General features: G+C 72.0%; 49 protein-coding genes and 1 riboswitch. Of the genes, 17 read left to right on the top strand and 32 right to left on the bottom strand.

The annotated features are described in order from the left end of the window. Positions 1-102 precede the first annotated feature (102 nt). Entirely contained in the window at positions 103-555 is a 453-nt protein-coding gene (locus tag ABZ128_RS30740; RefSeq protein WP_189973593.1) for a DUF4442 domain-containing protein, read from the bottom strand. A gap of 97 nt (positions 556-652) precedes the next feature. On the opposite strand from ABZ128_RS30740, the gene ABZ128_RS30735 reads away from it, so the two are divergent. Both ABZ128_RS30735 and ABZ128_RS30730 read left to right on the top strand, forming a co-directional pair. Further along, positions 653-1690, top strand: a complete 1038-nt coding sequence (locus tag ABZ128_RS30735; RefSeq protein WP_356852552.1) for a hypothetical protein — start codon at positions 653-655, stop codon at positions 1688-1690. Between the two features lie 79 nt (positions 1691-1769). Continuing rightward, positions 1770-3107 carry an MFS transporter gene (locus ABZ128_RS30730; RefSeq protein WP_356852551.1) on the top strand — a complete coding sequence of 446 codons (1338 nt, stop codon included), beginning with the start codon at positions 1770-1772 and terminating at the stop codon, positions 3105-3107. 53 nt (positions 3108-3160) lie between these two features. Here the strand turns inward: ABZ128_RS30730 and ABZ128_RS30725 are convergent, their stop codons facing one another. From ABZ128_RS30725 to ABZ128_RS30710, 4 genes are all read right to left on the bottom strand, one after another. Continuing rightward, positions 3161-3952 (bottom strand): fused MFS/spermidine synthase, encoded by a 792-nt coding sequence (locus ABZ128_RS30725; protein WP_356852560.1) that lies wholly within the window; start codon positions 3950-3952, stop codon positions 3161-3163. 98 nt (positions 3953-4050) lie between these two features. Then, positions 4051-4896 carry a patatin-like phospholipase family protein gene (locus ABZ128_RS30720; protein WP_356852558.1) on the bottom strand — a complete coding sequence of 282 codons (846 nt, stop codon included), beginning with the start codon at positions 4894-4896 and terminating at the stop codon, positions 4051-4053. 95 nt (positions 4897-4991) lie between these two features. Continuing rightward, a complete protein-coding gene (gene tuf / locus ABZ128_RS30715) occupies positions 4992-6173 on the bottom strand; it encodes an elongation factor Tu (protein WP_356852549.1) in 1182 nt (393 codons plus the stop codon). Positions 6174-6263: 90 nt separating this feature from the next. Beyond that, positions 6264-6386, bottom strand: coding sequence for a hypothetical protein (locus ABZ128_RS30710; protein ID WP_356852548.1), 123 nt, complete (start codon positions 6384-6386; stop codon positions 6264-6266). 157 nt (positions 6387-6543) lie between these two features. Between ABZ128_RS30710 and ABZ128_RS30705 the strand changes: the two genes are divergently transcribed. From ABZ128_RS30705 to lnt, 5 genes are all read left to right on the top strand, one after another. Then, positions 6544-7305 (top strand): VTT domain-containing protein, encoded by a 762-nt coding sequence (locus ABZ128_RS30705; protein ID WP_356852546.1) that lies wholly within the window; start codon positions 6544-6546, stop codon positions 7303-7305. Between the two features lie 47 nt (positions 7306-7352). Next, on the top strand, positions 7353-8225 hold the full coding sequence (locus ABZ128_RS30700; protein WP_356852544.1) for an undecaprenyl-diphosphate phosphatase: 873 nt from the start codon (positions 7353-7355) through the stop codon (positions 8223-8225). A gap of 134 nt (positions 8226-8359) precedes the next feature. Beyond that, positions 8360-8536: a hypothetical protein gene (locus ABZ128_RS30695; protein WP_099893904.1), complete on the top strand. Its 177-nt coding sequence runs from the start codon at positions 8360-8362 to the stop codon at positions 8534-8536. Positions 8537-8606: 70 nt separating this feature from the next. Then, entirely contained in the window at positions 8607-9077 is a 471-nt protein-coding gene (locus ABZ128_RS30690) for a nuclear transport factor 2 family protein (RefSeq protein WP_356852542.1), read from the top strand. A 48-nt stretch (positions 9078-9125) separates the two neighbouring features. Beyond that, positions 9126-10754 (top strand): apolipoprotein N-acyltransferase, encoded by a 1629-nt coding sequence (lnt, locus tag ABZ128_RS30685; RefSeq protein WP_356852541.1) that lies wholly within the window; start codon positions 9126-9128, stop codon positions 10752-10754. Here lnt and ABZ128_RS30680 read toward each other — a convergent pair. After that, positions 10699-11604: a Gfo/Idh/MocA family oxidoreductase gene (locus ABZ128_RS30680; RefSeq protein WP_356852539.1), complete on the bottom strand. Its 906-nt coding sequence runs from the start codon at positions 11602-11604 to the stop codon at positions 10699-10701. The two genes, lnt and ABZ128_RS30680, sit on opposite strands and share 56 nt — an antisense overlap. Before the next feature lie 84 nt (positions 11605-11688). On the opposite strand from ABZ128_RS30680, the gene ABZ128_RS30675 reads away from it, so the two are divergent. Together ABZ128_RS30675 and ABZ128_RS30670 are read left to right on the top strand one after the other, a co-directional pair. Next, on the top strand, positions 11689-12210 hold the full coding sequence (locus ABZ128_RS30675; RefSeq protein WP_356852537.1) for a DinB family protein: 522 nt from the start codon (positions 11689-11691) through the stop codon (positions 12208-12210). Positions 12211-12323: 113 nt separating this feature from the next. Next, on the top strand, positions 12324-12878 hold the full coding sequence (locus tag ABZ128_RS30670; protein ID WP_356852536.1) for a hypothetical protein: 555 nt from the start codon (positions 12324-12326) through the stop codon (positions 12876-12878). 37 nt (positions 12879-12915) lie between these two features. Here the strand turns inward: ABZ128_RS30670 and ABZ128_RS30665 are convergent, their stop codons facing one another. The 8 genes from ABZ128_RS30665 to ABZ128_RS30630 form a co-directional block, all read right to left on the bottom strand. Further along, a complete protein-coding gene (locus tag ABZ128_RS30665) occupies positions 12916-13440 on the bottom strand; it encodes a hypothetical protein (protein ID WP_356852557.1) in 525 nt (174 codons plus the stop codon). Between the two features lie 94 nt (positions 13441-13534). Next, positions 13535-14203 carry a uracil-DNA glycosylase gene (locus ABZ128_RS30660; RefSeq protein WP_356852555.1) on the bottom strand — a complete coding sequence of 223 codons (669 nt, stop codon included), beginning with the start codon at positions 14201-14203 and terminating at the stop codon, positions 13535-13537. A 112-nt stretch (positions 14204-14315) separates the two neighbouring features. Then, positions 14316-15899 carry an ABC transporter substrate-binding protein gene (locus tag ABZ128_RS30655; protein WP_356852534.1) on the bottom strand — a complete coding sequence of 528 codons (1584 nt, stop codon included), beginning with the start codon at positions 15897-15899 and terminating at the stop codon, positions 14316-14318. Between the two features lie 152 nt (positions 15900-16051). Further along, positions 16052-16813: an SDR family oxidoreductase gene (locus ABZ128_RS30650; RefSeq protein WP_356852533.1), complete on the bottom strand. Its 762-nt coding sequence runs from the start codon at positions 16811-16813 to the stop codon at positions 16052-16054. Between the two features lie 20 nt (positions 16814-16833). After that, positions 16834-17595, bottom strand: a complete 762-nt coding sequence (gene fabG, locus ABZ128_RS30645) for a 3-oxoacyl-ACP reductase FabG (protein WP_356852531.1) — start codon at positions 17593-17595, stop codon at positions 16834-16836. A 143-nt stretch (positions 17596-17738) separates the two neighbouring features. Next, positions 17739-18122 (bottom strand): DUF3037 domain-containing protein, encoded by a 384-nt coding sequence (locus tag ABZ128_RS30640; protein WP_356852530.1) that lies wholly within the window; start codon positions 18120-18122, stop codon positions 17739-17741. After that, the gene (locus ABZ128_RS30635; protein WP_356852528.1) at positions 18119-18958 is read right to left on the bottom strand and encodes a HipA family kinase; all 840 of its coding nucleotides are present in this window, start codon (positions 18956-18958) and stop codon (positions 18119-18121) included. Before ABZ128_RS30635 ends, ABZ128_RS30640 begins: the two co-directional genes overlap by 4 nt. An 18-nt stretch (positions 18959-18976) precedes the next feature. After that, entirely contained in the window at positions 18977-19591 is a 615-nt protein-coding gene (locus ABZ128_RS30630) for a cysteine hydrolase (protein WP_356852527.1), read from the bottom strand. Between the two features lie 76 nt (positions 19592-19667). On the opposite strand from ABZ128_RS30630, the gene ABZ128_RS30625 reads away from it, so the two are divergent. Further along, a complete protein-coding gene (locus tag ABZ128_RS30625) occupies positions 19668-20126 on the top strand; it encodes a pyridoxamine 5'-phosphate oxidase family protein (protein WP_356852524.1) in 459 nt (152 codons plus the stop codon). A 15-nt stretch (positions 20127-20141) separates the two neighbouring features. Here ABZ128_RS30625 and ABZ128_RS30620 read toward each other — a convergent pair whose 3' ends face one another. Then, the gene (locus ABZ128_RS30620; RefSeq protein WP_356852523.1) at positions 20142-21041 is read right to left on the bottom strand and encodes a LysR family transcriptional regulator; all 900 of its coding nucleotides are present in this window, start codon (positions 21039-21041) and stop codon (positions 20142-20144) included. A 74-nt stretch (positions 21042-21115) separates the two neighbouring features. Here ABZ128_RS30620 and ABZ128_RS30615 point away from each other — a divergent pair, with 74 nt between their 5' ends. Continuing rightward, positions 21116-22117, top strand: a complete 1002-nt coding sequence (locus ABZ128_RS30615; protein ID WP_356852521.1) for a DMT family transporter — start codon at positions 21116-21118, stop codon at positions 22115-22117. A 37-nt stretch (positions 22118-22154) separates the two neighbouring features. Here the strand turns inward: ABZ128_RS30615 and ABZ128_RS30610 are convergent, their stop codons facing one another. Continuing rightward, positions 22155-23486, bottom strand: coding sequence for an aminotransferase class I/II-fold pyridoxal phosphate-dependent enzyme (locus ABZ128_RS30610; protein ID WP_356852520.1), 1332 nt, complete (start codon positions 23484-23486; stop codon positions 22155-22157). Between the two features lie 37 nt (positions 23487-23523). Between ABZ128_RS30610 and ABZ128_RS30605 the strand changes: the two genes are divergently transcribed. Then, positions 23524-24234, top strand: a complete 711-nt coding sequence (locus tag ABZ128_RS30605) for a pyridoxamine 5'-phosphate oxidase family protein (protein ID WP_356852518.1) — start codon at positions 23524-23526, stop codon at positions 24232-24234. Here ABZ128_RS30605 and ABZ128_RS30600 read toward each other — a convergent pair. Both ABZ128_RS30600 and ABZ128_RS30595 read right to left on the bottom strand, forming a co-directional pair. Then, complete coding sequence (locus tag ABZ128_RS30600) at positions 24216-25265, bottom strand: DMT family transporter (RefSeq protein WP_356852517.1); 1050 nt, start codon at positions 25263-25265, stop codon at positions 24216-24218. The two genes, ABZ128_RS30605 and ABZ128_RS30600, sit on opposite strands and share 19 nt — an antisense overlap. A gap of 167 nt (positions 25266-25432) precedes the next feature. After that, positions 25433-26395 (bottom strand): EamA family transporter, encoded by a 963-nt coding sequence (locus tag ABZ128_RS30595; protein ID WP_356852516.1) that lies wholly within the window; start codon positions 26393-26395, stop codon positions 25433-25435. A gap of 171 nt (positions 26396-26566) precedes the next feature. Here ABZ128_RS30595 and ABZ128_RS30590 point away from each other — a divergent pair, with 171 nt between their 5' ends. Next, a complete protein-coding gene (locus ABZ128_RS30590; protein ID WP_356852515.1) occupies positions 26567-26995 on the top strand; it encodes an SRPBCC family protein in 429 nt (142 codons plus the stop codon). Positions 26996-27076: 81 nt separating this feature from the next. On the opposite strand, the gene ABZ128_RS30585 is transcribed toward ABZ128_RS30590, so the two are convergent. Next, positions 27077-27697 (bottom strand): PadR family transcriptional regulator, encoded by a 621-nt coding sequence (locus ABZ128_RS30585; protein ID WP_356852513.1) that lies wholly within the window; start codon positions 27695-27697, stop codon positions 27077-27079. A 207-nt stretch (positions 27698-27904) separates the two neighbouring features. Here ABZ128_RS30585 and ABZ128_RS30580 point away from each other — a divergent pair, with 207 nt between their 5' ends. Then, positions 27905-28723 (top strand): PhzF family phenazine biosynthesis isomerase, encoded by an 819-nt coding sequence (locus ABZ128_RS30580; RefSeq protein ID WP_356852512.1) that lies wholly within the window; start codon positions 27905-27907, stop codon positions 28721-28723. Between the two features lie 186 nt (positions 28724-28909). Here the strand turns inward: ABZ128_RS30580 and ABZ128_RS30575 are convergent, their stop codons facing one another. Then, positions 28910-29728, bottom strand: a complete 819-nt coding sequence (locus ABZ128_RS30575) for a type II CAAX endopeptidase family protein (protein ID WP_356852510.1) — start codon at positions 29726-29728, stop codon at positions 28910-28912. Between the two features lie 77 nt (positions 29729-29805). Further along, entirely contained in the window at positions 29806-31341 is a 1536-nt protein-coding gene (locus ABZ128_RS30570) for a glutamate-cysteine ligase family protein (protein ID WP_356852509.1), read from the bottom strand. Positions 31342-31835: 494 nt separating this feature from the next. Here ABZ128_RS30570 and ABZ128_RS30565 point away from each other — a divergent pair, with 494 nt between their 5' ends. Beyond that, entirely contained in the window at positions 31836-32456 is a 621-nt protein-coding gene (locus ABZ128_RS30565) for a hypothetical protein (protein ID WP_356852507.1), read from the top strand. 279 nt (positions 32457-32735) lie between these two features. Continuing rightward, positions 32736-32942, top strand: a complete 207-nt coding sequence (locus ABZ128_RS30560) for a DUF5999 family protein (protein ID WP_356852505.1) — start codon at positions 32736-32738, stop codon at positions 32940-32942. A 164-nt stretch (positions 32943-33106) separates the two neighbouring features. On the opposite strand, the gene gcvP is transcribed toward ABZ128_RS30560, so the two are convergent. Beyond that, on the bottom strand, positions 33107-35992 hold the full coding sequence (gene gcvP / locus ABZ128_RS30555; protein ID WP_356852504.1) for an aminomethyl-transferring glycine dehydrogenase: 2886 nt from the start codon (positions 35990-35992) through the stop codon (positions 33107-33109). A 197-nt stretch (positions 35993-36189) separates the two neighbouring features. Then, positions 36190-36288, bottom strand: a riboswitch (glycine riboswitch). Between the two features lie 113 nt (positions 36289-36401). Here gcvP and ABZ128_RS30550 point away from each other — a divergent pair. Further along, on the top strand, positions 36402-36806 hold the full coding sequence (locus ABZ128_RS30550) for a PRC-barrel domain-containing protein (RefSeq protein WP_356852502.1): 405 nt from the start codon (positions 36402-36404) through the stop codon (positions 36804-36806). On the opposite strand, the gene ABZ128_RS30545 is transcribed toward ABZ128_RS30550, so the two are convergent. The 10 genes from ABZ128_RS30545 to ABZ128_RS30500 form a co-directional block, all read right to left on the bottom strand. Continuing rightward, entirely contained in the window at positions 36803-38215 is a 1413-nt protein-coding gene (locus ABZ128_RS30545; RefSeq protein WP_356852500.1) for a DNA polymerase IV, read from the bottom strand. The two genes, ABZ128_RS30550 and ABZ128_RS30545, sit on opposite strands and share 4 nt — an antisense overlap. Before the next feature lie 87 nt (positions 38216-38302). Then, positions 38303-38941, bottom strand: a complete 639-nt coding sequence (locus tag ABZ128_RS30540) for a MerR family transcriptional regulator (protein ID WP_356852498.1) — start codon at positions 38939-38941, stop codon at positions 38303-38305. A 192-nt stretch (positions 38942-39133) separates the two neighbouring features. After that, a complete protein-coding gene (locus ABZ128_RS30535; RefSeq protein WP_030009777.1) occupies positions 39134-39607 on the bottom strand; it encodes a bifunctional nuclease family protein in 474 nt (157 codons plus the stop codon). Between the two features lie 52 nt (positions 39608-39659). Beyond that, a complete protein-coding gene (locus ABZ128_RS30530; protein ID WP_356852497.1) occupies positions 39660-40424 on the bottom strand; it encodes a MerR family transcriptional regulator in 765 nt (254 codons plus the stop codon). A 68-nt stretch (positions 40425-40492) separates the two neighbouring features. Further along, complete coding sequence (locus tag ABZ128_RS30525; protein ID WP_356852553.1) at positions 40493-41434, bottom strand: FHA domain-containing protein; 942 nt, start codon at positions 41432-41434, stop codon at positions 40493-40495. An 82-nt stretch (positions 41435-41516) separates the two neighbouring features. Next, entirely contained in the window at positions 41517-42323 is an 807-nt protein-coding gene (locus tag ABZ128_RS30520; protein WP_356852495.1) for a DUF881 domain-containing protein, read from the bottom strand. 5 nt (positions 42324-42328) lie between these two features. Then, complete coding sequence (locus ABZ128_RS30515) at positions 42329-42661, bottom strand: small basic family protein (protein WP_030158423.1); 333 nt, start codon at positions 42659-42661, stop codon at positions 42329-42331. Continuing rightward, the gene (locus ABZ128_RS30510) at positions 42658-43563 is read right to left on the bottom strand and encodes a DUF881 domain-containing protein (RefSeq protein ID WP_356852494.1); all 906 of its coding nucleotides are present in this window, start codon (positions 43561-43563) and stop codon (positions 42658-42660) included. The genes ABZ128_RS30515 and ABZ128_RS30510 overlap by 4 nt, the downstream gene beginning before the upstream one ends. Before the next feature lie 110 nt (positions 43564-43673). Further along, complete coding sequence (locus ABZ128_RS30505; protein WP_356852492.1) at positions 43674-46169, bottom strand: mannose-1-phosphate guanyltransferase; 2496 nt, start codon at positions 46167-46169, stop codon at positions 43674-43676. A gap of 100 nt (positions 46170-46269) precedes the next feature. After that, a complete protein-coding gene (locus ABZ128_RS30500; protein WP_356852490.1) occupies positions 46270-46860 on the bottom strand; it encodes a CDP-alcohol phosphatidyltransferase family protein in 591 nt (196 codons plus the stop codon). Between the last annotated feature and the right edge of the window lie 162 nt (positions 46861-47022).

Here is a 47022-nt window from a genome sequence, read left to right as displayed (position 1 = left end):
ACCGGCTGGCCGGTGAGGACGGCGAGGACCGCGTGCTCGGTCTGCTGGGAGGCGCCGCGCCCGGCGGGCGCGGCCCCCACGACGGCCGTCGGTACGGCCCGGCTACGCGTTGGGGCGCAGGGTCCAGACGACGGTCATCTCGCCGGTCACGGCCTCGTCCTCGCGCTGGATGGCGATGGTGACGGGGAACTCGGGGCGGCCGCCCGCGTCGAGTTCGGCGACGACCTCGGCGGCCGGGCGGCCGAGGGTGGCCGTGGCCGTGACGACGCCCTTGGCGAGCTTCTTGTAGCCGATCTCGGCCTTGACCGCCAGCGGCACGGCGCGCGAGAGCTGGTCGCCGAAGGCGGCGAGGACGATCGCGCCGCTCGCCGACTCGGCGAGGGTGAACATGGCGCCGGCGTGCGGGCCGCCCACGTGGTTGTGGTAGTCCGGCTGGTCCGGCAGCCGGACGACCGCGCGCTCGGGGGTGGTCTCAAGGAACTGGAGGTTCAGGGTCCGGGCCATCGGCACCGTCGCGGCGAGCAGTTCGCCCACGTTCATCTGATCTGCGCTCATGAGGCGCGATGTTACCCGCGAGTAGACAGGCTTGGCCAGACCCGGGACCGGGGGCGGTCGTGACCACCCGGGTCCGCTCCCACTATCGTTACCGGCCATGTGGCCAGGACAGCAGCAGCCGCCCGGGGGACAGCCGAACCCTCAGGACGCGCAACAGAACCCGTACCAGCAGCAGCCGGGACAGCCGGGGCAGCCGAACCCGTACCAGCAGCAGCCCGGCTACGGGTACCCGCAGGCGGGCTACCAGACCCCGCCACCGGTGCAGCCCTGGGGGCAGCAGCCCCCCACCGCGCCCCTGCAGGCCGCGTCGCCGCAGGGTGGTGGCGGGAGCCCGTACGCCACCAAGACCGTGGCCATCGTCGCGGCGGCGGCCGTCGTGGTCGTGGCGGCCGCGACCGGCGCGTTCGTCCTGACCCGGGACGACAAGAAGGACGACCGGGCCGACGACAAGCCCGCCGCCGCCTCCTCGTCGCCGGCCGCCTCGTCCGCCGCGCCCGCGTCCCCGGGTTCCAACCCGCGTGCGGGCGGCGACGCCAAGCCGGTGATCCCGGGCTGGAAGGTCGTCGTCAACCCGAACCACGGCACGGCCTTCGACGTCCCGCCGGAGTGGAACGTCGCCAGCGCCGGAGTCATGACGGGCTTCGAGGACGAGAAGAAGCACGACGGCTCGACCGTGGTCATGATGTCCGCACCGGCCTACCTCAAGGAGGACTGGTGCAAGGTCGACTCCAACAAGGACGGCCGCGAGGAGACGACCTCGCTGGCCGGGACCGGCACCAAGGGCGCCCAGGGCGCCAAGGACACCGCCGAGGCGGCGACCAACGCGGCCGACTCCTGGGCCTTCGCGGCGTACGCGCAGAAGGCGCCCAACCCCCGGGAGGCGGTCAAGTCCACGCCGCCGAAGGACTTCACCACCTCGTCCGGGCTCAAGGGCAGCATGGCGACGGCGACCGTGTCCGGCCTGCCGAAGCAGAGCAAGTGCGACTCGGACGGCAAGGCCGTCGCGTTCAGCTTCAAGAACGCCAAGGGTGACTTCGCGACCTGGGTCCTCTACGGCGCCGCCGGCGTCCAGGGCGAGGTCACGCAGGAGACGTACGAGAAGATCATGAGCACCGTACGCCTCAGCACCGGCTGATCCGCCCCGCGTCCCTCGTCCACGCCCCGGTCCGGATATCCGTTTGGATTCCCGGCCCGGGGCGTGAATAGTCCCGGGGGTGAGTCCCTCCCCCACCGCCCCTGCGCGTCCCACCGCACGCCCCGCCCGACCGGCCTGGGCCGGCCGCAACTACACCCTTCTGACGGGCGCCGCGGTCGTCACGAACCTCGGCAGTCACGGAGCGCTCATCGCGGCGGCCTTCGCCGTCCTGGAGTCCGGCGGTTCGGGCGGGGACGTCGGCCTGGTGGCGGCGGCCCGCACGCTGCCGCTCGTCCTCTTCCTGCTCGTCGGCGGCGCCCTCGCCGACCGGCTGCCCCGCCACCGGGTGATGGTCGCGGCGAACGCCCTCAACTGCCTCTCCCAGGCGGCTTTCGCGTTCCTCGTCCTGGCCGGGGAACCGCGCCTGTGGCAGATGATGCTGCTCACGGCGCTCTGCGGCACCGGCACGGCCTTCTTCAACCCGGCCGCCGAGGGCATGCTGCTCTCCAGCGTCTCCGGGGAGCACGCCAACCGCGCCTTCGCCCTGTTCCGGATGGCGATGAACGGCGCGGGCATCGGCGGGGCCGCCCTCGGCGGCGCCATGATCGCCGCGGTCGGCCCGGGCTGGGTCCTCGCGGTGGACGCGGCGGCCTTCGCCCTGGCGGGCGTGCTGCGCGCCTTCCTCGACGTGCGCCCCGCCGGCGACCGGGCTCCGGGCGGCAGCCTGCTGGCGGACCTGCGGGAGGGCTGGGTCGAGTTCCGGACCCGACCCTGGCTGTGGAGCATCGTGCTCCAGTTCTCGGTGGTCGTCGCCGTCGTCGGCGCCGCCGAGGCGGTCTACGGTCCCCTCGTGGCCCGCGACCGGCTGGGCGGGCCGGCCCCCTGGGGCCTGGCGCTGGCCTTCTTCGGCATCGGCACGATCGCCGGAGCCGTCCTGATGATGGTGTGGAAACCGCGCCGCCTGCTGCTGGTCGGCACCCTCTGCGTGTTCCCGCTGGCGCTGCCGTCGGCGGGTCTGGCGGTGCCGCTTCCGGTGTGGGGCCTGTGCGCGGTGATGCTCGTGAGCGGCACCGCCATCGAGGTGTTCGGCGTGAACTGGATGACAACCATGCACCAGGAGATCCCGGAGGAGAAGTTCTCCCGGGTCTCCGCGTACGACTGGTTCGGCTCCGTGTCTATGCTGCCGCTGGCCACCGCCGTGGCGGGTCCGGTGGAGTCGGCCTTCGGGCGCACCTGGGCCCTGTGGGGATGCGCGACGCTGGTCGTCCTGGTCACGGCGGCGGTCCTCGCCGTCCCGGACGTCCGCCGCCTCACCCGCAGGACGCCACCCCCGAAGGCCGGCTCCGTCCCGGCGGCCGCTCCCTGCGCCCCTGCCGCCGTGGGGCCGGCCGTGGCTTCCGGCCCGGCCGACGCATGAGGAGCGGGCCCCGGGGCTCGGGCCCTTGAGGCACGGACCGCGGGGCGCCGGACTCAGCCCAGGCTGAACGCGCCCTCCGGCGGCTCCGGCGAAGCCACCGCGTCCGCGTCGGCGACGGGCACCGCACCCCGCATGAACCGGGCCAGTGCGGCCCCGTCCTCCACCCTCGCGGGGAACGCGTCCGCCGCGCACCGCCGCGCCAGGGCCGCCGCCGGCAAGGGCTCGTCCGAGGCCAGCAGCACCGCGTTCCCGAAGCGCCGCCCGCGCAGCACCCCCGGCTCCGCGATCAGCGCCAGCTCCGCGAACACCGCGCCGAAGTTGGCGAGCTGCGCCCGCAGGAAGTCGAAGGGTGCCCCGTCCGCCAGGTTGGCGGCGTACACCCCGCCCGGCCGCAGCACGCGCGCCGCCTCCCGTGCGTACTCCACCGACGTCAGCGGGGCCGGCACCCGCGAGCCCCCGAACACGTCGGCCACCAGCAGGTCCGCGCTCGCCGGCTCCGCGTGCGCCAGCCAGGCCCGGGCATCGGCGGTGTGCACGGTGACGTCGGCCCCGGCGGGCAGCGGAAGGTGCTCCGCGACCAGGTCCACCAGTGCGGCATCGAACTCCACCACGGTCTGCCGGGACCCCGGCCGGGTCGCCGCCGCGTAGCGGGGCAGGGTCAGGGCGCCCCCGCCGAGGTGCAGCAGGTCCAGCGGCGCGCCCGGTTCCGCAGCGCAGTCCAGGACGTGCGCGAGCCTGCGCGCGTACTCGAACTCCAGGTGCTCCGGATCGTCGAGGTCCACGTACGACTGCGGGGCTCCGTCCACGGTGAGCAGCCAGGCCCGCTCCCGGTCCACGTCGGGCATCAGTTTGGCGGTGCCCTGGCCCACGTCGCGGACCACCGGGATCTGTTCGTCGCTCACCGGACCATTGTCCGCCAGGCGGGAGGGCCGGACGGCCGCCGTCAGGACGACCAGACGGCGGCTGCCTCGGCCACGTGCTCCACCGCCTGCGCGAGCCCCGCGCGCGCCGCCGGGTCCCGCCGCGCCGGGTCCAGGACGTTGCGCCCGAACACCTTGCGGGCCTGCGCGGACGGGGTGATCAGCAGCACCCGCGCCCCCGCCTTCCGCAGCCGGGCCGCCTGCGCGGCCGGCGAGGGTACGAGCCCGGAGCCGAGCGACATGGGGGCGAGGATGACCACCCGGGCATGGCCGGAGGCGAGGTCGGCGTTGGTGGCCGAGCGGATCCCGCCGTCGATGAACCGCCGCTGCCCGACGGTCACGGGCGGCCACACCCCCGGCACCGCGCAGCTCGCCGACACCGCGTCGACCAGTCCGGCCCCGCTCTCCCGGTCGAAGGCGGCCAGTTCACCGCTCAGGGCGTCGACGGCGGTGACCACGAGCCGACGCTCGGGCCAGGTGTGCGAGACGAGCCGGGCCTCCAGCACCTTGCGCCGTTCCGCCTCCTCGCCGGTCTCGGCGGCCAGGGCGAGGGCGCCGACGCGCCTGCGGTAGCTCTCCGGATCCCGCGAGCGCATCATCGCCACGGCGTACCGGGCGACGAGCCCCGCCCCGAGCCGGGCCACGGCCTCCCCGGCCGGATCGCCGAGCTGGCGCTCGTACAGCTCGCGCGGGGTGAGCAGCCCGGAGGTGAGCTGGGCGCCGACGACCGAACCCGCCGAGGTGCCGACGACGAGGTCGGCGGAGGTGAGGTCCACGCCCGCCTGCGCGAGGCCGTACAGGATGCCGGTCTCCCATCCGATGCCGGTCAGCCCTCCGCCGCCGAGCACCAGTGCCGTCTCGCCGCCCATGCCGGCCCCCCTCTTCTCGCCCGTGGTGACGGCAGTCTCGCGCAAGCGGACCGCCGTCACCACGGCGGGGGTGCGTCCGACGGCCGGGCCGGGGCTCAGTCGAGCACGGTCGTGACCGTCCCCGCGCCGACGGTGCGCCCGCCCTCGCGGATCGCGAAGCCGAGCCCGGCCTCCAGCGGGACGTCCCGGCCGAGCTCCACGGTCATGGTGACCGTCTCCCCCGGCCGGGCCGCGCCGGCCCCGCCGAGGTCCACGTCGCCCACCACGTCGGCGGTACGGATGTAGAACTGCGGCCGGTAGCCCGACGCGACCGGTGTGCTGCGCCCGCCCTCCCGCGCGGCCAGTACGTAGACCTGCGCCGTGAAGCGCCGCCTGGGCACGACGCTGCCGGGCGCGGCGACCACGTGGCCGCGGCGGACCCCGTCGCGCGGCACCCCGCGCAGCAGCAGCGCCACGTTGTCCCCGGCCTCGGCGGACTCCATGGGCTTGCCGAAGGTCTCCAGGCCGGTCACCACGGTCTCCACGGCCTCGCCGTCGCCGCCGAGCACGCACACCCGGTCGCCCGGCCGGACGCTGCCGCGCTCGACTGCGCCGGTCACGACGGTCCCGCGTCCGGTGATGGTGAGCACGTTCTCCACCGGCAGCAGGAACGGCGCGTCCGTGTACCGCACCGGCATCGGGACGTAGGTGTCCACCGCGTCGAGCAGCGCCTCGATCGCCGCGGTCCACCGCGGGTCGCCCTCCAGCGCCCCGAGTCCGGAGACCCGTACGACCGGAGCGGCGTCCCCGCCGTAGCCGTGGGCGGTGAGCAGCTCGCGGACCTCCAGCTCGACCAGGTCGGTCAGTTCGGGGTCCCCCGCGTCGGCCTTGTTCAGGGCCACCACGATGTGGTCGACGCCGACTTGCCGGGCGAGGAGCACGTGCTCGGCGGTCTGCGGCATGACCCCGTCGAGCGCGGAGACGACGAGGATCGCCCCGTCGAGCTGCGCGGCGCCCGTGACCATGTTCTTGACGTAGTCGGCGTGGCCCGGCATGTCCACGTGGGCGTAGTGCCGGGTGTCGGTCTCGTACTCGACGTGCGTGAGGTTGATGGTGATGCCGCGGCGGGCCTCCTCGGGAGCCCGGTCGATGCGGTCGAACGGCACGAAGGAGGCGCCGCCGCGCTCGGCGAGGACCTTGGTGATGGCGGCGGTGAGGGTGGTCTTGCCGTGGTCGACGTGACCCATGGTGCCGATGTTGAGGTGCGGCTTGGTCCGCACGAAGGCCGTCTTGGCCATGATGTCTTTTCCCGTGGCTCAAAGCTGGTCGGGACCCCTGGAACGAGCCGACCCTCCCCCTGCGGGGTCCGCCGGACTGTCCGGGAAGGGTCAGCTTCGCGCGCCGTCGAATGCGGCGAAGGCGCATGCCTCGAAGAGCACCGAGGGCAGGACGGCAGCCTTCGGCGCGTCCGCGACTGCGGACGGCGCTGCGGGGAAGGCGTACCGGGACATGCAGACGATCCTGCCGGAGGGGCCGCGGGGCGTCGACCGAATTTCCTTCCGGGGCGCGCTCCTTGGCTCCGCGACCCGGCGGCCGGCCCGCACTGCGGGCAGCCGGGCGAGGCGGGCGTCACGGCACGCGTGCGCCTGCTTCGGTTAGTCTCCCGGAATGTCCCTCCTCCTCGCGCCGTGGACCCGGCTGTCGCTGCTGGTCGTGCTGCTCGCGGCGGCCGGCGTCTGCGTGCTGCTGTACGAGCCGCAGCGCATCCTCTCGGAGGGCCGGCCCGCGGGCCTCCCCGCCGGCACGGCGGCCCTGGTCTTCGCCGCCGCGTACGGGGCCGGCACGGCCGCGCTGGTGCCCCGGCCGCTGCTGAACCTCGCGGCGGGGGCCCTGTTCGGGGCCCCGCTCGGGCTGGCCGCTGCGGTGGCGGGCTCGGTCCTCGGCGCCGGGATCTCCTTCGGCCTGGGCCGGCTGATGGGCCGGGACGCGCTGCGGCCCCTGGTGCGGGGCCGCTGGCTGCAGGCCGCCGACGACCAGCTGGCCCGGCACGGGTTCCGTTCGATGCTGGCGGTGCGGATCTTCCCCGGGCTGCCCTTCGCGGTGGCCAACTACGGTGCCGCGGTGTCCCGCTGCCGCTGGGTGCCCTTCCTGGTCGCCACCGCGATCGGCATCGTCCCGAACACGGCCGCGTACGTCGTCGCGGGGTCCAGCGCCTCCTCCCCGGGCTCCCCCGCGTTCCTGGTGTCGTTCGGTTTCATCGCCGTCTCGGCGGTGGCGGCCTCGGTGGTCGGATGGCGCAAGCGGCACCGGCTGGCGCCTTCCCCGGCCTCGGCTCCGGGGCCCGTACAGGCGCTCGAACCGGCGCCCGACGTGCACCGGGAAGCCGCTCGGCACCCCCCTGTGGTCAGCGCCGCTTCCCACGGGCCCTAGCATCGGAGCGAACTGCCCGACGATCACAAGGACGAGCGCACCCCGACATGAGCTGGTTCGAATCCCTAATCCTCGGTCTCGTCCAGGGGCTTACGGAGTTCCTCCCGATCTCCTCCAGCGCCCACCTCCGGCTGACCGCGGCATTCGCCGGCTGGGAGGACCCGGGCGCGGCCTTCACCGCGATCACCCAGATCGGCACCGAGGCGGCCGTGCTGATCTACTTCCGCAAGGACATCGCGCGGATCGTCTCCACCTGGTTCCGCTCGCTCTACACCAAGGCGCTGCGTTCCGACCAGGACGCGAAGATGGGCTGGCTGGTCATCGTCGGCTCGATCCCGATCGGTGTGCTGGGCATCACGCTCAAGGACCAGATCGAGGGCCCGTTCCGCGACCTGCGGGTGACCGCCACCATGCTCGTCGTGATGGGTGTCGTCCTCGGCATCGCCGACCGGCTGGCGGCCCGCGACGAGGAGGGCGGCCGGCACCGCGCCATCCGCGAGCGCAAGACGCTGCGGGAGCTGGGCGTCAAGGACGGTCTGATCTTCGGCCTGTGCCAGGCCATGGCGCTCGTCCCGGGCGTTTCCCGGTCCGGTGCGACGATCTCCGGCGGTCTGCTGATGGGCTTCACCCGCGAGGCGGCGGCCCGTTACTCCTTCCTGCTCGCCATTCCGGCCGTACTGGCCTCGGGCGGCATGGAGTTGAAGGACCTGGGCGAGGGCCACGTCTCCTGGGGCCCGACGATCTTCGCCACGGTCATCGCCTTCGTGGTCGGTTACGCCGTCATCGCCTGGTTCATGAAGTTCATTTCCAGCAAGAGCTTCATGCCCTTCGTGGTGTACCGGATCCTGCTCGGCATCCTGCTGTTCGTCCTGGTCGGCATGGGCGTGCTCAGCCCGCATGCCGCCGAGTCGGCCGGGTAGCCGCGCCTTGGTCACCGCTTCGCGTGAATCGGAGGCCGTTCGGGAACGTTCCCGGGCGGCTTCCGCGTCGTTGTGCCTGAAGAGACCTGTAAGAGACCTGAGAAGACCTGAAGGCGAGCAGCAGGGGGTGTCCCATGGGTCGAGTGGTGTTGGAGCGGTTCCCGGCCGGGAGTCCGCGGGGAAGCTGGCCGGCCGAGGAGTACGCCGCCGAGCGGATGCGCGAGGGCGTGCCGGCCGAGGTGGTGATGGATCTGGCGACCGACGCGTTCCTGGTCGTGGTCCGTCAGCGGGAGGCGCATTCCGGTCACTGACGGGCTCCGGGGGCAATCCGGCCCGCGCACGCCCCTTGGCCTCGCGGCCCGGCGCCCCCAGACTGTCCCGATGACGCAGCGTGTGGATCTCGCGACGGTCATGGACCGGCTGGCGATCGACGAAGTGGTCTCGGGGTACGCGGTGGCCGTGGACGACGGCGACTGGTCGGCCTACCGCGCGCTCTTCACCGCGTCCGGGCGGGCCGACTACCGCTCGGCGGGCGGAATCGAGGGCCCGGCGGCCGAGGTCGCTGACTGGCTCGCGCAGACCATGACGCTGTTCCCCGTGCGCCAGCACCTCATCGTCAACCGGCTGGTCCGGCTGGAGGCCCGGTCCGGCTGGCCCGCCGATGCCGCGGAGGTCCGGGCGGACTTCCTCAATCCCATGCGCCTCGCGGGCCCCGAGTTCGACGGTTCGGTCACCGCGCCCAACTTCGTCGCGGCCGGCCGCTACACATTCGCCCTCGCCCGCACCGCCGGTGACGGCTGGCGGCTGAGCCGGGTCACGGTGCAGGAGAAGTGGCGGCACGTGTCCGGCTGAACGGGCCGGTGGTCCGGCCCTGTCCCACACTGGAAGCGGAGGCGCCTCATGCTGCTCGCGAAGCGGACCCGGTGGTGGCGTGCCGCGGCGGCGTTCGTCGCGGGAACGCTGCCCTGCCTCGCCTTCCCCGCCCCCGCGCTGTGGTGGTTCGCGTACGCCGCGCTGGTGCCGTGGATGCTGCTGCTGAGGTCGGCCCCCACCGGGCGGCGGGCGGCTCTGGAGGGCTGGCTCGGCGGCTGCGGGCTCATCCTCGCCCTCCACCACTGGCTGCTGCCCAGCCTGCACGTGTTCCTGGTCCCGCTGGCGGCGCTGCTGGGCCTGCTGTGGATCCCCTGGGCGCTGCTGGTGCGCGAGTTCCTCGGCGGAACGCCCGCGGGCGGCCGGGCGGGCACCGCGCTGGTCCTCGTCCCGGCGGGCTGGCTGCTGGCGGAGCTGGCGCGCTCCTGGGAGGGGCTGGGCGGGCCGTGGGGGCTGCTGGGGGCCAGCCAGTGGCAGGTGCCGCCCGCGCTGCGTCTGGCCTCGGTGGGCGGGGTGTGGCTGGTGAGCCTGGTGGTGGTGGCGGTCAACTGTGCGCTGGTGCTGCTGGTCGCGGTGCCGGGCGCCCGGGTGCCTGCTGTGGCGGGGGTGACGGGGTGCGCGGTGCTGACGGGGGTGGTGTGGCTGTGGGTGCCCCGGCCGGAGGTGTCGGGGACGCTCCGCGTGGCCGTCGTACAGCCGGGACCGGTGGCGGACGGGCCGGACAGCACGGACCGGCGGTTCGCGGTCGGTGAGCGGCTGACGCGGGAGCTGTCCGGCCGGCCGGTGGACCTGGTGGTGTGGGGCGAGAGCAGCGTCGGCGCCGATCTGACGGCGCGGCCGGACCTGGCACGGCGGCTGGCGGCGCTCTCCGCCGAGGTCGGGGCTCCGCTGCTGGTCAACGTGGACGCCCGGCGCCCGGCCGGCGCCGGCCTCGGCGTCGGCCAGGGGACGGCCGCGGGGGCGCGGGTGGCCGCGGGGGCGGGAGCGACGGCGGGTGGCGGCGGCATCTACAAGAGCTCCGTGCTCGTCGGCCCGGCCGGCCCGACCGGTGACCGGTACGACAAGATGCGGCTGGTTCCCTTCGGGGAGTACATACCGGCCCGGTCGCTGCTCGGCTGGGCCACCTCGGTCGGCCGGGCCGCCGGCGAGGACCGCCGCAGCGGCGCGAGCCCGGTCCTCATGGACCTGCCGGGACGCCCCGGCATCCGCCTGGGACCGCTGGTCTGCTTCGAGTCGGCGTTCCCGGACATGAGCCGCCACCTCACCCGCGAGGGCGCCTCCCTGCTCCTCGCCCAGTCCGCGACCTCCAGCTTCCAGGACAGCTGGGCCCCGGCGCAGCACGCCTCGCTCGCCGCCCTGCGTGCCGCGGAGGACGGCCGCCCGATGGTCCACGCGACCCTCACCGGCATCAGCGAGGTGCACGGCCCCTCGGGCGAGCGGATCGGCCCGGCGCTCGCCACCTCGGAGAGCCGGGCGCAGGTGTACGAGGTCCCGCTCGCCCGGGGAACGACCTTCTACGTGCGCTTCGGGGACTGGCCGCTGGGCGCGGCCCTGGCCCTGCTGGCGGCGTACTGCACGGCCGAGGGCGCCCGCTCGCTGGGGCTCAGGAAGCCTGTCCCAGAGCCGACAGCACCACCCGCTCGCACAGCTCGTGGGTGAGCAGCGCGTCGCGGGCGCTGAGGGTCCGCCCGGCCTCGACGGCCTCCAGGAAGGCGTCCACGACCTGCTCGATCCCGCGCTGGCGGGCGACGGAGACCCAGTCCCCGCGGCGGCGCACGGTCGGCTGGCCGCGGTGGTCGATGACCTCGGCGAGGTTGACGACCTGCCGCTTGGTGTCCTGCCCGGAGACCTCCAGGACCTCCTCGGTGGAACCGGACAGGCGGTTCATGATCCCGAGCGCGGTGAAGCCCGGGCCCGAGAGCTGGAGCACCACCTGGTACATGAGGCCCTCGCGCAGCTGGGCCCGGACGTCGACGTGGTCGGCTTCGCCGGGCAGCAGGAAACGCAGGGTGTCGACGACGTGGATGAAGTCGTCGAGGACGAAGGTCCGCGGATCCTCGGGCAGGCCGATCCGGTTCTTCTGCATGACGATCAGCTCGCGCGGGTGGTCGGCACACTGCGAGTAGCCGGGCGCATGGCGGCGGTTGAAGCCCACGGCGAGCGAGACCCCGCGTGCCTCGGCCAGTTCGACCAGCCGCCGCGAGTCGGCGAGCTCGTAGGCGAGGGGCTTGTCCACGTACGTCGGCACCCCCTCCTCCAGCAGCCGCGTGACGATCTCGGGGTGGACGGTGGTCGGGGCGTGCACGAACGCCGCGTCCAGTCCCTGGGCGAGGAGCCCGTCGAGCGTGGCGTGCCGGTGGCCGGGCGGGATGCGGTGGACCTCGCCGATCCGCTCCAGCGTGGCGGGGGTGCGGGTCTGCAGGTGCAGCTCGACGCCGGGGCGGGTGGTGAGGACGGGCAGGTACGCCTTCTGGGCGATGTCGCCGAGTCCGATGACGCCGACCTTCACCGAGGGCCTCCAGGTGTGCTGCTTGCGGGACGCCCGCAGCTTAATCCCTGGTGACGGGCGCCCGGTTCGCCGAGGATGTCGACCATGACCACCTCAGGATCACATCGCACCGAACCGTCCACCTCCGCGAACGAGCGCGACATGCTCGACGGCTGGCTCGACTACCACCGGGCCACCCTCGCCTGGAAGTGCGAGGGACTCTCCGACGAGCAGCTGCGCCGCAGCCCGCTCGCCCCCTCGGAACTGAGCCTGCTGGGCCTCGTACGGCACATGGCGGAGGTCGAGCGCTACTGGTTCCGCGAGGTGATGCTGGGCGAGGACCTGCCCGAGCTGTACTGCACGCGGGAAGACCCGGACGGGGACTTCCACTTCACCGACGAGGACACCTGGGCCGAGGCGGAGCAGGTGTGGCAGACCGAGGTCGAGCTGGCGCGGCAGGCTGCCGCGGGCCGTTCGCTGGACCTGATGTCGCTCCCCGAGAGCCACCACCGGGGCGAGGCGTTCAGCCTGCGCTGGGTGTACACGCACATGATCGAGGAGTACGCGCGCCACAACGGGCACGCGGACCTGCTGCGCGAGCAGACGGACGGCGCCACCGGCGACTGACCGCGGGGGCGCGGCGGGCGCAACGGGTGTCCGGCGGATCCGCGTCACCCGTGCGGGGTCAATATCGGCTCCCGGTTTTCACAACGGGGTCCTCGCACAGCAGAGTTGCGCGGGTGCACCCAACCCGAACCACGACGAAGCTGCTGCTCGGAGTCGCCTGCGCCGTTTCGGCCGTCTCCGGCTGTGTGAATGTGACCCCCGCCCCGATGCACCCGGCGGGCGCTCCCGGCGCCGCGGGGGCCGCGCCGCGCCACGAGCCGCGCGGCGGTCCGGGGGCCGCTGCGGTGGAGGTCCCGGCGCCCGCCCTGGAGGCCCTCAAGGCGGTACCGGAGCCGAGTGCCCGGCCGGGGTCCCCCGCGGCCCCGGACGGCCGGACGGCCGCTGCGCAGGGCCCGGCGGGGACCTCCGGTGCGGAGGCCGGGGGCGGTCGCCCGGAGGCCGTGCCGCCGGTCCCGGACATCCCGGAGCCCCGCAAGCCCGCCGGGCGCGCACCGGCGGGCCGGGGCGGGCGCCACGACCCGCCTGGGGCGGGCGCCGAGGTACCGCGCGAGCTGGTGCGGGAGCTGCCGGTCCGCCCGGCCGACGTGTGCGCCCTGGGACGCCGCCACGGCCGCTGGCGGCCGGACAGCCCGGAGGCCAGGATCTGCGCGGGCGTCCACGGCGGCTGAGGCCTGTCGCGGACCGTCCACCACGGCCGGGGCGGCCTCAGGGATGCTGCTCGGGGAACCGCCGGGGCGGCTCGGCCGGCTCGGCGGCCAGGCGCCGCTCCAGCCGGGCGATGGCGGCGCGTACGCCGTTGCCGTAGCCGTCGTCGGACAGGGCCCCGGTGGCGGCCCGGGCCCGCGCCAGATGGGCCCGCGCCGCCTCGGTGCGCCGCAGTTTGGCGTAGTCGGCGGCCAGGTTGAGGTGCAGGGACGGGTAGAAGACGCGCACCGCCGGATGCGGCTCGTGCGGGGCGGACCGTCCGTCCCGCGGGCCGGGCCGCAGCCTGTCGGCGGCGGCCAGGGCCCGCAGGTCCCAGGCCAGTTCCTCGGCGGGATCGTCCTGGGCGTCGGCCAGGTAGTGCGCGAGCGTGCACCGGTGGAGCCCGTCCCCGTCCTCGCCGATCTCGTTCCAGAGTTCGCCGAGGCGGTTGCGGGCCTCCTCGCGGTCGCCGGCGTGCAGCAGGATGACCGCCTGGCCGATCCTGGTCATGACGGCGTCCTCCGACGCCTCCTGCTGCTCGGTCACGGCGGCCTCCGGCTTGCTCTGCCAGACCTGCTCCGGTCTGATCTTCAAACGCTAGCCGGAGGCACCGGCAATGGCGCCGAGGCGCGGTGGGGCGTCAGCCGAGGTCCGGGATCCGCCAGTCGATCGGCGCATGGCCCTGTGCGGCCACCGCCTCGTTGATCTGCGTGAAGGGGCGGGAGCCGAAGAACTTCTTGGCCGAGAGCGGGGACGGGTGGGCGCCCTTGACGACCACGTGCCGCTCCTCGTCGATCAGCGGCAGCTTCTTCTGGGCGTAGGCGCCCCACAGGACGAAGACGGCCGGGTCGGGGCGCTCGGCGACGGCGCGGATCACCGCGTCGGTGAACCGCTCCCAGCCCTTGCCCTTGTGCGAGTTGGGCTCGCTCTCGCGGACGGTGAGGACCGCGTTGAGCAGCAGGACGCCCTGCTCGGCCCACGGCATCAGGTACCCGTTGTCCGGGATCGGGGTGCCCAGCTCGGCGTGCATCTCCTTGTAGATGTTGCGCAGGGAGGGCGGGGTCTTGATCCCGGGCCGCACGGAGAAGCACAGCCCGTGCCCCTGGCCGGCGCCGTGGTAGGGGTCCTGGCCGAGGACGAGGACCTTCACCTTCTCGAAGGGAGTGGCCTCCAGAGCCGCGAAGACCTGCTCGCGGGGCGGGTAGACCGGCCCGTTCGCCCGTTCCTTCTCGACGAACTCGGTGAGCTCTTTGAAGTAGGGCTGGTCCAGCTCCCCGCCGAGGACGGGGAGCCAGGACTCGGGCAGCATCTGGGTCACGTCGACAACCTCCGGTACAAGTGTGCGCAACTGCGTGGTGCAGTGCTCAGAACCTACCGGGGGCCACTGACAGCGCTCCGTCCGCCCGGCTCCGCGCGGACGGTCACCAGCTGGTCTTGCGGTACAGCTCCCACATCTGGAAGACGGTCTGCGGGTCCAGGGCCCGCTCGCCGCCCGCGATGTCCTCGCGCGCGGCGACGTAGAGCTTGCCCTGCCACAGCGGCAGCAGCCGGACGTCGTCGGCGAAGATCTGCTGCGCCCGCTCGAACTCGCGCACGCCCGCGGCGCGGTCGCTCTCGCGACGGGACTTGGGCAGCAGCTCGCCCAGGATCTCGGCGTTCTCGTACGGGGTGCCGACCGCGTTCTCCTTGCCCACGAAGGGGGCGATGAAGTTGTCGGGGTCCGGGAAGTCGGGGAACCAGCCTCGGCCGAAGACGGGGTACTCGCCGTTCTTGTAACCCTCCTGGAACGCCTTCCAGGGCTGGCCGCGCAGGGTGATCCTGAAGAGGTTGGTCTCGTCCAGCTGGCGCTTGATCTCGGTGAACTCGTCCGCGGTGGAGGCGCCGTACCGGTCGGTGGTGTACCAGAAGGTCAGCTCCACCGGCTGGGTGATGCCGGCGCCCTTGAGGATCTTCCTGGCCTTCTCGACGTCCGGCTGGCCGTACGTGTCGTAGAAGGGCGTCTTGTGGCCGACCACGCCCTTGGGGACCATCGAGTACAGCGGCTCGGCGGTGCCCTGGTAGACCTTGGAGACGAGCGCGCCGCGGTCGAGGATCTGCGCGATGGCCTGGCGGACCGGAAGCTTGTTGACCGCCGGGTCCTTGGGGTTGAAGACCAGGTAGCGGATCTCGGCGCCGGTGTTCTCGACGACCTGGACGCCCTGCGCGTGCGAGGCGGGGGTCTGGAGGTCCTTGATCTGGGGAGCCGACAGACCTCGGTAGGTGGCGTCGATCTCCTTGTCCTTCAGCGCGGCGACCATTTTGGCGGCGTCCGCGAAGTAGCGGATGGTGACGCCGTCGTTACGGCGGTTGGCGAAGCCGTTGTAGGTGCCGTTCTTGTTGAGCACCGCCTCCTTGCCCTCGTCGTACGAGTCGAGCACGAAGGGGCCTGAGCCGGTGACCTTGCCGTCCTCGCGCACCTTGTCGGCGGGGTAGTCCTTGGGCGCGACGAGGGAGGCGGCCGGCGAGCCGAGGACGAAGGGGAAGGTCGCGTCGGGGGTCTTCAGGTGGAAGACGACCGTCAGCGCGTCCGGGGTCTCGATCTTGTCCAGGGTGCCGAAGAGGTCCTTGGGGCCGGTCTTGGAGCCGATGGTCCGGATCCGGTCGAGGGAGTGCTTGACGGCCTTGGCGTCGAGCGCCTCGCCGTTGGAGAACTTCAGGCCCTTGCGCAGGGTGCAGCGGTAGGACTCGTTCGCCGAGTCGGTGAACTCGCAGTTCTGTGCGGCGTCCGGCTGGGGCTTGGTGGAGCCCGTGGGGAAGGCCAGCAGGGTCTGGTAGACGTTCCGGTACAGCTCCCAGGAGCCGTCCCAGGCCGCGGCGGGATCGAGGGTGGACGGTGCGCTCGTCGTGCCGACGACGATTCTCTTCGCGGCGTCGCTGCTGTCGTCCGAAAGCAGACCGCATCCGGCGAGCAGGGATATGGACGCAAGGGCCGCAGTGATCTGCAGGCATCTGGTCCGGTTGAACACGTGCACGCTCCTCGATCAGCCAGGGGTGCGGCAGACCCTACCGCAGTGCATCACAAAACCAATGGGCAGGTTTCATGAGGCACTTGACCGATTACGTGCACATTAGGTACGCATTTGCCTCCCTCCTGGAGGCAAATGCGTCCGATTATCGGTCAGTGGACTCCGGCATTGAGGAACATTCCTCCGTCAACGACCAGAGTTTGGCCGGTGATCCATTCCGCTTGTGCAGATGTAAGAAAAGCCGCAGCTCCGCCGATGTCCTCCGGGACCCCGAGCCGGCCCAGCGGATAGGCCGCCGAGGCCTCCTGCTCGCGGCCCTCGTAGAGCGCCTGGGCGAATTGGGTCTTGACCACCGCGGGGGCGATCGCATTGACCCGGACCCCGGGCGCCATCTCGTGGGCGAGCTGCAGGGTCAGGTTGATCATGGCCGCCTTGCTCATCCCGTACGCCCCGATGAAGGGCGAGGCGGAGACACCGGCGATGGAGGCGATGTTCACGATCGCCCCGCCGTTGTCCTTCTGCCAGGCGTGCCAGGTCCGCTGGGCGAAGCCGAGCGCCGAGATCACATTGGTCTCGAAGACCTTGCGCGCCACCCCCAGGTCAAGATCGGCGATCGGCCCGAAGACCGGATTGGTCCCCGCGTTGTTGATCAGGAAGTCGACGCGGCCGAAAGCCTCCATCGTGCGCTCGACCGCGGCGGCCTGATGGGCCTCGTCGTGCGCCTTGCCGGCGACCCCGATCACCCGGTCCGCGCCGAGTGCCTCGACGGCCTCCTTGAGGGCTTCCTCGTTCCTCCCGGTGATGCACACCCGGTCACCCCGGGCGACCAGCGCCTGCGCGATGCCGTAGCCGATGCCCCGGCTCGCGCCGGTGATCAGCGCGACCTTCCCGCTGTCCGTTCCTTCGTACGCCATGGCGTGGAACCTTCCTCTCGTCAGTTGAGCGGGCCGCCGGCCACGTACAGGACCTGGCCGGAGACGAAGCCGGCGGCCTCGCCCGTGAAGAAGGCGATCGCGTTCGCGATGTCGTCCGGACGGCCGACGCGCTGGACCGGGATCTGGGTGGCCGCGGCGGCCTGGAACTCCTCGAAGCCCATGCCCACGCGCGCGGCCGTCTGGGCCGTCATCTCCGTGACGATGAAGCCCGGGGCGACGGCGTTGGCGGTGACGCCGAACTTGCCCAGCTCGATGGCCAGGGTCTTGGTGAAGCCCTGGAGGCCGGCCTTGGCGGCGGAGTAGTTGACCTGGCCGCGGTTGCCCAGCGCCGAGCTGCTGGAGAGGTTGACGATACGGCCGAACTTGGCGTCAACCATGTGCTTCTGACACGCCTTCGCCATCAGGAACGCACCGCGCAGGTGGACGTTCATGACGGTGTCCCAGTCGTTCTCGCTCATCTTGAACAGCAGGTTGTCGCGCAGCACGCCCGCGTTGTTGACCAGGATGGTCGGCGCGCCGAGGGTGCTCACGACCCGCTCGACGGCCGCCTCCACCTGCGCCGCGTCGGATACGTCGCAGCCGACGGCCAGGGCCTTGCCGCCGGCCGCCGTGATGGCCTCGACGGTGTCCTTGCAGGCCGCCTCGTCGAGGTCGAGTACGGCTACTGCGCGGCCCTCGGCGGCCAGGCGTACGGCGGTGGCCGCGCCGATGCCCCGGGCCGCCCCGGTCACGATCGCGACGCGCTGCTCGGTGGTGGACATGCTGGATCTCCTCGCCCTCGGAATCCTGATCAGCGGTGCCCGGTAGGTGAGCAACCGCTTAGTAGCTTCAGCTGAGGAGACGCTAGGAGCCCTGGCACCCGGTGTCAACGGCACCGGGCCCCAGGGCTCTCAGGTCATACGGATCAGCGCACCAGCAGGTCGAGCAGGCGTTCCACCTCGGCCTCCGGGTCGGCCGTCAGCCCGGTGTGCACCGGGCCCGGCTGGACCACCGTGCTGCGCGGCGCGATCAGCCAGCGGAAGCGGCGCCCGGCGTCGTCACCCGCCGCCTGGCCCGCCTGCTCGCCGCCGGTGCACACGCCCTCGACCCCGTGCAGGGCGGCCCGTACGCCGGTCACATCGGCCTCCGGGTCCAGCGCGAGGAGCTTCGCCTCGTCGAGGTGGGTGCGCGCGGCCACGTACGAACGCGCCCGGCAGTAGACGATCACACCCGCGTTGAAGCACTCCCCGCGCTCCACCCGGGGCACCACGCGCACCAGCGCGTACTCGAACACATCCCGCTTGGTCACTCGTTGTCGCTCTTCTTCTTCCGGGGCCGGGGGGCGAGGCGTTCGGCCAGCCAGCCGGGCGGACCCGACCGGACCTTCACCTCGGCCTCCATCGAGATCCTCTCGTGGATCGTCGCCGCGCGCGGCAGCAGCGCGTCCACGTACGCCTGACGGAGGGCGTCCGTCGAGTCGAAGCCCGGCTCGTCCACCAGCCACTCGTCGGGGACGTCGGCGGCCACCTCGGTGAGCAGTTCCCCGGTCACCAGCGGCGCGAGCTCCTGCGCGGCCGCCGCGACGTCCGGGCCGAAGGGGGCCAGCACGTGGTCGGAGGCGTTGTAGGGCTTGGCGGCGGCGGCCTCGGCGGTGGGCCAGTTGTGGTGCCAGATCATGGTGGCGCCGTGGTCGATGAGCCAGAGCTCACCGTGCCAGACCAGCATGTTCGGATTGCGCCAGGACCGGTCGACGTTGTTGATCAGGGCGTCGAACCAGACCACGCGACCCGCCTCGGCCGGGTCCACCCGGTACGCGAGCGGGTCGAAGCCGATCGAGCCGGGCAGGTAGTCCATCCCGAGGTTGAGCCCGCCGCTGGCCTTGAGCAGCTCCTGGACCTCCTGGTCGGGCTCGCCGAGCCCGATGACGGGGTCGAGCTGCATCTGCACCAGCCGCGGCACGCGCAGGCCGAGCCGCTGGGCGAGGCGGCCGCAGATGACCTCGGCCACGAGCGTCTTGCGCCCCTGGCCGGCTCCGGTGAACTTCATGACGTAGGTACCGAGGTCGTCGGCCTCGACGATTCCCGGGAGCGAGCCGCCCTCACGCAAGGGCGTGACGTAACGGGTCGCGATCACTTCGGACAGCATCCGCCCAGGTTACGGGGGTCAGCGCACGGAAGCCCACTGGGTGAGGAGGGCTTCGGTCGTGGTGATGGCCGCCACCAGTGCGAGGGAGTTGCGGATCACCTCGGCGGTATAGGCGGCGGGAACGCCGGTGACGGCGTCGGAGGGGACCACCACCTCGTAGCCGAGGTTCACGGCGTCGAAGACGGCGTTGGGGATCGCGATGTTGGAGGAGACCCCGGTGACGACGAGCGTGCGGATCCCGAGGTTGCGCAGCAGGGCGTCGACATCGGTGCCGGCGATCGGTGAGAGCCCGTGCAGGCGGCGGACCACCAGGTCGCGGTCGCCCACCGCGATGGGCGCGGCCACCTCGACCGCCCTGCTCCCCGTCAGCTGCCGCACCGGCAGCTTCGCGGCGGCCCGGAACAGGCGTGCGTTGGCGTTCGCACCGAGGCCGTCGGGCCGCCGTTCGGCGACCGCGTGCAGCACCTGCACGCCGGCCCGGTGCGCGCCGTCTACCAGGGCGGCCACCCGCCCCAGCATGCCGGAGTCCCGGGCCTCCTTGGCCAGTTCGGGCAGGGCGCTCTCCTCGCCGACGACACCGTTTTGGCATTCGACGGTGAGCAGCGCGGTGGTGGCGGGATCGAGGTGCGGCATGACTCCCCCTGGCGTGACGGACCAAGAGCCCGCATGATTCCTGACACACAGTCAGATGTGAAGGGGTGCGAAACGGATGGACGGCACACAGCGGCGGGGCCGCCGCATCATGATGACCGGCGAGGAAGTGGACGCCTTCCTGCGCGAACAGCGCACCTGCCGGGTGGCGACGGTCTCCCCGGACGGAAGTCCGCACGTGGGCGCCCTGTGGTTCGCCTGGGACGGCAGCTCGCTGTGGCTGTACTCGATCACGCGCAGCCGCCGCTGGTCCGACCTGCGCAAGGACCCGCGGATCTCGGTGGTCGTGGACGCGGGTGAGGCGTACGGCGAACTGCGCGGGGTGGAGCTGTCCGGCAGCGCCGTCTTCGTGGGCGAGGCCCCGCGCACGGGCGAGCCGTGCGCGGAACTGGAGGAGGTGGAACGGCTCTTTCCGGCCAAGAACTTCGGCATCGCGGAGATGCCCCACGACGGCCGGCACGCCTGGATCCGGCTGACGCCCGAGTCCGTCGTCTCCTGGGACTTCCGCAAGCTGTAGGAGGTCCGGGCTGCCTCACAGCTGCGCGGCGACCTGCTGAAGGGCGGTGACGGCGGCCCGGATCGAGGGCCGGCGGTCGGCGTCCGCCCGCCATACGACGTACACGTGGCGGCGGACGGCGTCGCTCACCGGCAGCAGCCGCACCCCGGCCGGCACCGGGCCGCGCCCGAGCCGCGGCGTCACGCAGACCCCGAGTCCGGCCTCGACGAAGGCGAGCTGGGTGTGGTGCTCCTCCGCGATGTGCGCGATGCGGGGCTCGATGCCGGTGCCGCGCAGGGTGAAGACCAGCCACTCGTGGCAGAACTGGCCCTCGTTCCAGGAGATCCATTCGTCCTCGGCGAATTCGGCCAGGGAGATCCGCTCCCGGTCGGCGAGCGGGTGCCCGGCCGGGACCGCGATGTCGCAGGAGTCGTCGAGCAGGTGCGCGCGGGTGAGCTCGGCGGGCACCGGCATCCGCTTGTTGTGCCAGTCGATCGCCAGCGCCAGGTCGAGGTCGCCGCGCACGACCGCCGCCATGCTCTCCTCGGGCTCCTGCTCCCGCACGTGCGGGCGCAGCTCCGGGTGTTCCCCGCGCAGCACGTTCAGCGCCTGCGGCAGCAGTCCCCGCATGGCGGTGGGGAAGGCCCCGATCCGCAGTGCACCGACCGCACAGCCCCGCTGGGCCTCGACGTCGGCCTGGGCGAGTTCCACCTGGGAGATGATCCGGGCCGCGTGGTCGGCCAGCAGCCGGCCCGCATCGGTGAGCCGCACGCCCCGCCCGTTCTTGGCCAGCAGGGGCTGGCCCACCTCGCGCTCCAGCTTGGCCATCTGCTGGGACACCGCGGAGGTGGTCACGTGCAGTCCGTCGGCCGCGCCGCTGACGGAGCCGTGGCGGGCGAGGGCGTCGAGGGTGCGCAGGCGCTCCAGGTTCAACATGTAAGAGATGCTACGCCGTCACCGCCAAGGAATCTCGCTTGTCCTACGAAGTCGCGCGGAGCAGAGTACACCCCATGAGCGCACCCACCCTTCCCCGCACCGCCCTGCCACCCACTGCCTCCGCTGCCCGGACGACCCGCCTCGACTGGCGGCTGCGGTTCGCCTTCCTCTCGGTGATCTGGGGCTTCAGCTTTCTTCTGATCAAGGTGGGCACGCAGGGGTACGCGCCGTTCCAGGTGGCCCTGGGCCGGGTCCTGTTCGGGGCGCTCGCCCTGCTCACCGTGCTGCTGGTGCGCCGTGAGCCGCTCCCCCGCGGCCGGCGGACCTGGGGCCACCTCGCGGTGGCGGCGCTCCTGCTGAACACGGCCCCGTTCTCGCTCTTCTCGTACGCGGAACTGAGCATCGCCTCCAGCCTGGCCGGCATCTGCAACGCCACCTCGCCGCTGTGGGGCATGGCGCTGTCAATGGTCGCGCTGTCCGAGGACCGCCCCACCCGCCGCCGGTTCGCCGGGCTGGGCCTTGGCTTCCTCGGGGTGCTGACCGTCCTCGGCGCCTGGCAGGGCTTCTCCGGCATCGACGCCAAGGGAACGGCGCTCGCCCTGCTGGCCTCGCTCTGCTACCCCGTCGGCTGGATCTACGTCCGCCGCACGCTGGCCTCGACGCCGAGCTCGCCGGTGGCGCTGACCGGGGCGCAGCTCCTGCTCTCCACGGGCCAACTTCTCCTCGTCAGCGCGCTGTTCACCTCGGCCCCCGCGGCCTTCCCGCTGTGGCCGACCCTCTCGGTCGTGGCCCTGGGCGCCCTCGGCACGGGCCTGGCCCTGCAGATGCAGTACGGACTGGTGACGGAGGTGGGCCCGACCACGGCCCAGATGGTCACGTACTTCATCCCGGTCATCGCCACCACGGCGGGCGTCCTGCTCCTGGGCGAGCACCTCCACTGGAACACCCCGCTGGGCGCGGCGATCGTCCTGGCGGGCGCGGCCCTCACGCAGACCAGGCCGAGCGGGTCGAAGGAGGGCCGGCGGGCACACCGGCCGAAGCTGCCGGGCCGGCTCCGCCGGCGGGTGCGCGGCTGAGCCGGCGGCTCGGGCTCCGGGCCACCGGTGGTCCCCGTCAGCCGAAGCGGCGGCCGGGGGCCGGACGGACCGCCGCGGCCAGGGCGTCGGCGAGGAAGGCCACCTCGCCGAGCCCGATGCCCGACACCGTCACCCGTACGCCCGGCCCCGACTCCACCCGGAACCGCCCGCCGGGAGCCACCGCCCAGCCCGCCGCCAGCAGCCGCGTCACCACCGCCGTCTCGTCCGCCACCGGCACCCACACGTTCATCCCGCTCCGCCCGTGCGCCCGCACCCCCCGCTCCCGCAGTGCCTCGACCAGCCCGTCGCGCCGTTCCCCGTACGACCGCGCCACCGCTGCCCGGTCCACGGCGCCCGAGGTCCACAGCTCGATCACGGCGTACTGGAGCAGCCGGCTCACCCATCCCGGGCCCAGCCGCTGTCGGCCCCGCACCCGGTCCAGGGTCACGGAGTCGCCCGTCAGCACCGCGAGGCGCAGGTCCGGCCCGTACGCCTTCGCCGTCGACCGCACCAGCACCCAGTGCCGGGTCACCCCGCCCAGCGAGTGCAGCGGGAGATCGACGATGCCGTGCCCGTGGTCGTCGTCGATGACCAGCACCTCGGGTCGGCGGGCCAGCACCTCCCGCAACTCCCGCGCCCGGGGCCCGCTCACCGCCGCGCCGGTCGGGTTCTGCGCCCGCGCCGTCACCACGAGCGCCCGGGCTCCCTCGTCCAGCGCCCGCTCCACCGCCCCGGCCAGCGGCCCCTCGTCGTCGACCGCCACCGGCAGCACGCGCAGGCCGAGCGCGGCCACCAGGTCCAGCGCGCTCCCCCAGCCGGGGTCCTCGATGGCCACGGCGTCGCCCGGGCGCAGGTGCGCGGTCAGCACCCGTTCGATCGCGTCGAGCGCTCCGGAGGTCACCGCCAGCGGCCCGGCCGGCACCCCGTCCGCGTCCAGGTCCGCCCGGGCCAGCTCCGCGAGCTGCGGCACCACCGGGTCCTCCCCGTACAGCGTCGGCGCCTGGGCGGCGCGCCGCGCCGCCGCTGCCAGGGCCCCGTCCAGCGACGGCAGCAGCCCGACGTCCGGGTTGCCCTCCTGGACGTCCCGTACGCCTGCCGGCACCGCCACCCGCAGCGCATCGCGCGGGGCCGTGGCGGGCCGGGCCAGGACCCGGCTGCCGCGCCGCCCGTCCGTCTCGATGACCCCGCGCTCGCGCAGTGTCCGGTACGCGGCGGCCACGGTGTTCGGGTTCACCCCGAGCACTCCCGCGAGCTCGCGCATCGGCGGCAGCAGCGCTCCCGGCGGGAGCGCGCCCGAGCCGACGCCCGCTTCGACACTGGCCGCGATTTCCGATGCGCGGCGCCCTGCGATCCGATACTCTCCTAGCACAAAGCCAATTATGCACTAGTACAACGGAGCTCGCATCATGACCGCCACCACCGAGACGCACGAGCCGAGCGGGACGCCCGGGACCGCCGGGGCGGCCGCCGCCTACGAGCCCACCGACCGGACCGTCCCGACCCGCTCGCGCGAGCGGGCGAGCTACGACCGCGAGACCGTCCACGCGATACTCGACCAGGCGTACGTCTGCCACCTCGGCTTCGTCCGCGACGGCGCCCCGGTGGTCCTGCCGACCCTCTACGGCCGGGTCGGCGAGACCCTCTACGTCCACGGCTCGACGGGCTCGCGCCCCCTGCGCGCGGCGGGCCAGGCGGACCCGGGGCTGCCCGTCTGCCTCACCGTGACGCACGTCGACGGGCTGGTGCTGGCCCGCTCGGCCTTCCACCACTCGATCAACTACCGCTCGGTGGTGGTGCACGGGACGGCGTACCAGGTGACCGACGAGGACGAGCGCCGGATGGCCCTCGACGCCCTCGTCGACCACGTGGTCCCGGGCCGCTCGGCCGACTCCCGGCCCGCCAACGCCAAGGAACTCGCCGCGACCGCGGTCATCCGCCTGGACCTGGCCGAGGTGTCCGCGAAGATCCGCACCGGCGGGCCGAACGACGAGCCCGAGGACATGGACCTGCCCTACTGGTCGGGCGTGGTCCCGGTCGCGCCGGTGCACGGAACTCCCGTCCCCGCCGACGACCTGGCCCCCGGGATCGCCGCTCCGGACTACCTCGCGGCGCTCTGAGCCGGCGCGGCGGCGGGCCTCTCCTCGGGCCCGCCGTCTGCTGCGTCGCCGTCTGCTGCGTCGCCGTCAGCGGTATCGCCGTCCGCCGGCCCGGCCCCGGCCGGCCTGCGCGCCTCCGCCGCGATGAGCGCACCGACCGAGCCCAGCAGCAGTACGGTGCCCAGCACCACCGAGCCCGTCAGCCGCTCGTCCAGCAGCAGAACGGCGAGCACCGCCGCGCTGACCGGCTCGATCAGCATGATCACCGAGACGGTCGCGGCCCGTACGGCGGCGGCCCCGGTGAAGTACAGCGCGTACGCCAGCGCCGTCGGGACGGTGGCGACGTACACCAGCAGCCACAGCACCCGCCCCGGTTCGGCGGTGTGCGGCAGCAGCCCCTCCAGCGCGGCGAGCGGCAGCAGGCACACGGCGCCCACGGCCACCGACCAGGCGGTGGTGACCAGCGGATCCCCGGCCACACCGCGCCGCCCGAGGAGACGGGCCCGCAGGGTCATGCCCGCGTACCCGGCGGCCGACAGCAGCGCCAGGACGACACCGAGGGGCCGCACCTCCCCGCCCCCGCCGCCGAGCACCAGGACCACCAGCCCGGCGAGCGCGCCGAGGACGGCGGCCACCCCGCCCCGGCCGAGCCGCTCGCCCATCCGGTACCGAGCCCCGAGCGCGATCAGCACGGGACCCGCGCCGAGGGTGACGACGGTGCCGACCGCGAGGCCGGTCTGGCGCACGGAGCCGAAGTAAGCGGACTGGAACAGCGTGAACATGAGGCCGGTTCCGATGAGCGATGCCACCGACGGCCGCCCCGGCTCCTGGCCCCGGCGGCCGGTCCCCCGGCGCCGGCCCGGCCGGCGGACGGCGAGCACCCCGAGCAGCAGCACCAGCCCGCCCGCACACCGCCAGAAGGACAGGGCGAGCGGGCCGAGGTCGCTGGCCAGGAAGAGGAGGGAGGCGGCCGCCCCGGCGGTGCCCCAGGCGGCTCCGGCGACGACGAGGTACAGCAGACTGCGCCCGGCTGCGGGCGAATGATTCGACACGAGAAGTGCTCCGCGCATGCGTGAGAAGGATGAAAGGTGCAGGTCATCGCTTCGCGGGCAGCACACACCAGCCCGGGGTGTCCCGGGCCGGGTTCTCGGCTTGGTGGCAGCCGCCCGCGCTACGCGGCGGGAGGGGGAAGCACGGCAGTCGAAGGCATGACCCCACCCTAGGCGGTGGTCGTCTCCCGGTCCATCGCGATGGCCGCCGGGTCGGCGCCCCCCGGCGGAGCCGGCCGCGAGGACTGCGCGATGAAGGCCCCGCCCAGCACCAGCGCGCCGCCGACGATCTGCGGGGTCGAGAGGTGCTCGTTCAGCAGCACCCACGCGAAGACGGTGGCCACGACCGCTTCGAGGCAGGCCACCACACCGGCGACCTGCGGGGAGAGCCTGCGGACCGAGACCACGCCGGTCAGGTACGCGAAGACGGTCGCGACCAGCACCACCCAGCCCAGCAGCACCGGCGCGGGCACCGTCAGATCGCCCATCCGGGCCGGGCCGCCCAGCACGTGCCAGTCGATCCCCCACGGCCGCGCGATCACCGTCATCACCAGCGCGCCGATCAGCATGCCGTACGCGATGACGCCGAGCGGTTCGGGCACGTCCTCACCGTCGGCGCCCTGGTCGGCGAAGACGAAGTAGAAGGCCTGGCAGCAGGCGGCGGCGAGGCCGAGCAGCACCCCGAGCGGGTCCAGGCTCAGTCCGGACCAGATCTCCACCACGCAGGCCAGCCCCACGACGGCTACCGCGGCCCCGGCCGCGGCCGCCCGCGTCACCGGTTTGCGCTGCACGAACCGGATCCAGCCGAGCAGCAGTGCGGGGCCGAGGTACTCCAGCAGCAGGGCCACGCCGACCGGGATCCGGGAGAGGGAGGCGAAATAGAAGGCCTGCACGCCCGCGACGGCGACCAGGCCGAATCCGGCGAGCAGCAGGGGCTTGCGGAAGACGAGGTCGCGGTGGCGCCAGGCCAGCGGGGACAGCACCAGTGCCGCCCCGGCCACCCTGAGCCACACCATGTGCAGCGGATCCAGACCCGCTTCGATGAGCGGCTTGGCCGCCACTCCCGAACCGCCGAACGCGAACGCCGAGACCAGCGCGAGGCCGAGTCCGGCGTTTTTCCCTGAGGCTTGCATCCGGCCATCATGACAGGGCCCGTCAGGACCGTCACCGCGGTGACGCCTGTTGAGACGCACCCGGTACCCGCCGTGACCGGACCGATGGTTTCTGACAGGTCGTCAGTATTGAATGTTGCACCGGCCGGGGCTACGTTCCGCCGCACGTACCCGACGAGAAGGGGTGGCCCCATGGCTGAAGTCACCGCGGAATCAAGCATCGAGGCGCCCGCCGCGAAGGTCTGGGCCCAGCTGACGGACTGGCCGGCGTACGGACAGTGGAGCATGACCCACACCAGCTTCCCGAACGGCGGCCCCGAGACCCTCGCGGTCGGCGCCACCTTCGCGGAGAACATGAAGATGATGGGCTTCCCGGCCGAGGTCGTCTGGACCGTGTCGGAGCTGGAGGACGAGCGCCTCTTCGCCATCACGGGCAAGGGCCCGATGGGCGTGGCCGTCCTCACCCGCTACACCCTGGTTCCGGACGGCGCCGCCACCACCGTCCGCATCGACGGGGAGTTCACGGGGGCGGCCGTGTCCCTGATGGCGGGCAAGCTCAAGGACTCGGCCACCGCCGCACTGAACGAGTCGCTGCGCAAGCTGGCCGGCCTGGTCGCCTGACCCCTCCGCACGCCTCCGTACGTACGCAGCGCGCCCCGCGAGACGACTCGCGGGGCGCGCTGCGCCGGGGGAACGGCCGCCTCAGTGCTCGTCGGCCAGGATCAGGTAGAGCTTCTTGCGGGCGTCGTTGATGACCGCAAGGGCCTTTTCGCGCTGCTCCGGCGAGCCGGTCTTGAAGACCTGCCCGAAGGCCTCCATCAGGCCGACCCCGGCCGTCCGGACCTCGTGCATCGCCTCGAAGTCGAAGCCGCGGCCGGCCTCGGCCCAGGGGGCCTCGGGGCCGGACTCGGCCTCGGTGCGGCCGGCGTCCGTGAGCGTGAACAGCTTCTTGCCGCCCTCGCTCTCGCTTGTGATCAGACCCTCGTCCTCCAGCAGCTGGAGGGTCGGGTACACCGAGCCGGGGCTGGGCTTCCAGGCCCCGCCACTGCGCTCGCCGATCTCCTGGATCATCTCGTAGCCGTGCATCGGGCGGTCCTTGAGCAGCGCCAGGATCGAGGCGCGTACGTCGCCGCGCCGGGCCCGGCCGCGCGGTCCGCCGCGTCCGCCGCGCCCGCCGAAGGGTCCGCCGCCGAAGGGCGGCCCGAAGGGGCCGAAGGCGGCGCGCAGCCCCCTGAACTCCTCCCGACGATCGGGCCCGCAGTGGCCGTGGCCCCGTCCGTGCTCATGTCCGTGGCCGTGTCCGTGCTGTCCGTGTGAACGCATGACTGCGCTCCTTTCGTCTGTGTCGTGATGTGCGTCGTGATGCGTGCTCCTCGCCCCGGTGGTCACCGTTGCGATATCTCAACTATCGCCGACCCATCGCGATGCGTCAACGATATATCGGAAACTCATTCCGAACACGTCGGTGACCAGGCCAGTCCTCACGGATTGGCCTTGGCGCCGATCACGAGGGACCCCTACGTTCGGGGCATGCGCCTGAGAATCGTCGACGCCTTCACCGACCGCCCCTTCCGCGGCAACCCCGCCGGAGTCCTGCTGCTCGACGGCGCGTTCCCGCCGGACGCATGGCTGCGCCAGGTCGCCGCCGAGGTCAACCTCTCCGAGACGGCCTTCGCGCTTCCCCTGCCGCCCGGCGAGGACGCCGACTGGGCGCTGCGCTGGTTCACCCCGACCGCCGAGGTCGACATGTGCGGGCACGCCACCCTGGCCACCGCCCACGTCCTGACGACCGGGGGTCTGGCCCGGGGTCCCATCCGCTTCAGGGCGCGGTGCGGCATCCTCACGGCCGAGGCCTCGGAGGACGGCACGATCACGCTGGACTTCCCCACGTCCTCCCTCACCCCGGTGGAGACGGTCCCGGCGGTGCAGCAGGCCCTGGGCGCCGGCATCGTGTCCGTCCACGACACCGCGGCGCACATCGGCGACCTGCTGGTCGAGCTGGCGGACGAGCGGACCGTACGGGAGCTGCGCCCCGACTTCGCCGCGCTGCGCGGCTACGCCCGGCGCGGGGTGATCGTCACCGCGGCGGCCGAGGACCCCTCCCGCGGGTACGACTTCGTCTCCCGGGGCTTCTTCCCGGCCTTCGGGATCGACGAGGACCCGGTCACCGGCAGCGCCCACACGGCGCTCGCCCCGTTCTGGGCCGCCCGCCTGGGCCGCAACGAGCTCACGGGCCTGCAGGGCGGGGACCGCACCGGCCTGGTCCGGGTCACCCTGGCCGACGACCGCACCCTGCTGACCGGCCACGCGGTCACGGTCATCGACGGGGAACTCCTGGCCCGGCCCTGAGCCGGACGGACCCCCTCCGCGGAACCCTCGATGCCCGCTGTACCGAAACTCGTCGGGAGGGTTCGGGACGGGTAACCCGCAACGGCACTTTCACGGTGATCCGGGTCGCGCTGTCGACCGTGACCGCCTTCGGGTCCACGACCGTGTCCTTGAACCGGACGGTGGCTCCCCCCGCGAACCGGGCGGTTACGGGGTGGGGAGCCAGCCCACCTTGCCCGCGAGCAGCGCGTACCCGCCGAAGGCCACGATGTCGAGCAGGGCGTGCGCGACGACGAGGGGCCCGACCCGGCCCCAGCGGCGGTAGGCCAGCACGAAGACGACGCCCATCACCACGTTGCCCAGGAAGCCGCCGATCCCCTGGTAGAGGTGGTACGAGCCGCGCAGCACCGAGCTGGCCAGCAGCGCGCCCGTCGGCGACCAGCCCAGCTGGTCGAGCCGGCGCAGCAGGTAGGCCAGCACGATGACCTCCTCCACCACGGAGTTCTGCACCGCGGAGAGGACCAGTACGGGGAACTTCCACCACACGTCGGGGAGCGCCTCCGGCACCACCGTCAGGTTGAAGCCGCCCGCCCGCGCCGCCAGGTAGAAGGCGAGCCCCGCACTGCCGATCCCGGCCGCGACCACGGCGCCGCGTCCCAGGTCCCAGGCGGGCCGGGTCCGGTCCAGGCCGAGCACCCGCAGGCCCGGCGCCCCCTCCCGGGTCAGCAGGTGGGCGACCAGCAGCACCGGAACCAGCGCGGTGGCGATCCCGAACAGCTGCCAGGCAAGGTCCAGCCAGGGCCGGCCGGGGGCGTACGAACCGTTCAGCGTGGCCGCCTGGTCCTTGAGGCCGCCGGGCTTGGTCAGCGAGCCGATGAAGCTGATCAGCGCGGAGACGGCGCTCGCGCCCAGCGACAGCGCCAGCACGAGCAGCGTCTCGGCGCGCAGTACCCCGCGCCCACCGTGTGGCGCCGCCTCGACCACCGGCTCCGGCTCAGCCCGCACGTCCGCCTCCCGTCCCGCCATCCCGTTCCGACCACCCCATACTGCCTCCTCACCGGGGGAACGGGATCACGGGCCTCGCACGCCGGGCCGGCCGCGACTCAGCGCCGCAGCGGCAGCGGGGCGTCCACCTCCTCCTCCACCAGCCCGACGGGCCAGGTGTGCACCGGCTCGCCCCGGTGGCTGAGCTCGCTGTACCGGCGGGTGACCGCGGCCAGCGCGGCGTCCCGCTCCATCCCGGACGCGAGCGCCCGGTGATAGGTGTCCACCTGCCAGGTCGCCCCGTTGACCCGCCTCTGACAGCGCTCCTCGATGATCCCGAGGTAGCGGTCCCGGTCGGCGGGCTCGATGCCCCAGGCGTCCAGCCCGGCCGCCGCCATCGGCAGCAGCTCGTCCAGGACGAGGCGTACGGCGGACACGCCGGCCAGCCCGCCGCCCCGGCCGCGGCGCGGCCACCTCAGCCGGGCGTCAATCCCGTACCGGCACGCCGCGTCGAAGTTGGCCTCCGCCTCGGCGAACGGCAGCCGGGTCCACACCGGCCGCTGTTCGTCGGCGAGGGTGCGGACGAGCCCGTAGTAGAACGCGGCGTTCGCCACCACGTCGGCGACGGTCGGCCCCGCGGGCAGCACCCGGTTCTCCACCCGCAGGTGCGGCACCCCGTCGGCGACCCCGTACACGGGCCGGTTCCAGCGGTAGACGGTCCCGTTGTGCAGGACCAGCTCCTGCAGGCTCGGCACCCCGCCCTCCGCCAGGACACGCAGCGGCTCCTCCTCGTCGCAGATCGGCAGGAGTGCGGGGAAGTAGCGGACGTTCTCCGCGAACAGCTCGTACGCCGACTCCACCCAGCGCTCACCGAACCAGGTCCGCGGCCGTACCCCCTGCGCCTGGAGCTCGGGCGGCCGGGTGTCGGTGGCCTGGGTGAACAGCGGCGGCCGCGACTCCCGCCAGAGCTCGCGCCCGAACAGGAACGGCGAATTGGCGCCGACTGCTATCTGCACGGCCGTCACCGCCTGCGCCGCGTTCCACACGTCGGCGAAGCGGCCCGGTGTCACCTGCAGGTGCAGCTGCACGGAGGTGCACGCGGCCTCGGGGACGATCGAACCGGTGCTCCACGTCAGCCGCTCGACGCCGTCGATGTCCAGCCGGAAGTCCTCGCCGCGCATCATCAGGATCTGCTCGTTCAGCAGCGAGTAGCGGTCCACCGCCGACAGGTTTGCGGTGACGAGATCGGAGCGGGTGATCGTCGGCAGGATGCCGATCATCACCACTCCGGCGTCGATGTCCGCGGCCTGCCGGTGGGCATAGGCGAGCCCCGTGCTCAGTTCCTCGGCGAGCTGGTCGAATACCCGTCCGCCGAGCCGGTGCGGAAGTACGTTCACCTCCAGGTTGAACATTCCGAGTTCGGTCTGGAAATCAGTGCTCGCAATCCTCTCCAGTACCTGCGCATTCACCATGCGCGGCAAACCGTCGGCGCCCGCGAGATTCAGCTCGATCTCCAGCCCCATCATGTTCTTGGGCCGATCGAACCTCTTCTCCGCCAGAAGTCGCTCCAGCCCCTCCAGACACTCGTGGAGCTTCCTGCGGTACCGATGCCGATCGGACAGGTCGAATCCGCCCGCCACGACCTTCTCCCCCATCGAAGCGCCCCCTCCTCAAATGGCCCGGCCCCGCGCACCCAGGCTCGCGTGTACGGTCGATGATGCCCCGCGGGCGTGATCCATAACGCCGGGGAGGCGTGCGTGGCGGGGAGCGTGCGCCGGTTTGGCCGACGGGCGCTATGGCACATTCACCTGGCAAGCCGTCTTCTGCAAATTCCGCGTAGGTTTTGCCGGTTCCGGATTATGGGCGCTTTCCAGCCGAGCCCCTTTCCGGTAGCCTCCGAGGTCAGCGCGACTTGTTCGCGGCTATCCGGCATGAAAGCCATCGCAGCGGGACCGGTAAGCGCCTTGTCCGCAATAGGTGGGACAGCTAGCCGAAACACTGGGTGAACACATGTCGTATAAACTCCGCAAACGAGGCAGAGAGTTGGCGCGCGGCCATTGCCCCTCAGCCCCCCTCTGGCCCCAGAATGCGACAGCGCCGTCCGCACCTGCCCCGTTCCACAGGTCTCCCAAGTGAGAGGCGACCCACCATGCCGCTGCATGTCCCTCCGGCTCCCGCGCCCGCCCTGCGCAGCGTCCTCGCGGCACTCGGTTCCCCCACCGCCGTGCACGAGGCGCACACCCCGTCCTTGCGCGCGCTGCAGGGGCCGCTGACCGCCGAACTGCCCCTGCCGGTGCACGTCCTCGACCGGCTGAACATCTCCCAGCTCGCTGCGGGGGGCCGCCCGCCCCGCACCCGGCTGACCGGCTGGCGGTTCCTGATCCGCAGCGGCGACCGCTACGTCGCCGCCGCGGACACCCGGCTGACGCCGGACGGGTGGGCCTTCTCCCATTTCTTCGAGGGCCCCTACGTGGCAGCGACCGAACGCGCCCTCCGCCAGGCGGAGTCGCTCGGCAAGAACTACCAGCCCCGGCTGCTGTCCGTACCGGAGCTGTACATGCTGACGCTCTGGCTGCACGGGGCGGTGGGGGCGGACGCCTCCGCCGGGCTGCCGGCCGCCGCGGACCTGCTGGTGCCGCTGGCGCCGGCGCCGCCCGGCATCGCCGCCTACCGGCCGCATCCCGTGTCCGAACTGCTGCCGGTGCTGACCCACCGGCTGACCCCGCCCGCCCCGCCGCTCCCGCCGTCGGTGGCGGCGCCGGCCGCCTGACCAGGCACGATGCGGGGGCTGATCCGAACGGCCCATTCGGTCTAGCCCACTCGGGCCACCTGTGAACCACCCGAAATGACAGGGGAGTTGAACTGAACCGCCCGCACGAGTGATGCGTCCTCAATCCATGAGGACAGCTGCCGGGAAATCCCTGCGGACTCCGGTCCGGAGGGCAACACTGGGATCCTGACCAAACCAAGACGTTGAAAACGGGGGGCGGCCATGAACAAGGCATCGAGCCGCAGCACACAGACCACACCGCAGCGAAAGAACGCATCCATGTGCCAGCACCAGCCAGCATGCCCGTCAGCCGACTCCGCCGACCGGGAGGCCGCCAAGCCGGTGGCGAACCACCCGGAGCAGGGCTGGAGCCTGCTGTGCAACGGCGTCCTGCTCTTCGAGGACACCGGTGAGCTGCTGCCGGACGGCCAGATCATCGCACCGCACCGTCCGCTCGCGGCGGCGCACGTGGTGAAGGCGGCCTAATCGGCGACTGCATCCGAGAGCACCGCGCAGCAGCACGCGCGGAACAGCACGAACCGAGAAGGGGCCGGTCCGGGATTCATCATCCCGGACCGGCCCCTTCGTCATACGGTCATGTCATACGAATATGTCAGGTCGCCGTACGGCAACCCGCTCCGGCAGACCGCTCAGTTGTCGTACTCGTCCAGCGGCGGGCAGGAGCAGACCAGGTTGCGGTCGCCGAAGGCACCGTCGATACGGCGCACCGGCGGCCAGTACTTCTCCGCCGCCGTGACCCCGCCCGGGAAGACGGCCTCGTCACGGGTATACGGGTGGTTCCACTCCCCGCCCAGCGCGGCCGCCGTGTGGGGGGCGTTCGCCAGCGGGTTGTCGTCCACCGGCCACTCGCCGCCCACGACCCGCTCGATCTCGCCGCGGATCGCGATCATCGCGTCGCAGAAGCGGTCGATCTCGGTGAGGTCCTCCGACTCGGTCGGCTCGATCATCAGCGTGCCGGCCACCGGGAAGGACATGGTCGGCGCGTGGAAGCCGTAGTCGATCAGACGCTTGGCGATGTCGTCCACGCTCACGCCCGTCGCCTTCGACAGCGGACGCAGGTCGATGATGCACTCGTGCGCGACCAGGTTGCCCGGGCCGGTGTAGAGCACCGGGTAGTGCGGCTCCAGGCGCTTGGCGATGTAGTTGGCTCCGAGCACCGCCACCTGGGTGGCGCGCTTGAGGCCCTCGCCGCCCATGAGGCGCACGTACGACCAGGAGATCGGCAGGATGCCGGCCGAACCCCACGGCGCGGCCGAGATCGGGCCCACGCCCGTCTCGGGACCGGCTGCCGGCTGCAGCGGGTGGTTGGGCAGGTACGGGGCCAGGTGGGCCCGGACACCGACCGGGCCGACGCCCGGACCGCCGCCGCCGTGCGGGATGCAGAAGGTCTTGTGCAGGTTCAGGTGCGAGACGTCGCCGCCGAAGTGACCGGGCTTGGCCAGGCCCACCAGGGCGTTGAGGTTGGCACCGTCCACGTAGACCTGGCCGCCGGCCTCGTGCACCTGGGCACAGATGTCGGCGACGTGCTCCTCGAACACACCGTGCGTCGAGGGGTACGTGATCATCAGCACCGCGAGCTCGTCACGGTACTGCTCGATCTTGGCACGCAGGTCGTCGGTGTCCACCTCGCCGTCGTCGGCGGTCTTCACCACGACCACCTTCATGCCGGCCATCACGGCGCTGGCGGCGTTGGTGCCGTGCGCGGAGGACGGGATGAGGCAGACGGTGCGCTGCTCGTCGCCGTTCGCCCGGTGGTAGGCGCGCACGGCCAGCAGGCCGGCGAGCTCGCCCTGGGAGCCGGCGTTCGGCTGGATGGAGACCTTGTCGTAGCCGGTGACCTCGCAGAGACGTTCCTCCAGCTCGGTGATGAGCGTGAGGTACCCCTCGGCCTGGTCGGCCGGGGCGAACGGGTGCAGCTGGCCGAACTCCGGCCAGGTGACCGGCTCCATCTCGGTGGTCGCGTTGAGCTTCATGGTGCAGGAGCCCAGCGGGATCATGCCGCGGTCCAGCGCGTAGTCCTTGTCCGCGAGCTTGCGCAGGTAGCGCAGCATCGCGGTCTCGGAGCGGTGCTGGTGGAAGACCGGGTGCGCCAGGTAGTCGTCGGAGCGCAGCAGGCCCTCGGGCAGGGCGTCGGCGGTGGTCGTGTCCAGGGCCTCGATGTCGGCGGTGACGCCGAAGGCGGCCCAGACGGCCTCGATGTCGGCGCGCAGCGTCGTCTCGTCGCAGGAGACGGAGACGTGGTCTGCGTCGACCTGGAAGAGGTTGACCCCGCCTTCGCGGGCGGCGGCGACGACCTCGGCGGCCTTGCCGGGAACCCGCGCGGTGAGGGTGTCGAAGTACGAGCCGTGGACGATCTGGACCCCGCCGGCCGTCAGACCGGCCGCGAGCAGCGCCGCATAGCGGTGGGTGCGGCGGGCGATCGTGCGCAGGCCGTCCGGGCCGTGGTAGACGGCGTACATGCCGGCCATGACGGCGAGCAGCACCTGCGCGGTGCAGATGTTGCTGGTGGCCTTCTCACGGCGGATGTGCTGCTCACGGGTCTGCAGCGCCAGGCGGTAGGCCTTGTTGCCGTCCGCGTCCACGGAGACGCCGACGAGGCGGCCCGGCAGCGAGCGGGCGTGCTTGTCCTGGACGGCCATGTAGCCGGCGTGCGGGCCGCCGAAGCCCATCGGAACGCCGAAGCGCTGGGTGGTGCCCACGGCGATGTCGGCACCCAGCGAGCCGGGGGAGGCCAGCAGGGTCAGGGCGAGCAGGTCGGCGGCGACGGCGACGATCGCGCCGAGCCCGTGCGCCTGGTCGATGACCGGCTTGATCTCGCGTACGGCGCCGGAGGCACCCGGGTACTGGACCAGCACGCCGAAGACACCGCGCTCGGCGATCTCGGCCGGGATGCCGGCGGACAGGTCGGCGACGACGACCTCGATGCCGATCGGCTCGGCGCGGGTCTCGATCACGGCGATGGTCTGCGGCAGCGCGTCGGCGTCGACGAGGAAGACGTTGCCCTTGGCCTTGCCCACGCGGCGGGCCAGGGTCATGGCCTCGGCGGCGGCCGTGCCCTCGTCGAGCAGGGAGGCGCCGGAGGTCGGCAGACCGGTCAGGTCGGCGACGACGGTCTGGAAGTTGAGCAGCGCCTCCAGACGTCCCTGGGAGATCTCCGGCTGGTAGGGCGTGTACGCCGTGTACCAGGCCGGGTTCTCCATGACGTTGCGCAGGATCACCGGCGGCGTGAACGTCCCGTAGTAGCCGAGACCGATCATGGAGGTGAGGACCTGGTTGCGGTCGGCGAGCCGACGCAGCTCGGCGAGCACCTCGGCCTCGGTCCGCGCCTCGGGCAGATCGAGCGCCTCGGCGCTCTTGATCACGTCCGGGACGGCGGCGGCGGTCAGGTCGTCCAGCGAGCCGTAGCCCACGTGGGCGAGCATCTTGGCCTGCGCCTCGGCGTCCGGGCCGATGTGGCGCTGCTCGAAGGGGATGCCTCGCTCCAGCTGGGAGAGCGGAATGCGGTTGGCGGTCATGTACGGAGGCCTCCTGGGTCGTACGACCTGCGAGGGGCACCACGGCGCGGGCACCCGGACGGCCTCCCCCTCTGTCATCTCAACCTGAGAGCTTCACCGGGCCCTGCGGGACGCCCCGCACGATCCGGCTTTCACCGTCGGTGAGGAGGGGAACCGGCACTGCGCGCCCGGTACCCGCCCCTGCTTTCCAGAGTGGCCTCGTCCGTGCGGTACGTATGCCTGAGAGATTCCGGGGAGGATTTGCTCCTTCGGCGCCTCCGTCGAACTCACTCGGAGGACTCTCCCGCACAGGGTCAACAGCCGGTACCAAGCCTACCAGCGAGGTTCCCGGACCTCTTTCGAGTGGCCCCCTCCCCGGAAATGCACTTTTGTAGTCATTACGGAGGAGTTGCGATCACATGGAGGCACCGTGCAGACCGACATCGATCCGCGCAGCCTGATCGGCCGGAAGGCATTCGACCGCAACGGCACCAAGATCGGAACCATCGACGAGGTGTACCTCGACGATGCCACGGGCGTGCCGGAATGGGCGGCCGTGCGCACGGGACTGTTCAGCCGGGACGCCTTCGTGCCCCTGGAGCCGAGCGAGCTGGTCGGCGACGGCCTCCGGGTCCCCTTCGAACGCTCCCTGATCAGGGACGCCCCGGACTTCGGCGTCGGCCGCCACCTCTCCCCCGAGCAGGAACTCCAGCTCTACCACCACTACGGACTCGACGTCTCCCTCCCCTCCGACTTCCGCCCCCCGCCGCAGGACCCCGGGGCCGAGGACCGCGACTTCGGGCGGCTCGCCGGCGACGAGGGCCACCCCGGCTAGCCGGCTGCCTGCGCCTTCCCCACCAGCGGCAGCGGATCGGACGGCTCCAGCTCCGGATCGTCCACCCGGAAGGTGCGCACCCGGCCCGGCGGCGATCCCGGCTGCTCGAACCGCACGGTCACCCGCCCGACCCCGCTGCCCTGCACCCAGCCCGGCCCGTGGACCGCGTGCCGTACGTCGCTTCCCGCCGCCCAGTGCCGCTGCCGGACCGGCTCCACGCCGGGCTCCACGGCCGGCTCAGCCGCCTCCCCGTCGCCCTCGGGACCACCGGCACCACCGGGCTCGGCCGCGGCGTCCGGCGCGCCGCTGCCCGCCGTGCCCGGCTCCGGCCCGGCCGCCAGCGACTGCGCGAACAGGTCCTCCTGCGTGTAGTCCGCCAGCCCGCTCACCCCCACCCCCAGCAGCCGCACCCCGCCCGTGGTGTCCACACCCTCCAGCAGCCGCCCGGCCGCTTCCCGCACCACCGCCGGATCGTCGGTGGGCCCCCGCAGCGTCTCGGAGCGCGTCAGCGTCGAGAAGTCGTAGCGCCGGACCTTCAGCACGATGGTGCGCCCCGAGTGCCCGGAGGCCCGCAGCCGCTGCACGCACCGCTCGGCGAGGCGCTGCACCTCCCCCCGGATCCGCACCCGGTCGTGCAGGTCCACGTCGAAGGTGTCCTCCACCGAGACCGACTTCGCGTCGCGCTCCGCGACCACCGGCCGGTCGTCCAGCCCGAGCGCCATCCGGTACAGCCCGACCCCGTGCGAGCGCCCGACCATCCGGACCAGCTCGTCCTCGCCGGCCTCGGCCAGCTCCCCCACCGTGGTGATCCCGGCCCGCCGCAGGTGCTCCCCGGTGGCCGGTCCCACTCCGGGCAGGGTCCGTACCGACATCGGTGCGAGCAGCTCCCGCTCCGTGCCGACCTCGATCAGCAGCAGGCCGTCGGGCTTGGCCTCCTCGGAGGCCACCTTGGCCAGCATCTTCGAGCCCGCCAGGCCCACCGAGGCGCTCAGCCCGGTCGCGGCGAGGATCTCGGCCCGCAGCCGCTCACCGGCCGCACGGGCGCTCACCGCGTCGAAAGCGGCGCCGCCCGCCTCCAGGTCCACGAAGGCCTCGTCCAGGCTCAGCGGCTCCACCAGTGGCGACAGTTCGCGCAGGAGGGCCATGACCACGTCGCTGACCGCCCGGTACAGGGTGAAGCGCGGGACGAGGTAGGCGCCGTTCGGGCAGAGCCTCCTGGCCTGGGCCATCGGCATCGCCGAATGCACCCCGAACCGCCTGGCCTCGTAGGAGGCGGTGGCGACGACGCCGCGCGGACCCAGCCCGCCGACGATCACGGCCTTCCCGCGCAGGCTCGGCTTCGACGCCTGCTCCACGGAGGCGTAGAAGGCGTCCATGTCCAGGTGGAGGATGGTCGGCGCGGCTCTCACAGCACCGATGCTGCCTTACGCCACTGACAATGCGGCACAGGAGTCCGTACGGGTGCCGGCCGGCCGGCGTCGGCGGCCGGCCGCCGGCTAACCGGCCCGGTTGCGCCGCGCGGCCAGTTCGTCGGCCGGATTGTGGCCGACGACCGTCTCGCCGGTGTCGATCCGCTCCCCGTGGAGCTGCGACAGCGCCTTCTCGACGTCACGCCAGACCACGCCCACCGCGATGCCGAAGATGCCCTGGCCGCCCTCCAGCAGGCTGACCACCTGGTCCGGCGAGGTGCACTCGTACACGGTGGCGCCGTCGCTCATCAGCGTCATGCGCTCCAGGTCCGAGAAGCCCCGGTCGCGCAGGTGCTGCACGGCGGTGCGGATGTTCTGCAGCGCCACCCCGGTGTCCAGGAAGCGCTTGACGATCTTGAGGACGACGACGTCGCGGAAGCTGTAGAGGCGCTGGGTGCCGGAGCCGAACGCGGGGCGCACCGTGGGCTCCACCAGCCCGGTCCGCGCCCAGTAGTCCAACTGCCGGTACGTGATGCCCGCCGCGGCGCATGCCGTCGGTCCGCGATAGCCGACCTGCTCGGGTGCCGGTCCGCCACCCGCCGGGCCGGCCGGGGCGGCCTCCGGCTGACGGCGCGCGGGTCTGGCCGCACTGCCGTGGAGCGGGTACGGCCCACCGTCACTCCGTGCGGGGATGCCCCCGGTCGTACCGTCGCCCGTGACTCTCACGCCGACCCTCCGTCCTTGACCTGCCCCCTCGAAGGTAGGCAGTCACCAGGGGTGCGTCAACGATCGCCACACTCGGCACGCCGAGTGATAATCACCCTGAGAGTGGTTTCCCGTGCCCCGTACCGGGGAAAGGCTACTCGAATGGGCTGTCAGCGCTTTCTGGGCGACCACCGGACGGCACGGCCGCGGCCCCTACTGCGGGCCGGTCCCGAAGTCCTCGGGGGAGATCTGGTCGAGGAACTCCCGGAACTTCTCCACCTCGTCCTCCTGCTCGTCCGGAATCGCGATGCCGGCATCGTCCAGGACGCCGTCGCTGCCGTAGATCGGCGTTCCCGTGCGCAGGGCCAACGCTATGGCATCCGAAGGCCGCGCGCTCACCTCCACCCCACTGGCGAAGACCAGCTCCGCGTAGAAGACGCCCTCCCGCAGGTCCGTGATCCGGACCTCGGTGAGCTCCTCGCCGATCGCCTCCAGCACGTCCTTGAAAAGGTCGTGCGTCAGCGGCCGGGCAGGGGCCATGCCCTGCTGCGCGAAGGCAATGGCGGTCGCCTCCCCTGGTCCGATCCAGATGGGGAGGTACCGGTCGCCTCCCACTTCACGCAGGAGCACGATCGGTTGGTTGGAGGGCATTTCCACCCGGACACCCACAACGTCGAGCTCGTTCACACAGCAACCCTAGGACCTGCCCGGCAGGTTTGGGTAGTCGGGCCCTCGCCGCTCAGCGCAGACGGACCCCGAGAGCGGTCTCCACGAGGGCCTCGTGCAGCCGTACGGACAGCCCCGCGAGCTCCTTCATGGTGGCCTCGGCATGGGCCCTGGTCTGCGGATTGCGGTGCCGCCGCAGCGGCGCCACGACCTGCTCCACCAGGCCCGCCTCCCGGTCCGCGGCGGCCTTCATGGCCCTCAGGTGCCGGGGTTCCAGCCCGAACCGGCCCAGGTCGGCCACCAGCCGGGCCACCGTGACGGTCTCACCGTCGAAGCCGCCGCCGGGATCCTCCGCAATCAGCCCGTACGACTCCCACTCGGCCAGCTGCGCCTCGTCCACCTCGGCGGCGGCGATCAGCTCGGCCCGGCCCACCCGGGCGGCGGCGGGCCGTTCCCGGGCCGCCTCCGGGTACCCCGCGGCGGCAGCCGACGGGTCGGCGGCGTCCCCGTGCGCCGTGGGCGCCGGGATGCGGATCTGCTCACCGCGGTCGAGCGCGTCCAGCTGCTCGCGGATCACCTTCAACGGCAGGTAGTGGTCACGCTGCAGCCGCAGGATGCGGGCGAGGCGCTCCACGTCCTCGGTGCTGAACTTGCGATATCCCGAAGGCGTGCGCCGCGGCTCGACGAGCCCCTCCGCCTCCAGGAAACGAATCTTCGAAATCGTGACTTCGGGGAACTCGTCGCGCAGCATCGTGAGCACCGTGCCGATGCTCACCAGCCGCCCGCCCGAGCCGGCGGTGCCGTTCTTCTCGGCACCGCCGGTGGTGGTACGCAGCATGGGACCTTCCCTGGTGGGTCCCCCCTGGGACACCTCCCGGCAAGCCGGGGGCGGGGTCTGGGGGAGGGTCAGATACCCCGCAGACTCGCGTAGAAGACCAGTCGGTACTTGCCGATCTGCACCTCGTCGCCGTTGTGCAGGGCGACGGAGTCGATCGGTTCGCGGTTCACGTACGTGCCGTTGAGGCTGCCGACGTCGGAGACGGTGAAACCGCCGTCCTGGCTCCTGCGGAACTCGACATGCCGCCGGGAGACGGTGACGTCGTCCAGGAAGATGTCGCTCTGCGGGTGCCGACCCGCCGTGGTCAGCTCACCGTCCAGCAGGAAGCGGCTGCCGGAGTTGGGACCGCGCCGCACGATCAGCAGGGCGGAACCCGGGGGCAGTGCCTCCACCGCGGCCTGGGCCTCGGGGGACAGGGAGGACGACACGTGCTGTCCCGACGCCTCGGCCTCGTAGGCCTCAAGGCCCGAGATCGAGATCGTGGACGTGGTCTCCGAGGCACGCTCCGGCGTCAGACCCGCCCGCAGCGGCGCACCGCAGTTCGAGCAGAAGCGGCTGGCCGCATCGCTGCGGTGCCCGCACCTGCTGCACACCTGCTCGGCCGACATGGACGGCTCCTCGCGCCGCGGCTGCCCCGCGGAGGCATTGGTGGCGTACGGGTCGGGGGCGAACCCTCCACCCGTGGTTGAGGTTGATGGTTCACCGAAACCTATGCGGCCGGAACCGGCAGGGTCAACAGCCGACCCGCCCTGCCCGCCCGGAACATCACCCGCACCGGCGACCTCGTCCCGGAAGAGCGGCCGGTCGCCCTGCCCTTCCACCTCCCCCTGCCCCGCACGGTGCCTGGCCGCACCGCTTTCCTCACGGCTCTTCTTGCCGAACAACTTCTCAAACAACTTCACGGGCGATTCCCCTTGACCGAAACAGACCCGCCCGTGGGGCAGGACGAACTCCGAATGCACACACCTGCCGACCCGGACATTCTCACAACGTCCGTAACCACCAGACAGTTTCCACCACGCACCGCGACTTCGGCGCGTCGACCCCCCGCAGGCACCCGCCCGCGTGGGCCCATCCGCTCTCCGCCCCGCGTCACGACGATGACGACCGAGCGTAGTCAGGCTGCTTCGCAGGCCGCAAGGCGTCCACAACGATCTTCGCCGACCGTGTGACGGCGACGGTGGCCTGCTCCTTCTCCAGCGTCTGCACGACACCTCCCGGGATGTTCAGCGCCGGCTCCAGGTCCTGCGGCTTGCCGATCACCCTGAACTCGTAGGGCTGTGTGATCTTCTTACCGTCGATGCCGATGCCGCCGCCCTCGTCCGAGAAGTACGAGCCCGCCACGATGCGCACACCGTTGACCTGGATCGCCTCGGCCCCGGCCGCCCGCAGCTCCTGGAGCGTGTCCAGCAGCTGGTCGGACTGCACCTGGTTCCCGGGATCGGTGATCCGCAGCGTGATACCCGGCCCCTGCGCAGCCACCGTACCGGCCAGGATGCCGAGTTGGCGCTCCTTCTCCACGGTCTGCCTGCGCGCCTCCTCGGCCTGGTTCGAGCTGCTCTCCAGCTCCTTGCGCTGATCCTCCAACCGCTGCTTCTCGTCCTCCAGGCGCTTCGTCCGACCGTCCAGCTCGTCGAGGATCCGTACGAGGTCCTCCTGACGGGCACCCCGGAGGGAGCTGTTGTCACTGTTGGACCGCACCTGGATGGCCAGCCCCAGACCGAGCACGAACAACAGCAACGCGACGATCAGTTGGGCCCGGCTCACCCGCGGCGGCCACAGCCCCGCCGCCAGCCGCTGCCGACCGGTCTGCGGGACCTCGGCGACCTGGGCCTTCCCCTCATCCAGAGGCTGCTCGGGGCCGTTCGGTTCCTCGGGAGGGGTGTGATTCGCACTCATCGGCCTCACGCCCGGAACACGTGCCGGCGGATGGCCGCGGCATTGGAGAAGATACGGATGCCCAGGACCACGACCACACCGGTCGACAGCTGCGAGCCCACCCCCAGCTTGTCACCGAGGAAGACGATCAGCGCGGCCACCACCACGTTCGACAGGAACGACACCACGAAGACCTTGTCCACGAAGATGCCGTCCAGCATCGCGCGCAGACCGCCGAACACCGCGTCCAGCGCCGCCACCACGGCGATCGGCAGATAAGGCTCCACCACGGCCGGCACCTCGGGCCGGACGAGAAGTCCGACCACCACTCCGGCCACGAGGCCCAGTACCGCGATCACGATGCACCCTTCTTCGGCTCTTCTGCTGTAGCTGTACGTACGGTCAGGCTCGACGCGGCCGGAAGCCGCACCTCGTCCATGGCGGACAGCGTGTAACGGATCCCGTAGCTCTCCTGCAGCACGTGCAGGTACTGCCCGTCCGCCGAGTCCTGGAACGCGGTTCCGAGCCGCTTCTTGTCCCCCACCGCCAGCACCTCGTACGGCGGGACCAGCGGCCGGTTGTCGACCAGTATCGCGTCACCCGCGGCCCGGATCGCCGACAGCGCCGTCAGCCGCTGCCCGTTGATCGAGACCGCCTCCGCCCCGGACTGCCACAGACCGTTGACGATCCTCTGCATGTCCCGGTCACGGAGTCGGCCGGTGTCGGAGAAGCCGGCGTTCTCCCGCGGTTTGCCCCCACCGCCCGAGGAGGAGCCCTTGGCATCGTCCACGACCAGCTTGACCCCCGGCCCGCGGACCTCTGTGGCGCCCGACAACAGCGCCACCAGCTGCCCCTGGTCCCCGCCGTGCTGCTTGAGCGCTTCACGCTGGCGGCTCGCCACGTTCTCCCGCAGCCGCTCGATGTCCCGCTCCAGGCCGTCCGCGCGCTCGTCGGCCCGCTGCACCCGGTCGATCAGCTCCTGGCGCTCCTTGGCCAGCACGGGCGCCGCCACGCGCGCCTGGGCGGCACCGAGCGTGACCACCATGGCGGCGAGTACCAGGCCGGCCGCGAGCGCCAGTCTGGCCTTGAGTGTCCGCGGCAGTCCCGCCGTGCCGTCGGCCTCCCGCCGGGCGGACGCCTCCGCATACCCCTCGTCGAGGCTGTGGTCCATCACATGCGTCAGCAGCGACATGGACGCGTCCGGGCGCGCGGGCGGCGAGGCCGAACCGGGGTGGTTGAACGGCTGCGACATGCCGCTCATCGTCGCATGACGCCCCCGCCCCCACCGAATGCACCCGTCCGGCGGGCCGGGGCGCACTCCCGCGCTCCCGGCCCGCCGGACCTGGCCGTACGTGATCCGGTGCCGGGCCGTCAGTGCCCGGCGCCGTCCACCACCCCCGCCCACTCGTCCAGCAGGGCCTGCGCCGACGCGTCGTCGGGCCCCTCGGCCCACAGGTGCGTCACCGCCTCCGCCGGGTCCGGCAGGACCAGCGCCCAGCGCCCGTCCGCCTCCACCACCCGCACGCCGTCGGTGGTGTCCACCTGGCGGTCACCGGCGGCTTCCACGACCCGCCGCATCACGAGCCCCTTCACGGCCCACGGGGTCGGTACGTCGCGCTTGAGCACATGGGCGCGTGGTATCCGCGCATCGATCTGGCTCAGCGTGAGCTGCGTGCGGGCCACCAGCCCGATCAGCTGGACGAAGGCCGCCGATCCGTCGAAGACGCTGCTGAACTCGGGGACGATGTAGCCTCCCCGCCCGTCGCCGCCGAAGATCGTGTTCTCCGCCCGGCCCACCCGCGTCAGGTCGTCGGGCGAGGTCGTCGTCCACTCCACCTGCGTGCCGTGGTACGCCGCCACCTGCTCGGCGATCCGGGTTGTGGTCACCGGCAGCGCCACCTTGCCGCTGCGCCGCTCGGCGGCGACCAGGTCCAGCAGCACCAGGAGCGCCCGGTCGTCCTCGATGATCCGGCCCCGCTCGTCCACCAGGGAGATCCGCTCCCCCACCGGGTCGAAGCGCACACCGAAGGCGGCGCGCGCCGAGGCGACGATCTCACCGAGACGCACCAGACCGGCCCGCCGGGATTCCGCGGTCTCCGTCGGCCTGGACTCGTCCAGGCCGGGGTTGATCGTCAGCGCGTCGACCCCGAGCCGGCCCAGCAGGCTGGGCAGTACGAGACCGGCGCTGCCGTTGGAGGCGTCCACGACCACCTTCAGCCCGGAATCGGCGATCCCGGTGATGTCCACCTGCCTCAGCAGTGAACCGGTGTAGGAGTCGAAGACGCTCGACGGGAACTGCAGGTCACCGATCTCGCCCGGGAAGGCGCGCCGGTACTCCTGGCGGGCGTACACCCGGTCCAGCTTGCGCTGCTGCGCCTGCGAGAGGTCCGCGCCCCGCTCGTCCAGGAACATGATGTCGACGGAATCCGGCACGCCGGGCGAGGTACGCAGCATGATCCCGCCGGCGCTGCCGCGGGCGGTCTGCTGGCGTGCCACGGGCAGCGGTACGTTCTCCAGGTCCCGTACGTCGATCGCACTGGTCTGGAGCGCCGAGATCACGGCCCGCTTCAGTGCGCGGGCGCCTCGGGAATGGTCGCGTGCCGTGGTGACGATGGCGCCCTTCTTCAGCATCGTCGCGTAGGCACCGGCGAGCCGGACCACCAGCTCCGGGGTGATCTCCACGTTGAGGATCCCGGAGACTCCCCTGGCACCGAAGAGGTGCGCCTGCCCGCGGGACTCCCAGATCACCGACGTGTTGACGAAGGCGCCGGCCTCGACCGTCTTGAAGGGGTAGACGCGCACGTTCCCCTGGACGATCGATTCCTCACCGATCAGGCACTCGTCACCAATGACGGCGCCGTCCTCGATCCGGGCGGCCCGCATGATGTCGGTGTTCTTGCCGATCACACAGCCGCGCAGGTTGCTGTGCTGGCCGATGTAGACGTTGTCGTGCACGACGGCCTTGTGCAGGAAGGCACCGCTCTTGACGACGACGTTCGACCCGACGACCGTGTGCTCGCGGATCTCGACGCCCGCCTCGACCTTCGCGTAGTCGCCGATGTAGAGCGGTCCGCGGAGCACCGCGTCGGGGCTCACCTCGGCCCCTTCGGCGACCCACACCCCGGGCGAGATCTCGAAGCCGTCCATGTCGACCTGGACCTTGCCTTCGAGTACGTCGGCCTGGGCCTTGACGTAGCTCTCGTGGGTGCCGACGTCCTCCCAGTAGCCCTCGGCGACATAGCCGTAAATGGGCCGGCCTTCCTTCATCAGCTGCGGGAAGACATCACCGGACCAGTCGACCGGAACATCCGGGTCCACGTAATTGAAGACCTCGGGCTCCATGACGTAGATACCGGTGTTCACGGTGTCCGAGAAAACCTGGCCCCACGTCGGCTTCTCAAGGAAACGCTCGACCTTCCCCTCTTCGTCCACGATGGTGATGCCGAATTCCAGCGGGTTCGGCACCCGGGTCAGGCACACCGTGACGAGTGCGCCCTTCTGCTTGTGGAAGTTGATCAGGTCAGTGAGGTCGAAGTCGGTGAGCGCGTCGCCGGAAATGACGAGGAACGCGTCGTCCTTCAACGCCTCCTCGGCGTTCTTCACACTGCCGGCAGTGCCGAGTGGCTTCTCCTCGTTGGCATAGGTGAGCTCCATTCCGAGCTCTTCGCCGTCACCGAAGTAGTTCTTGACGAGGGACGCCAGGAACTGGACGGTCACCACGGTCTCGTTGAGCCCATGCCGCTTCAGCAGCCTCAGCACGTGCTCCATGATCGGCCGGTTGGCCACCGGCAGGAGCGGCTTCGGCATGCTTGAGGTCATGGGGCGAAGACGGGTGCCTTCGCCACCGGCCATCACGACGGCCTTCATGTCGGAAGAGTCCTCCTTGAGAGACGACGTTCTCGCCGACTTCGCCCGTCCCGTACGGAGACTCCGCAGATACTTCGCGTCAGCCCGGCACCGAGCGAGCTCAATCGGCCGCGGTGTCCGCCTTCACGAGTCGGCGGACCTGCACCACGTAAAGGATTCCTGCCCACCAGTAGAGGGTTGTACCCCATCCGGCGAACGCCCATCCGAAAACTGACCCCATCCAGGCCAACCAACCCGTACCGTCGCTGAGCAGCAGCAGGGGGAAGGCGTACATCAGGTTGAAGGTCGCGGCCTTGCCGAGGAAGTTGACCTGCGGCGGCGGATAGCCGTGGCGGCGCAGGATCCAGACCATCACCAGCAGCATCAGCTCGCGGGCGATCAGGGCCCCGGTAAGCCAGAGCGGCAGGATGCCGCGGTAGGTCAGGCCGAAGAGCGTGGAGAGGATGTACAACCGGTCCGCGGCGGGATCCAGCAGCCGGCCGAGGCTGCTGATCTGATTCCAGCGCCGCGCGAGCTTCCCGTCGAGGTAGTCACTGACCCCGCTGAGCATGAGGACGGCCAGGGCCCAGCCGTCGTGCTTCTCCAGAATCAACCAGAGGAAGAGGGGCACGCCGACGAGGCGAGCCATGCTCAGGATGTTCGGAATGGTGAAAATTCGGTCAGTCTGAACCCGAGTCTCCTGGACCTCCACCCGGGGGCCTCCACTGTTGAACGTACGAACGATGCCTCCTGACCCTACAGGACCCCGCAGGGACCCAGAACGCAGAAAAGCCCCGCACCAGATACCTGGTGCGGGGCTTCCCGCAATGATTGTTCGGCGGCGTCCTACTCTCCCACAGGGTCCCCCCTGCAG

Origin of the sequence: Streptomyces sp. NPDC006326 (genome assembly GCF_040612915.1) — a bacterium.
Lineage (GTDB): Bacteria > Actinomycetota > Actinomycetes > Streptomycetales > Streptomycetaceae > Streptomyces.
Note: the sequence above shows the minus strand (reverse complement) of the source record. Positions and strands in the feature narration are given on the sequence as shown.

Bases quoted from the DNA above. Each gene is read 5' to 3' on its own strand.
- ABZ128_RS30650 (WP_356852533.1), bottom strand. From the start codon at position 16,813: ATGGCGTACGAAGGAACGGACAGCGGGAAGGTCGCGCTGATCACCGGC.
- gcvP (WP_356852504.1), bottom strand. From the start codon at position 35,992: ATGACCGCCAACCGCATTCCGCTCTCCCAGCTGGAGCGAGGCATCCCC.
- ABZ128_RS30565 (WP_356852507.1), top strand. From the start codon at position 31,836: ATGCCGCTGCATGTCCCTCCGGCTCCCGCGCCCGCCCTGCGCAGCGTC.
- ABZ128_RS30725 (WP_356852560.1), bottom strand. From the start codon at position 3,952: ATGCCCGACGTGGACCGGGAGCGGGCCTGGCTGCTCACCGTGGACGGA.
- ABZ128_RS30740 (WP_189973593.1), bottom strand. From the start codon at position 555: ATGAGCGCAGATCAGATGAACGTGGGCGAACTGCTCGCCGCGACGGTG.
- ABZ128_RS30675 (WP_356852537.1), top strand. From the start codon at position 11,689: ATGACCACCTCAGGATCACATCGCACCGAACCGTCCACCTCCGCGAAC.
- ABZ128_RS30700 (WP_356852544.1), top strand. From the start codon at position 7,353: ATGAGCTGGTTCGAATCCCTAATCCTCGGTCTCGTCCAGGGGCTTACG.
- ABZ128_RS30590 (WP_356852515.1), top strand. From the start codon at position 26,567: ATGGCTGAAGTCACCGCGGAATCAAGCATCGAGGCGCCCGCCGCGAAG.
- tuf (WP_356852549.1), bottom strand. From the start codon at position 6,173: ATGGCCAAGACGGCCTTCGTGCGGACCAAGCCGCACCTCAACATCGGC.
- ABZ128_RS30620 (WP_356852523.1), bottom strand. From the start codon at position 21,041: ATGTTGAACCTGGAGCGCCTGCGCACCCTCGACGCCCTCGCCCGCCAC.
- ABZ128_RS30505 (WP_356852492.1), bottom strand. From the start codon at position 46,169: ATGAAGGCCGTCGTGATGGCCGGTGGCGAAGGCACCCGTCTTCGCCCC.
- ABZ128_RS30690 (WP_356852542.1), top strand. From the start codon at position 8,607: ATGACGCAGCGTGTGGATCTCGCGACGGTCATGGACCGGCTGGCGATC.
- ABZ128_RS30570 (WP_356852509.1), bottom strand. From the start codon at position 31,341: ATGGGGGAGAAGGTCGTGGCGGGCGGATTCGACCTGTCCGATCGGCAT.
- ABZ128_RS30595 (WP_356852516.1), bottom strand. From the start codon at position 26,395: ATGCAAGCCTCAGGGAAAAACGCCGGACTCGGCCTCGCGCTGGTCTCG.
- ABZ128_RS30520 (WP_356852495.1), bottom strand. From the start codon at position 42,323: ATGAGTGCGAATCACACCCCTCCCGAGGAACCGAACGGCCCCGAGCAG.
- ABZ128_RS30635 (WP_356852528.1), bottom strand. From the start codon at position 18,958: ATGCTGTCCGAAGTGATCGCGACCCGTTACGTCACGCCCTTGCGTGAG.
- ABZ128_RS30630 (WP_356852527.1), bottom strand. From the start codon at position 19,591: ATGCCGCACCTCGATCCCGCCACCACCGCGCTGCTCACCGTCGAATGC.
- ABZ128_RS30575 (WP_356852510.1), bottom strand. From the start codon at position 29,728: ATGGCGGGACGGGAGGCGGACGTGCGGGCTGAGCCGGAGCCGGTGGTC.
- ABZ128_RS30560 (WP_356852505.1), top strand. From the start codon at position 32,736: ATGTGCCAGCACCAGCCAGCATGCCCGTCAGCCGACTCCGCCGACCGG.
- ABZ128_RS30735 (WP_356852552.1), top strand. From the start codon at position 653: ATGTGGCCAGGACAGCAGCAGCCGCCCGGGGGACAGCCGAACCCTCAG.
- ABZ128_RS30705 (WP_356852546.1), top strand. From the start codon at position 6,544: ATGTCCCTCCTCCTCGCGCCGTGGACCCGGCTGTCGCTGCTGGTCGTG.
- ABZ128_RS30605 (WP_356852518.1), top strand. From the start codon at position 23,524: ATGACCGCCACCACCGAGACGCACGAGCCGAGCGGGACGCCCGGGACC.
- ABZ128_RS30695 (WP_099893904.1), top strand. From the start codon at position 8,360: ATGGGTCGAGTGGTGTTGGAGCGGTTCCCGGCCGGGAGTCCGCGGGGA.
- ABZ128_RS30530 (WP_356852497.1), bottom strand. From the start codon at position 40,424: ATGCTGCGTACCACCACCGGCGGTGCCGAGAAGAACGGCACCGCCGGC.
- ABZ128_RS30625 (WP_356852524.1), top strand. From the start codon at position 19,668: ATGGACGGCACACAGCGGCGGGGCCGCCGCATCATGATGACCGGCGAG.
- ABZ128_RS30585 (WP_356852513.1), bottom strand. From the start codon at position 27,697: ATGCGTTCACACGGACAGCACGGACACGGCCACGGACATGAGCACGGA.
- lnt (WP_356852541.1), top strand. From the start codon at position 9,126: ATGCTGCTCGCGAAGCGGACCCGGTGGTGGCGTGCCGCGGCGGCGTTC.
- ABZ128_RS30710 (WP_356852548.1), bottom strand. From the start codon at position 6,386: ATGTCCCGGTACGCCTTCCCCGCAGCGCCGTCCGCAGTCGCGGACGCG.
- ABZ128_RS30615 (WP_356852521.1), top strand. From the start codon at position 21,116: ATGAGCGCACCCACCCTTCCCCGCACCGCCCTGCCACCCACTGCCTCC.
- ABZ128_RS30720 (WP_356852558.1), bottom strand. From the start codon at position 4,896: ATGGGCGGCGAGACGGCACTGGTGCTCGGCGGCGGAGGGCTGACCGGC.
- ABZ128_RS30580 (WP_356852512.1), top strand. From the start codon at position 27,905: ATGCGCCTGAGAATCGTCGACGCCTTCACCGACCGCCCCTTCCGCGGC.
- ABZ128_RS30660 (WP_356852555.1), bottom strand. From the start codon at position 14,203: ATGCTGCCCGAGTCCTGGCTCCCCGTCCTCGGCGGGGAGCTGGACCAG.
- fabG (WP_356852531.1), bottom strand. From the start codon at position 17,595: ATGTCCACCACCGAGCAGCGCGTCGCGATCGTGACCGGGGCGGCCCGG.
- ABZ128_RS30510 (WP_356852494.1), bottom strand. From the start codon at position 43,563: ATGAGCGGCATGTCGCAGCCGTTCAACCACCCCGGTTCGGCCTCGCCG.